This window comes from Streptomyces flavidovirens DSM 40150, from assembly GCF_000429085.1.
GTDB classification, from domain to species: Bacteria; Actinomycetota; Actinomycetes; order Streptomycetales; family Streptomycetaceae; genus Streptomyces; species Streptomyces flavidovirens.
On sequence record NZ_AUBE01000004.1, the window covers coordinates 284651 to 342321 of the forward strand.

Genomic DNA, 57671 nt, shown 5'->3' on the forward strand with positions numbered 1-57671 from the left:
GTCTCGTGCGGCTCTCCGCAGCTCATGAGCCCGAACCTTTCCCGTTGTTCGACTCGCCGGCACCCGCCGGGACCAGCCCGCGCTCACGTGCGTAGTCCTCCAGCATGCCGCGCAACTGGCGGCGGCCCCGGTGCAGCCGGGACATCACCGTGCCGATGGGTGTTCCCATGATGTCCGCGATCTCCTTGTACGCAAAGCCCTCTACATCCGCGAGGTAGACCGCGATGCGGAACTCCTCGGGGATTGCCTGCAGCGCGGACTTGACGTCCGAGTCGGGCAGGTGGTCGAGCGCCTGCGACTCGGCGGAACGCAGGCCGGTCGACATGTGCGACTCGGCGCGCGCGAGCTGCCAGTCCTCGATCTCCTCGGCACCACTGCGCTGAGGTTCCCGCTGCTTCTTCCGGTACGTATTGATGAAGGTGTTCGTCAGAATGCGGTAAAGCCACGCCTTCAGATTCGTACCTTCACGGAACTGGTGGAAGGACCCGTACGCCTTGGCATACGTCTCCTGCACCAGGTCCTCCGCGTCGGCCGGATTGCGCGTCATGCGCAGCGCGGCCGAGTACATCTGGTCGAGGAAACCCAGCGCGTCGCGTTCGAAACGCGCGTTGCGCTCGACGGTGCTCTCCTCCGCCGCCTGGCCGTCGTCGGTCCCTGTGTCGGTCCCAGTGACCGGACCCACCTCCTCCAACGCCGTGGCGGGGCCGAATGCGGACCCGCTCGAATCGGAGGATAGACGACGATCCTGCCCGGCCGCCGCCCGGCGAGGGGCGGCCTTGGCCGCACTGAGCACCGTCCACTCCAGGTCAGCGGTGTTCGAGCGGCTCGGGCAGATGGTCGATCCCATGCGGCGGACTCCCTCTCCACGTACGTGCGGTGTATGTCGACGCACGCAATAACAGAGGTGGGGCGCTCATCATTCCCGCAGCCCGTCGATCCAGTTCCCCACCGCGTCCGTGATCGTTCCGACGACCTCTTCCGAGGTGGTTCCCGCCTTCTTCGGTACGGCGAACCCGTGATCCCCGTAGGGCACCTCCACGAGGTCGTACGCCCCGTCGGGGAACTCCTCGGGCTTCCCGAAGGGATCGTTTCCGCCCTGTACGACCAAGGTGGGGACACCGGCGCCCAGCAGCTCGTCCGCCCGCGACTTCTCGGGCCGGCCGGGCGGGTGCAGCGGGAAGCTGAGGGCGAGCACGGCGTGCGCGCCCAGCTCGGCGGCGGTACGGCACGCCACCCGCGCCCCGGCGCTGCGACCGCCGGACACGACCGGCAGTCCGGGCCGGAGCAGGGCGGGCCACAGCCCGCGCCATCCGGCGTCCAGGGTCTTGGGCGCGGGGGCGACCTTCTTGCCCGCCACCCGCCAGGGCTGCTCCACCAGGGCAACACTCACTCCGCGCGCGGGCAGCGCGGCCGCGAGCCCCTGAAGGTCCCGCGCCCCGATCCCGCCGCCCGCGCCATGGCTCACGGCCAGCACGGCCCAGGGCGCCGGGGCCTCGGCCCAGGTGATGCGCGCCTGCCCGACGTCCGTCTCAACCGTCTCAACCGTCTCACTGTGCGTCACGGCACCCATCCTGCGCCTGCGGCGCGGCGTGCTCAATCACCGCCGCCCCCGCATCCCGGCCCGTCCGGCGTTTGAGGAGCGGGGCCCGGGGGCAGCGCCCCACCGCCCCCGGTGGGGGTCAGAACAGCGTCTCCACCTCCGGCGCAGGCAGCTCCTCCAGCAGCTCCGGCCCGTTGTTGCGCACGTTGCTCACAGCGGTGGTCACCGGATAAGCCCGCATCAGCCCGCCCGGCGGCGGCGCCACCAGCTCCTCCAGGGCCTCGATGTCCGTACGGGCCGGGTCCAGCCACGCGTCCCACCGGTCCGGCGTCAGCATCAGCGGCATCCGGGGGTGGATGTCGGCCAGCGATCCCGGCCCGGCGGCCGGCGCGACCGCCAGCGGCGACTTCTCCGCCTCGGTGGTGATGACGGTGCACGTCACCCACCACGCCTGCGGATGTCCCTCCGGCAGCGTCGGGTCGCGCCAGAAGTCGTACAGTCCCGCCATCGCCATGACCGACCCGTCCGCCGGCGTCACGAAGTACGGCTGCTTTCGTGGCCGCTTCTTCTTCCCCTGCTCCTCCAGCCGCCGCTCGCCGGTCCCGGTGACCCACTCGTAGTAACCGTCGGCCGGAATGAGGCAGCGCCGCGAGACGAACAGCCGCCGGAACGACGGCTTCTCGTGCACCGTCTCCACCCGCGCGTTGATCATCCGTGCCGCGCCCTCGGGTGACTTCGCCCATGAGGGCACGAGCCCCCACTTCAGCTTTCTCAGCTGCCGAACCGGTTGCTTGTCCTGTGCGTCCTTCACAGGACGCTCAAGTACGACGTGCACCTCCTTCGTGGGCGCCACGTTCCAGTCCGGTGCGAGCGCCTCCTTGGGCTCCCACTTCTGCACATCGAACAGCCCGACGAGATCCTCGGGCCTCCGGCTCGCTGCATACCGTCCGCACATAAGTGCCAGACTGCCACGACTGCCCGCACCTCAAGGAGCCGCCCGGAAAATGGACAGCACCCAGCTCGGCGATCTGTGGGACCGCATCTTCGGTACGCAGCCCGATCCCGGCCAGTGGCTTGTGCTCGCAACGGCCGTCGCCGCACTCGCCGTCGTAGTCCCGCACCCCGTCTGGCGTCTGGCGCGCAACGCCATCACCATCGCCCACGAGGGCGGCCACGGCCTGATCGCCCTGCTCACGGGCCGCAGCCTGGACGGCATACGTCTCCACTCCGACACCAGTGGCCTCACCGTCAGCCGGGGCAAGCCGACCGGCATCGGCATGATCCTCACGGCCGCCGCGGGATACACCGCCCCCTCGCTCCTGGGCGTCGGCGGCGCCTGGCTGCTCGCCGCCAACCACATCACGCTGTTCCTGTGGATCGCGACTGCCCTGCTGCTCGCGATGCTGGTGATGATCCGCAACGCGTACGGCGCCCTGACCGTGATCGTCACCGGCGCCGCCTTCCTCCTCATCTCCTGGCTGACGGCCCCGCAGGTGCAGGCGGCCTTCGCCTACGCCGCCGTCTGGTTCATGCTCATCGGTGGCATCCGACCCGCCTTCGAGCTCCAGTCGAAGCGCCGTCACGGCGGCGCCCCGGACTCGGACGCCGACCAGCTGTCGCGGCTCACGCACGTACCGGCCCTGGTGTGGCTGTTGTTCTTCCACACGGTGTCGGTCTGCGCGCTGCTGGGCGGCGGCCGCTGGCTGCTCGGGCTGTGAACCCGCCGTTACTGCGCGCAGCACACGAGCACCAATGAGTTACGCCCCGGTTTCGCCACATTTGATCAAGATCCGGGTTCCCCGCGAGCCATTAAAGTGATGGCCATGACCGAAAGCCCCGTGCACCCCGCCCTCTGGCCCGCCCCCCGCGCGAGCGAAGCCGTCGACGCGACCGTCACCGTGCCCGGATCGAAATCGGTCACCAACCGTGCTCTCGTCCTGGCCTCCCTCGCCGCCGAGCCCGGCTGGCTGCGCCACCCGCTGCGCTCCCGCGACACCCTGCTGATGGCCGACGCGCTGCGCGCGATGGGCGTCGGCATCGAGGAGACCGTGTCGTCCAGCTCGTCCGCCACGGGCGAGCTCGACGGCTCCGGCGAGGCCTGGCGCGTCATCCCGGCGGGTCTGCACGGCCCGGCCACGGTCGACGTCGGCAACGCGGGCACGGTGATGCGCTTCCTGCCGCCCGTCGCGGCGCTCGCCGACGGCGACGTCCGTTTCGACGGCGATCCCCGTTCGTACGAACGCCCCCTCGGCGCGGTCATCGAGGCGCTGCGCACCCTCGGCGCCCGTATCGACGACGACGGCCGCGGCGCGCTCCCGCTGACCGTGCACGGCAGCGGCGCACTGGACGGCGGAGCGGTCGACATCGACGCGTCCTCGTCCTCGCAGTTCGTGAGCGCGCTCCTGCTGTCCGCCCCGCGCTTCAACCAGGGCGTGGAGGTACGTCACACCGGCGCCACCCTCCCCTCCATGCCGCACATCCTGATGACCGTCGACATGCTGCGCGCGGTCGGCGCCCAGGTCGACACCCCCGAGTCCGGCGGTGAGCCCAACGTCTGGCGGGTCTCCCCCGGCGCCCTGCTCGGCCGCGACCTGACCATCGAGCCCGACCTGTCCAACGCCCAGCCGTTCCTCGCCGCCGCCCTGATCACCGGCGGCCGCGTCACCATCCCCGACTGGCCCGAGCGCACCACTCAGCCGGGTGACGCGCTGCGCGAGATCTTCACCGAGATGGGCGGTTCCTGCGAGCTCACCGAGCAGGGCCTCACCTTCACCGGTACGGGCACCGTCCGCGGCATCGACGTGGATCTGAGTGACGTCGGCGAGCTGACCCCCGGCATCGCGGCGGTCGCGGCCCTGGCCGACTCCGAGTCCGTCCTGCGCGGCGTCGCGCACCTGCGGCTGCACGAGACCGACCGGCTGGCCGCCCTCACCAGGGAGATCAACGCGCTCGGCGGCGACGTCACCGAGACCGAGGACGGGCTGCGCATCCGGCCGCGCCGCCTGCACGGCGGGACGTTCCACACGTACCACGACCACCGCATGGCGACCGCGGGCGCGATCATCGGCCTCGCCGTCAAGGACGTACAGATCGAGAACGTGGCGACCACCGCCAAGACACTGCCCGACTTCCCGCAGATGTGGACCGGAATGCTCGACGGAAACTGACGGGGCCTGACGACATGCGCCGCTACGGCAAGAACCCCGACGAGGACGACATCCGGATCCGCCCGAACCGCAAGGGCAACCGGCCTCGCACCCATACCCGCCCCAAGCACGAGGACGCCGTCGAAGGCTTCGTCGTGACCGTCGACCGTGGCCGCATCACCTGCCTCGTCGACGACCGTACGGTGATCGCGATGAAGGCCCGCGAGCTGGGCCGCAAGTCCGTCGTCGTGGGTGACCGGGTCGCCATCGTCGGCGACCTGACGGGCGACAAGGACACCCTGGCCCGCATCGTCCGGGTCGAGCCGCGCCGCTCGGTGCTGCGCCGTACCGCCGACGACGACGATCCGTTCGAGCGGGTGGTCGTTGCCAACGCCGACCAGCTGGCGATCGTCACCGCGCTGGCCGACCCCGAGCCGCGCCCGCGCATGATCGACCGCTGCCTGGTCGCGGCGTACGACGCCGGGCTCACTCCGCTCCTCGTGCTGACCAAGGCGGACCTGGCCCCGGCGGACACCCTCCTGAACGCCTACCGGCCGCTCGGCGTCCCCTACGTCGTGACCAGCCGCGAGGAGCTGGAGAACGGCGCGGCGACCGAGCTGGTGCGCAAGCACCTCGAGGACAAGGTGACGGCTTTCGTCGGCCACTCGGGCGTCGGCAAGACGACCTTGGTCAACACGCTCGTACCGAAGGACCTCTGGCGTACGACCGGCGTCGTCAACGCGGTCACGGGCCGCGGCCGGCACACCACCACCTCGGCGCTCGCGCTGCCGCTCACGGGCGTGCCCGGCTGGGTGATCGACACCCCCGGCGTCCGTTCCTTCGGGCTGAACCACGTGGACCCGTCGCGCGTCATCCTCGCCTTCCCCGACCTGGAGCCGGGGACGGAGAGCTGCCCGCGCGGCTGCAGCCACGACGAGGCGGAGTGCGCGCTGGACCAGTGGGTGGCCGACGGTCACGCCGACCCGGCCAGGCTGGACTCGCTGCGCCGGCTGCTGGCCACGCGCGAGCGGCGCGAAGGCGACTGACCGCGTCACGTTTACGCCTGTTGGCGTCTGGTAAGTGCATAATCGCACCGAGTCAGACGAAGCAGTCACCGACGCGGGGAGGCGACCGACCATGGCGTGGCTGCTGGTGATCGTGGCGGGACTGCTGGAGACCGGCTTCGCCGTGTGCCTGAAGCTGTCCCACGGGTTCACCCGGCTCTGGCCGACGGTCGCCTTCGCCGCGTTCGCGCTGGGCAGCTTCGGCCTGCTGACGCTCGCGCTGAAGAAGCTCGACGTGGGACCGGCGTACGCGGTGTGGACCGGCATCGGCGCCGCCGGCACCGCGATCTACGGGATGGTCTTCCTCGGCGATGTGGTCTCGACGCTGAAGCTGGTCTCGATCTCGTTGGTGATCATCGGCGTCATCGGGCTCCAGCTCTCGGGCTCGGCCCACTGACGCCGCGCCCCGGCCCGCCGTGACCCGCCCCGCCGAGGGCGGTCCGCAGGAGCCGCGCGAAGTCGTCCACCGACGCGGTGGGTGCGACGACGTACGAGAGCGCGAGGCGGACGGTCAGCTCGCAGCGGTGCGCGATGTCCGCTGCCTCCGCCTTCGTACGTCCGGTCCCGAGCGCGGCAAGCGCCCTGTCCCGTACCGCCGCGAGCAGCTCGGCGGGCCCCGGTGAACCGTCGTCGGCCCGGCGCTGGGCGGGCACCGGGGGCACCGAGACGCTGAGGGTGTACCTCGCGGGGCGAGGCGCGGGCAGCCGCTCGCCCCAGCAGCCGGTGAGCAGGGCGCGCACGAGCGGACTGGTGCGGGCGGCGCCGACGGTCCACTCGGCGACGGCCACGAGCCGGTCATGGACGCCCGGCGTCCGCGCGGCCGCCGGGCCGACGGTCCGGTCTGCTGTCCGGCTGCCTGTCCGGTGGGCGGTCCCGCCGGCCAGCGCCCGCTCGACGCCCGCCAGATAGCCGTCGGTCTCACGGCGCACCAGCGCGCGGGCGAGGCCGTCCTTGCTGCCGAACTCGTTGTAGAGGGTCTGCCGCGAGACACCGGCCGCCGCGGCCACGTCGACCATCCGCACCCCGGACCAGGGCCGGCCCGCGAGCGCGGTGAGGGCGGCGTCCAACACGGCCTCTCGCGCTGTGGGCATCGCGTTGCCTCCCCGGCTGCTCCGGTCTCAGGGTTGACGCGCCGCCGGGCACTGTCAATGGCCCGCGCGCCGTGGCGTCCGGCGCGTACGGAGGCGGGACCAGGCCCGCACAGCGAGACCGTGTGGTTTGGGCACAACGCGGTCGATACTGTTCAGTCATGCCCGACTATCACGATGATCTGCGCTTTGCCCATGTCCTCGCGGATGCCGCGGACGCCACGACGATGGAGCGCTTCAAGGCTCTGGATCTCAAGGTCGAGACCAAACCGGACATGACGCCGGTGACGGAGGCCGACAAGGCCGCCGAGGAGCTGATCCGCAGCCATCTGCACCGCGGCCGGCCGCGTGACGCCGTTCTGGGCGAGGAGTACGGGCTCCAGGGCACGGGCCCGCGCCGCTGGGTGGTCGACCCGATCGACGGCACCAAGAACTACGTGCGCGGTGTGCCGGTCTGGGCGACGCTGATCTCACTCATGGAGGCGGGCGAGCACGGCTTCCAGCCCGTGATGGGCGTCGTGTCCGCGCCCGCGCTGGGCCGCCGCTGGTGGGCGGCGAAGGGCGCCGGAGCGTACACGGGGCGCAGCCTCACCTCGGCGACCCGCCTCCACGTCTCCAAGGTCAACGAGATCGCGAACGCGTCCTTCGCGTACTCCTCGCTCAGCGGCTGGGAGGAGCGGGGCCGACTCGACGGCTTCCTGGACCTGACCCGCGACTGCTGGCGGACGCGCGGATACGGCGACTTCTGGCCGTACATGATGGTCGCCGAAGGAGCGGTGGACATCTGCGCGGAGCCTGAGCTCTCGCTCTGGGACATGGCCGCGAACGCGATCATCGTCCAGGAGGCGGGCGGCGTCTTCACCTCCCTCGAAGGGGTGACGGGCCCTCACGGCGGCAACGCGGCGGCGTCCAACGGCCTGCTCCACGAGGAGATGCTGAACTACCTGCGCGGCTAGCGGCTGCGGCCCTCCGTGCGCCGGACACCGGCGCACGGAGGCGTGCGCTCGCCGCAAACACCCTTCCGCGCCCCCTTGTTGCCTTCCCGTCCGGCTGCCACTCTGTGAGTCCCCCCACTTGTGAACTTGTGAATCGGTTCTCGTATCGCTCGATGCCCGCTTCACCAAGGAGGTGGCTCCGTCCATGCTCGTCCGTGACGCCATGAGCACGGTGGTCCTCACCATCGGCCCCGCCCACACGCTCCGCCAGGCAGCCCGTCTGATGGCGGAGCGCCGCGTCGGGGCGGCCGTCGTCCTCGACACCGACGCCGGCGGACTCGGCATTCTGACCGAACGCGACATCCTCATCTCCGTCGGGTCGGGCCAGGACCCCGACCTGGAGACGGCCGGCACCCACACCACCACCGACGTCGTCTTCGCGGCGCCGTCCTGGACGCTGGAGGACGCCGCCGACGCCATGGCGCACGGCGGCTTCCGACACCTGATCGTGCTGGACGGCCAAGGCCCCGTGGGCGTCGTCTCCGTACGCGACATCATCCGCTGCTGGGCACCCGGCCGCAGGCGGGCCCACCCGCAACCGGACGCCCTGGTGGGCTGAACACCGGGCACTGAGCGCGAAAGAGGGCCGGACTCCCCTGGGGGAATCCGGCCCTCCGCCTACGACAAGCGGTCCGTACTAGCCGCGCAGGGCCTGGACCGCGGCTTCCAGCCGCTTGCCGAAGTCACCGTCGGCCTGACGGAAGTTGTTGACCGCGCGCTCCGCGATGTCGTCGCGCGACACCTTGGAGATGAACTGGGCCAGGTTGTCGACGAGACGGCCCTTCTCGTCCTCGGACATCAGGCGGTAGAGGTTGCCCGCCTGGACGAAGTCGTTGTCCTCGGGGTGGTTGGGGGCCTCGTGGTTGCCCGTGGCACCGGTGACCGGCACGGGCTCCCACAGCGGCCTGCCCGTCTGGGCGGGGCCGCCGAAGCTGTTGGGCTCGTAGTTCTTGGTGCCCTTGTGGCGGCCGTCGTACAGGTAGCCGTCACGCGAGTTCGTCCGCGCCTCGGTGGCGTGCGGGCGGTTCACCGGCAGGTGGTCGGCGTTGATGCCGACGCGGTAGCGGTGGGCGTCGCCGTACGCGAAGAGACGGCCCTGGAGCATCTTGTCGGGGGACGGCCCGATGCCCGGCACGAAGTGCGCGGGGCTGAAGATCGACTGCTCGACCTCGGCGAAGATGTTCTCCGGGTTGCGGTTGAGCTCCAGCTTGCCGATCTCGATCGGCGGGTAGTCCGCGTGCGGCCAGACCTTGGTCAGGTCGAACGGGTTGAAGCGGTACGTCGCCGCCTCGGCCGCCGGCATGATCTGCACCTGCACGGTCCAGGACGGGAACTCGCCGCGCTCGATGGCCTCGCGCAGGTCACGCTGGTGCGAGTCCGGGTCGACGCCGGAGAGGCGGTTGGCCTCGTCGGTGGTGAGGTTCTTGATGCCCTGGTCGGTCTTGAAGTGGTACTTGACCCAGAAGACCTCGCCGGCCTCGTTGTTCCACTGGTACGCGTGCGAGCCGTACCCGTTCATGTGGCGCAGCGTCGCCGGGATGCCGCGGTCACCGAACAGCCAGGTCACCTGGTGCGTCGACTCGGGGCTCAGGCCCCAGAAGTCCCACACGTTGTCGGCTTCCTGCGAGCCGGTGTACGGGTCGCGCTTCTGGGTGTGGATGAAGTCGGGGAACTTGATGGCGTCCTTGATGAAGAAGACGGGCGTGTTGTTCCCGACCAGGTCGTAGTTCCCCTCCTCCGTGTAGAACTTCAGCGCGAAACCGCGGGGGTCGCGCACCGCGTCCGCGGAGCCGAGGTTGCCCGCGACGGTGGAGAAGCGCAGGAAGGTCTCGGTCTTCTTGCCGACCTCGGAGAGGAACTGCGCGCGCGTCCACTGCGTGACGTCGCGGGTCACGGTGAAGGTGCCGTACGCGCCGGCGCCACGCGCGTGAACGATGCGCTCCGGGATGCGCTCACGGTTGAAGTGCGCCAGCTTTTCGAGCAGTGCCTGGTCCTGAACCAGAACGGGGCCGCCTACGCCAGCGGTCTCGCTGTTCTGGTTGTCGGCGACCGGCGCGCCGGCCTCCGTGGTAAGCGGTCCCTGCGTCACGTGCGCCTCCTGCGTCATACCTGCAAGTCCTGTCCTTGGCGTTTGCCGCTCCCGATCCTAGAATGGACAATGTCTAAGTCAAGCAAACATCCAAAGTCACACCTGTTCGGGACAGAGTCCCTCCACTGTTAGGCTGGTCCCATGAGTGACCTGTTGGAACGACTGCGCGGACGCGGCTGGCGTATGACCGCTCAGCGGCGCGTCGTGGCCGAAGTCCTCGACGGGGACCACATCCACCTGACCGCCGACGAGGTGCACGCGCGCGCCGTGGCGAAGCTGCCCGAGATCTCGCGGGCGACCGTGTACAACACGCTGGGCGAGATGGTGTCCCTCGGCGAGGTGATCGAGGTGTCCACGGACCGCCGGGCGAAGCGGTACGACCCGAACGCCCACCGCCCGCATCAGCATCTGGTGTGCGCGCGGTGCGGCGCCATACGCGACGTACACCCGGTCGGCAATCCGCTCTCGGACCTGCCGGACTCCGAGCGCTTCGGCTTCACGATCTCGGACGTAGAGGTGACCTACCGGGGCACGTGCCCCAACTGCGCCTCCGCCTGACACCGCCCCGCACCGCGTGAAGGGCCCGGCACCGGATTCCGGTGCCGGGCCCTTCACGCACGTACAGGTGCGCGCGCCTGTGTCCGTATACGACGAAGGCCCGGATCTCTTTCGAGATCCGGGCCTTCGGCTACTTCTTCAGTAGCGGGGACAGGATTTGAACCTGCGACCTCTGGGTTATGAGCCCAGCGAGCTACCGAGCTGCTCCACCCCGCGTCGGTAAACACGACTGTACGTCGCACCACCGACCAGCGCAAATCCGTTCCCGTACGCGGTGAAGAAACGATCCGCCGGCACCCTCTGCCCCACGCGGTCTACGCGGTGAGCTCCTGGTGCAGCGCCTCGCGCAGGCGCGCCGCGCGCTCGGCGACCTCGGCCGGTCCGAGCTCGACGGCCCGCGCGCACCACCGCTCGCCCTCGTCCAGCTCGCCGTGGCGGGCGGCGAGCAGCGCGAGGCGCAGCGCGGCGCGGCCGTGGCCCGCATGCGCGGCGCGGGACCACCACAGGGCGGCCTCCGGCTCGCTGCCCTCGCGGGCCAGCAGCAGACCGAGGTTGAAGGCGCCGTTGCGGCTGCCCGCCTCGGCGGCCTCCCGGTACCAGCGCGCGGCGCCCTCCAGGTCGCCCCGGCCGGCGGCGAGCATGCCGACGCGCACCTGCGCGCGGCGGTGGCCCTGCTCGGCGGCCCGCTCGTACCACTCCTCGCACTCGGTCTTCTCGTTCAGCGTCTCGCCGAGCCCGGGCGGGCCGGCGGGGGCTTGCCTGCGGTCGAGCAGCGTGGCGAGGCGGAAGGCCGCCTCGGCGCTGCCGCTGCCCGCGGCGCAGCGCAGATGCCGCTCGGCGTCCTGCTCCTCGCCGTCGCGCAGCAGGGCGATGCCGACCTGGAGTGCGGCCTCCGTGTGCCCGGCGGCGGCGGCGCGCTCGTACCAGACGAAGGCCGTACGGTCGTCGTCGCGACCCGCGTAGAGGATGCCGAGATTGAAGGCGGCGTCGACGCTGCCGGCCTCGGCGGCCTTGGAGAACCAGGGCTCGGCGCCGGCCGCGTCGCCGCCCTGGAGCAGCAGGACGGCGAGCGCGTTGGCGGCCTCGCGGTGGCCCGCGTAGGCGGCGCGGCGGTACCACTGGTCGGCCTGGGCGGTACGCCCCTGGGCGGCGCAGAGGAGCCCGAGGTTGTACGCGCCGTTCACGTCACCGGCGTCGAGGGCGGCGCGGTACCAGCGCTCGGCGGTCTGCTGCTCACCGCGCGCGGCGTGCAGAGCGCCCAGCGCGTTGGCCGCGTTGCCGTCGCCGTCCTGGGCGGCGCGCAGCCACCACACGGCGGCGCTCTCCTCGTCACCGGCGTCGCGCAGCAGGAAGCCCAGCGCGCACGCGGCCCGGGCCTCGCCGTCCTTGGCGGAGGTGAGGTACCAGCGGCCGGCCTCCTTGAGTTCGCCGCGCTCCTCCAGGATGGCGCCGAGGTGCAGGGCGGCACGCCGGTGCCCGCGCGCGGCGGCCTGCCGGTACCACTGCTCGGCCTCCACGGCAGGAGGCACCGTCCCGGCACCGGTCCCCGAGTGCCGGGTCCCCGTGCTGTGCTGCCCGGCGCCGGTACGACGGCTTCCGCTCCCCACGGCGTGACGCGTACCGGTGCCGGCCCCCGGACCCGCACCAACCGGCTCAGTGTCCACAGGAGCCCGGCGCGTCCCTGTGACCGGGCCCGTACCACCGGACTCCCCGGCAACCGGTCCAGTGCCCGTAGGGGAGCCGTCGCCGGCCCCCCCGTATCCCGCGTAACGCGTGCCCGAGGAGCCGAGACCGGAGCCGGTGCCGGTGCCGTGGCCGGTACCCGCCACCGCACCGGCACCGGGGAGGCGGGTACCCGTGTCGAAGTCGAGGTGGCCACGGCCCCTGACGGCACCGGTGCGGGATCCGGAGCCGCCGGCCACGCCGCCGCCGGCCATCCCGGCGGCGGCCACGCCGGTTCGCGCCTCGGCGGCGGCGCGGCGGTCCAGCGTGCGGGCCAGGCGGTACGCCGCTTCGCGGTGCCCCTGCTCGGCGGCGGCGCGCAGCCACCGCTCGGCGCCCACGTCGCTGCGGTGTTCCAGGAGGTCGGCGAGGGCGTAGGCCCCCAGGGCGTGCCCCTGCTCGGCGGACTGGCGCAGCCAGTACTCGGCGGCGGGCTCGTCGCCGCGCTCCCGGTAGTGGCGGCCGAGCGCGTGCGCGGCGGCCGCGGACCCGGCCACGGCGGCGATGCGCCACCAGCCGGCCGCCTCGTCGGCGTATCCGCGCTGGTGGAGGAGAACACCAAGATTGTTCGCGGCGGCGCGGTCGCCGTCGGCGGTCGCGGCGCGCAGGTGCGGCTCGGCGCCGTCGAGGTCGCCGCGGCGCAGCAGCAGCGAGCCGAGCACGCTCATGGACTCCGTGTCGCCGTTCTCAGCGGCGCGGCGGTGCCTCGCCTCGGTCTCGTCCTCGGCGGTATCCACGGTGTCAACAGCGTGCTCCTGGTGTCGCTGCACAAACCGCCCTGTCTCCAACAGAGTTGCCCTGTCCCCCATAAAAGCCATCGTCGCACCACCCGCAACCCGCGTACACCTGGTATACCGCAGCCAGTGAGGTCACTTCAGCGTTTTGTCGACATGCCCACAGAGAGACACTCCAAACGCCTAATCCCCAACTCCGCCCCCCAGAACGACGCTTCGCACGGGCGCGCGAGCATCCGCGCGCACAACAAAGGCCCGGATCTCTTTCGAGATCCGGGCCCTCGTCTTCTTCTTCAGTAGCGGGGACAGGATTTGAACCTGCGACCTCTGGGTTATGAGCCCAGCGAGCTACCGAGCTGCTCCACCCCGCGCCGTTGTGTTCAAACAGTACCACGGCGCGGGGATGTCCCAGCTCAGCTGCCCTTCTGGTCGCCCTTCTCGTCCTGCCCGGCCTGCTTGCCCTCGGCGCCGGGCGTGGCCGGCGTCTCGGTCCTGGCCTCCGCGTCGGCGGCCCGCTGCAGCGCGTCCTGGAGCTTCTCCTGCGCCTCGCCGTACGCGGTCCAGTCCTGCTGCTTCAGCGCCTCCTCGCCCTCGTCGTACGCCTTCTGGGCGTCCTCGATGGCCTTCTGGAGCGACACGTCGCCGTCGGACGGCGGCCTGGTGGTGTCGTCGTCACCGTCGCCCGGCGGTGGCGGCGTTTCGCCCTCCTCGCCGAAGACGGCGTTCAGCGCCTCACCGAGCGTGTTCTTGAAGACGGTCTCCCTGCCGTACGAGACGGCGACCTTCTTCAGGAGCGGATAGGCGTTGTTGCCCTGGGCGTACACCGGCTCGACGTACAGGAAGCCGTCGTTCAGCGGGATCGTCAGCAGGTTGCCGTACTCGATGTCCGAGTTGGCGCCCTTCATGTTCCTGACGAACTCGGCGACTTCGGCATTGCTGTTGAGCCGGTTCTGCACCTGCTGCGGTCCAGGGACGTCGCCCGTGACTCTCAGGAGCCTTATCGTGCCGTAGTCCTTGCTCGACGCGTCGGCGTCGACCGCCATGAACGCTCCCAGGTTCGGGCGCCCGTTGGGGGTGAAGGTCGTCGTCAGCGAGAACTTCCGGTCCTGCTCCTGCGGCATCTTCAGGCTCAGGTAGTACGGCGGTACGGAGCTCTTCTCGCCCGTCGTCGGGTCGTCCGGCACCTGCCACGCGTCACTGCCGCTGTAGAACTGCGACGGGCTCTCGACGTGGTAGCGGGTGAGCAGCTCGCGCTGCACCTTGAAGAGGTCCTGCGGGTAGCGCAGGTGCTCCATCAGCGCCGGGGCGATGTCGCCCTTGGGCTTCACCGTGTCCGGGAACGCCTTCATCCAGGTCTTCAGCACCGGGTCCTTGGTGTCCCACTGGTACAGCTGGACCGTGCCGTCGTACGCGTCGACGGTGGCCTTCACCGAGTTGCGGATGTAGTTGACCTGGTTCTGCTGGGCGATCACCGCGCGCTGGCTGTCGGTCTGCGACAGCGAGTCGGCCGTCGTGTCCCCCAGCGTCGTACGCGAGGCGTAGGGGTAGCCGTTGGTGGTGGTGTACGCGTCGACGATCCACTGGACCCGCCCGTTGACGACCGCCGGGTAGGCGTCGCCGTCGAGGGACAGCCACGGCGCGACCGCCTCGACGCGCTCCTTGGGCGTGCGGTTGTAGAGGATCCGCGAGCCCTCGCCGATGGCTCCCGAGTAGAGGATCTGCGGCTCACTGAAGGCCACGGCGTACGCGGCGCGGTTCAGCGCGTTCGACAGATTGACGCCGCTCTTGCCCTTGTAGCTGGTGGTCTTGGTGGGCTCGCCGTTCTTCTCGTAGTCGAGCTCCTTCTGCGGGCCGCCCACGATCGAGTACTGCTCGGTCTTCTCGCCGTAGTAGATCCGCTGCTCGTACTTGCCGAGCATGCCCTGGGACGGCAGGCCGGACTCGGTGAAGTCCGGGGCGCCCTCGGTGTCCGGCTTGACCGCCGTGCCCTTGGCCGCGACCACGCCGTATCCGTGGGTGTACGTGAAGTGGTCGTTGATCCAGTTCCGCTTGGGGATGCCCTGGAGGTCGAGCTCGCGCAGACCGACGACCGTGTCCTGGCCCTTGTACCGGTCCACGTCCAGCGTCGCGGGGAACTGGTAGTACTTGCGCTCCTGCTGGAGCTGGTCGAAGGTCGGCGGGACGACGTTCGGGTCGATCAGCCGGTAGCTGGCCGCCGTGTCGGCGTCCTTGCGCAGCCGGGCGTTGTCCTTGCTGTCGCCGACGCCCTGGTAGTCGTCCACCTTCGCGTCATCGATGTCGTACGCCTTACGCGTCGCGTCGATGTTCTTCTTGATGTACGGCGCTTCCTTGGCCTGCTCGTTCGGCTGGACCTGGAACTTCTGCACGATCGCCGGGTAGAGCCCGCCGATGAGGATCGCCGAGAGCACCATCAGGCCGAAGCCGATGACGGGCAGCTGCCAGGTGCGGCGCCACAGCGTCGCGAAGAACAGCAGCGCGCAGATGACGGCGATGCAGAAGAGGATCGTCTTCGCCGGGAGGTAGGCGTTGGCGTCGACGTACCGCAGACCGGCCCAGTTGCCCGTGGCCTTGAAGTCGCTGGACTTGACCGCGAGGCCGTACCGGTCGAGCCAGTACGCGACGGCCTTCAGCGCCACGAAGAGGCCGAGCAGCACCGACAGGTGTCCGGTCGCCGCGGCGGTGGCCCGCGCGCCCGGACTGGTGATCCGCAGGCCGCCGTACAGGTAGTGCACCATCGCGGCGGCGATCAGGGAGAGCACGGTGGCCGCGAAGCCGAAGCCGAGCAGGAAGCGGTACCAGGGCAGGTCGAACGCGAAGAACGACACGTCGAGCTGGAACTGCGGGTCCTTCTGGCCGAAGGGCACGCCGTTGACCCACATGAGCCAGGTACGCCACTGCCCGGAAGCGGAGGCTCCGGCGATCAGCCCGACCAGAGTGGTGACCGCGAGGAGCACCCACTTCTTGTACGGGGCGATGCCCATCCGGTAGCGGTCCAGGTTCTGCTGCTCCAGCGACATCGCGCTCAGCGGCGGCCTGAGCCGGTGCGCGAGCCAGATGTTCACGCCGACGGCCAGGGCCATCAGCAGGCCGAAGACGGCGAAGAGGCCGATCTTGGTCCACAGGGTGGTGGTGAAAACGGACGAATATCTGACCGAGCGGTACCAGAGCCAGTCCGTCCAGAACCCGGCGAACATGACGAAAGCCATGGCCAGGACGGCCAGAACGCCCAATGTCATCAGCAGGGTACGGACACGCCGGGACGGGCGGCCGACTCTGATCCGTGGCCCTGTCGGGCCTCCGCCGCGGTCCGGCATCTGGAAAGCCAAGGTGCGCACCTCGAAAGTTCGCTGTCGTAGGAGCAGGCTCCGCGATCGTAGAGCCCACTCATGCAACTTACTGAAGCTTTACTCAGTTCCCGCTTTGGGGTCCGAAGGAGGCAGGATGTCGACCATGTCCAACGTTTCCCCCTCCGGGCCCCCCATGGCCACGAGCCCGCTCACCCGCGCCGTGCTCGAAATCGACGAATACACCGCCGGTCTCGGCTGGGACCAGCCCGCGAGGCTGTTCGCCCTCGTCGACACCGCCCAGCTGCGTGCCCAGGAGCCGGGCCTCGCCGCCCAGCTCGGTCTCGCCGAGGGCGAGGCGGCAGCCACGCTCACCCCTGTCGAACAGGAGGAGATCCCGCCGGGCACCGCGCTCGACGAGTTCCTCGCGACGATCGCCTGGCCCGACGCGGTGGCCGGCTGCGCGCTGACGGTGGAGCGGCTGATGCTTCCGCCGTCCGCCGAGGCGTCCGTACCCGAGGGCATGAACGAGGCCGAGCTGGCGAAGTGGGTCGCGAAGCACCCCGACCGCCAGGAGGTCCGTATGACGGTGGCCGTGCTGCGCAACGGCGTACGCGAGTCCGCGCTGCGGCTGCGGGAGAAGGACTCCCCGACCGAGGTGCTCACCGGCGCCATGCTCGTTCCGGGGCTGGCCGAGGCACTGGCCGCGACCTTCGAGGCGTAGGCCCCGGATCCGGTGGGGGCACGGTCGCCGGTGGCCGGCTGCCGGCGTCAGCCTGTCGTGCACTGCGGCAGGCCGGCCGTGTCCCCCTCGCGGATCTTCTCCAGCGACTTCCTGGCGTCGTCGATCGTCCTGACCTTCACCAGGGTGAGACCGTCGGGGATGTCCGTGGCGGCGGACGCGCAGTTCTCGGCGGGCGTCAGGAAGTACTCGGCGCCCGCGTTGCGCGCGCCGACGGTCTTCATCTCGATGCCGCCGATCGGGCCGACCTTGCCGTCCTCGTCGATCGTGCCGGTGCCCGCCACGAACTTCCCGCCCGTCAGGGGACCGGGCGTGAGCTTGTCGACGATGCCGAGCGAGAACATCAGGCCCGCGCTGGGGCCACCGACGTCCGCCAGCTTGATGTCGATGGTGAACGGGAAGGTGTGGTCGGGTCCCGCCTGGATACCGACGAGCGCCCGGCCGTCGTCTCCGGCCTTCTCCGTGGTGATGGCGATGTCCTCGCTGCCCACCGGCTCCTTGCCCGCCTTCTCCGCCGCCGCCGCGTCCTTGGCCGGGACGATCGTGAAGACGACCTTCTGCGTGGGCTTGTGCTTGCCGACGAGCTCGGCGACGTCCTCAGGCTCCTTGACGGCCGTACCGTCCACGGCCTTGATGACGTCACCCGCGTGCAGCTTGCCCTCGGCCGGCTTGTCCTTGAGAACGGTCGAAACCACGACCCGGGTCCGCACCGGAATATCCAGTTCCCGCAGAGCGGCGGTCTTGGCGCTCTCCTGCGACTGGCTGAATTCCTCGGCGTTCTCCTGCGTCGACTCTTCCTCGGTCTTGCCGTCGGGGTAGAGGGTGTCGTGCGGAACCACCACGCTGTCGTGCGCGAGCCACCCGTAGACCGCCTCGACGAGGTTCATCCTGTAGTCCGCGCCGGTGACTCTGACCGTCGTCATATTGAGATGCCCGCTCGTGGGGTACGTCTTGCGACCGGAGATCCGCAGTACCGGCTCGCCCTTGGCCTCGCCGAGCGTGTTCACCGTCGGGCCGGGAGACATCTCCGAGTACGGGACAGGGATGAATACGCCCGCGCACAGCAGCGCGATCAGCATGAGCGTGGAGGCGAGCATCGTCACTGTGCGGCGTGGCATGGAACGACAGTACGGGACGGGTCTGTCAGTCCACCCCTGGGGCCGGTCCGTCCGGGACCTCACGGCTCGCTCGTACGGTCGGGGCCACATCACGCGTGGTCAGACGGCGTCGGTACCGGAGTGGGATTTCTCCATCGCCTCACGGAACCGCGCGTAGCCGGCGAGTTCGGAGACATCGCCGGCCGTTCGATTTCTGGCTGCCCAGCTTCCCCATATCGCAGCACCAAGTGCAGCGAAAAGCGGAATCAGCAACCACGCGAGTGCCGCCATTCCGACCTCCCGACCCCTAGGGACCGACCGCATTCGGCCGATCAGCAGATTAGCCACCGGTGCGTCCAACGCTCACGGCAGGGGCCCGGTTACGCAAATCGGGGCGCTTGGGCGCCACCCGGGTTTCAGCGGAGATCCGACGGCAGACGAGTCAGCACGCGCCGACCCATTCCTCCGTACCGTCGGAGAAGCTCTGGTGTTTCCAGATCGGCACTTCGTGCTTCAGGTCGTCGATCAGCCTGCGGCAGGCCTCGAATGCCTCGCCCCGGTGCGGACAGGAGACCGCCACGACGACCGCGAGGTCGCCGACTTCGAGGTCACCCACACGGTGGATGGCCGCCAGTGCGCGTACCGGGAATTCCGCGGCGACCTTTTCGGCCACACGGCGCAGCTCGTCCTCGGCCGAGGGGTGACAGGAATAGCCGAGCCTGTCCACGTCGGCGCCCCCGTCGTGGTTGCGCACGGTGCCGACGAACAGCGCCGTTCCGCCCGCGGCGTCATCCCCCACGGCTCTGAAGACCTCGTCGACGGAGAGCGGGGTGTCGCGAATCGCCAGCAGCCGGATGGGGTCCTGCGCCGCCTGCTCGCCCGGGTGGGAATACGTGCCTGCCATGCTGCCCATCGTGCCGTACCGCGGTGACATTGCGGAATAGCGCTTTCGACCGGCTGTACGGGCCCTTCGTATGGAGGGTCCTACATGCGGCCCCGCGCCTTGCGTACGCGGCGTACCAGCGCTGCCGTGCCCAGCAGTGCGACCGTGGCGCCCGCGGCGCCCGCCGCGGTGGCGTCCTTGCGGCCGAGGCGGCGACCCGCGACGGTGTGCCGGCCGGCGACCTCCTCCAGCAGTTCCGCGAGTACCTCCTCATTGGTCCACTGCGGCCGCCATCCCGCCTCGTGGAGCCTGCTCACGCTCACCACCCACGGATGCATCGTGTAGGCGAGGTCCCCGGCCGGGGAGGGCGTCAGACCGATCCGGTGCAGCCTCGCCGCGGCGCCCAGGGCGACCGCGGACGGCAGCTCCATGCGCCGGATGCCGCTGAGCTCCTCGACCTCCGGCTGTTCCAGCCAGCCGTCGCAGCCGACCGCCAGCTCGCCGTCGACCTTCTCGAGGGCGGCGTACTCCAGCGCGCTGACCAGGTCCTCGACGTGGCAGAACTGCCAGGTGGGGCGGGAGCCGGCGACGACGAGGAGACGGGGCGACTCGAAGTACCGGGTGAGCGCGGTGTCCGTACCACCGACCAGGACGGCGGGGCGGACCACGGTGACGTTGAGGCCGGGATGCGCGCGGGGCGCACGGCGGCCGAGGCGTTCGATTTCGAGGAGGTCGCCGACACCGGCGGCCTCCGCGGTGGCGCGCAGTTCCGCGTCCTCGGACAGCGGGATGTCGTTGTCGGGCAGCGCGCCGTAGACCATCGCCGACGTGCACAGCACGACCCGGTGGACGCCGGCGGCCGCGGCCGCGGTGAGCACCGTCTGGGTGCCCCGCACGTTGTACGCCGTACGGGCGGCGGGGTCCGACTCCAGGTCGAGGTCGAGCGCGAGGTGCACGACGACGTCGGCGCCCCGCAGCTTCTCCGCGATCGCCGGGTCGCGTACGTCCAGGACGTGCCACTGCGCCTCGGCGACGTCGCCCCGGCGCTCGTCGATGGCGACGACTTGTTTGATCTCATCGGACGCGGCAAGGCGCCGGGTGAGCAGCGCGCCGATGCCCGAGGCGGCACCCGTGACCGCGACGACGGGACCGCGGGCTGTCGGGGACGAGTCGTTTCGCCTCTGGCGAACTTCAGCGCTCTGCGATGCGCGAACCTGCGGATCTGGGGAACTCACCGGGCGTCTCCAGCGGTTGTCTTCAGTACGTACACGCCTTGGCGCGTGCGTACCAGGTGGCGTCCATCCTGCCGCAGGCAGAGTCCCGGCGGAGCACCGAGCCCTTATCCGGCTCCGGTGTCTACGCTGGGTGGTGATGTCGGGCAGCTGCCGCCGGCCGGAGCCGGCGGCCTTACGAGCCGAGGAAACCCGTGAGTGACACCCCATTCGGATTCGGCCTTCCGCCGGAGGAGCCGGAGGACGGCGACGATGGCAAGAAGAAGGGCAGCCAGGGCGGTGGCCAGGGTGGCCAGGGTCCGGCGAACCCGTTCGGCGGGTTCGGTCTGCCGGGCGGCTCGGGCGGCGCGGGCGGAGACAATCCGTTCGCCGCGATGTTCGGTTCGCTGAACCCGAACGACCTGGGCGCGGCCTTCCAGCAGCTTGGGCAGATGCTCAGCTACGAGGGCGGTCCCGTGAACTGGGACATGGCGAAGGACATCGCCCGCCAGACGGTCTCCCAGGGCACGGCGGACGGCGCCAAGGACTCCAGCGTGAGCCCCGGCGAGCGGTCCGCGGTCGAGGAGGCGGTGCGTCTCGCCGATCTGTGGCTGGACGGCGTGACCTCGCTGCCCTCCGGTGCGGCAACGTCGGTGGCGTGGAGCCGCGCGGAGTGGGTCGAGGCGACCCTGCCCGCGTGGCAGCAGCTGGTGGACCCGGTCGCCGAGCGCGTCGGGGCGGCCATGGGCGACGTACTGCCCGAGGAGATGCAGGCCATGGCGGGCCCGCTGCTCGGGATGATGCGGTCGATGGGCGGTGCGATGTTCGGCCAGCAGATCGGGCAGGCCGTGGGCGTACTGGCGGGCGAGGTGGTCGGCTCGACCGACGTCGGGCTGCCGCTGGGCCCGGCCGGCAAGGCCGCGCTGCTGCCGCTGAACATCGAGGCGTTCGGCAAGGACCTGGGCGTCGAGAGGAACGAGGTGCGGCTGTATCTGGCGCTGCGCGAGGCCGCCCATCAGCGGCTCTTCGCTCATGTGCCGTGGCTGCGCTCGCACCTGTTCGGCGCGGTCGAGGGGTACGCGCGCGGTATCCAGGTGGACACCTCGAAGCTGGAGGACGTGGTCGGCCAGCTCGACCCGTCACACCCGGAGCAGCTTCAGGAGGCGCTCCAGCAAGGCATGTTCCAGCCGGAGGACACCCCGGCGCAGAAGGCGGCGCTGGCCCGTCTGGAGACGGCCCTCGCGCTCGTCGAGGGCTGGGTGGACGCCGTGGTCCACGAGGCCGCCAAGCCCCGGCTCACGTCGGCGGACGCGTTGCGCGAGACGCTGCGCAGGCGCCGGGCCTCCGGTGGTCCCGCAGAGCAGACGTTCGCGACGCTCATCGGTCTTGAGCTGCGCCCGCGGCGGCTGCGGGACGCGGCACGGCTGTGGGCCTCGCTCACGGACGCGCGCGGTCTGGACGGGCGCGACGCGCTGTGGGAGCACCCGGACATGCTTCCGACGGCCGAGGACCTGGACGACCCCGACGGGTTCGTGCACCGCGAGCAGCTTGACTTCTCCGAGATCGACAAGATGCTCGGCGAGGCTGCCGGCGGCAGCGCGGACAAGCCGAACCTGAAGAAGGACGACGGCAGGGGCAGCGACGAAGGCAAGGGCAGCGACGAAGAGGGCGACAGCGACAAGTGAGCCTGCACGACGACGCTGTCCTCGTACTGAAGAGGTACGAAGACCAGGAAGAGCTGCGCCAGACCTATCTGGATCACCTGTCGGCGCACCCGGACGGGATGTGGAAGGCCTGCGAGGCCGGGCACCTCACGGCGAGCGCGCTGGTCGTCGATCCGGAGCGCGGGCGGGTGCTGCTGACGCTGCACAGGAAGCTGAACATGTGGCTGCAGATGGGCGGCCACTGCGAGCCGGGCGACGCGACGCTCAGCGACGCCGCGCTGCGCGAGGCGACGGAGGAGTCCGGCATCGCCGGTCTCACGCTGCTGCCCGTCGGCCCGGTGCGGCTGGACCGGCACCCGATCCCGGCGCCCTGCAACTGGCACCTGGACGTGCAGTACGCGGCGCTGGCGCCGGGCGGTGCGGTCGAGGCGATCAGCGAGGAGTCGCTGGATCTGCGCTGGTTCGCGTACGACGAAGTGGCGGGCGTGGCCGACGAGTCGGTCGTACGGCTGGTGGAACATACCCGCGCGGCACTGTAGACCGGCGTACGCGCGCAGGTGAGTAAGGGGCGGGCTCCCAGGAGCCCGCCCCTTACCTGTGCTCTCAGGACGGTCAGTTCCAGGCGTTGTTCTGGTTCTGGCCGCGGGCGCCCTGCTGTCCCACGCCGAACTGTGCGGCGATGCCCTGCCCCACCTGGGCGTCCTGCGGCGGCATCACCTCGCTGGGCTGTACGAGCGCGAAGCCCTGCCCGAGGAAGCTGAGTTCCCAGCCCTCACCGGTGTTGCCGCGCCGGCGGCGCACGTTCGACGAGTGCGTCTGGGCCTGCATCTGCACGCGCAGGGAGCTGGACCACGCGACGATCGCGTCCGAGTCGGCGTTGACGTACTTCTCAGGCGTGACCTCAAGCATCAGGGGCTGGCCCGAGGTCATCAGCGCGACCTTGCCCCGCCCGGAGATGTTGAGCTGGTACTTGCCCGTGCCGGAGATGCCGTACTGGCTGTCCACAGCGATGACTTCGGTGTGGAGTGAGGAGTCCAGCGCCAGGACGTACGCGCTGTCCACCGTCATGCCCTCGCGGTCGACGTCCACGAGATGGACGTACTGCGCGAGGTTGGCGAGGTAGACGGTGCCCTGCCCGGAGCAGCGCATCAGGTCGAGACCCTCACCGGTGCTGGCGCGGGCGCGCCGCTGGCTGTTCGACCGGTACTCGCCGTCGAAATCGATCAGCCCCTGGTACGCGACCATCGCGCCCTTGCGGGCGAGGAGGTCGTCCTGACCGGTCAGCGAGACCCGCAGGAGCTGCGGGTTCTGCACGGTGTACCGGTCCTGGGACTGCTGTTCGGTGTGACTGAAAAGCGGGCTCTGCATGGTGTGTTCTCGCTCCCCCTCAGCCCCGGATCCGCAGGCGGTCGGTGCTGTCCTCGCTCGGCTGTACGACGACGATTCCCTCGCCGGAGAAGGCCATCTGGTACGCCTCTCCGCTGCCCCGCCCGACGAGGGCGGACGCCTTGAAGCTGCGCTTGCCCTTCACCTTGAGGTTCGGGGACCAGGCGACAAGGGCGTCGGGGTCGACGTACGTCTCGTCCTCGCCGCGGCCGCACTCGACGACGATCGGTGTGCCGCGCGAGGTCAGGGCGACCCAGCCGGTGCCGGCGATCTCGACGTTCCACAGGCCCTGTCCGGCGAGCTTCGCCATGCCCTTGACCTTCTCGACGCCCCACTGGAGGTGCGCGTCGAAGGCGAGCACGTTGCTGCCGTTCACCGAGAGCGAGTCGTTGTTGAGGTTGATGACGACGACGTCCGCGCCGTAGTCGGCGAGGTAGAGCAGGCCGTCGCCGCTGCACTTCATGACCGGCGCGCCCTCGCCGGTGACCCACTGGGACGCGATCTGGCGTACAGCGGGCGGGTTCGGCTCGTACTGGATGAAGCCCTCGTACGCCACCATCGAGCCGGTGCGCGCGTAGAGGTCCTGGCCGGTGGCCATGGCGACCTTGAGCATCGCGCGCCCGTGGTTCTCCATGCGTGCCGCGATCGGGGTCGGGGCGTAGCCCGCGAGTTGCTGATTCATGACGGGCTCCCTCAGACCTCGTAGGGCTGGACGACGATGAAGTTTCCGGGCGCTCCCCGGAACTGCAGGTTGACGGTCTCTCCGCTGTGGCCGGGGTAGGCGTTGCGGCGCAGCCGCACCTGGCTGGAGAGGATCACCTGGGATGCCGAGGACCACGCGACGACGGCGTTGGCGTCGGCGAAGGTGGTCGGCGTGACCGGCAGGACCACGGGGATGCCGTGCGTCTTGACGACGACGGTGCCCGTTCCCTGGAACTGCATGGTGAACAGGGCGCCGCCCGGAATGCCGTGCCCCTCGATGCGGCGGACCTCGTACTGCAGCGACTCGTCGAACGCGAGAACGTTCTCGGCGGAGACGCAGATGCCGTCGCCCTGGAGCTCGATGGGGTGCAGGTGCGCGCCGTTCTCGGCGAGGAAGACCTGGCCGCGTCCGGAGCAGCGCATCAACTCCATTTCCTGCCCGGTGGCGTTGCCCACGATGCGGCCGGTGAAGCCCGCACCCTTGTGACTGAAGTCCACCTTGCCCTGGTACATCACCATGCTGCCCTGGCGGGCGAGGATCGGCGTACCGCCCATGCCGAGCTCGACTCGCATGAGCTGCTGGTTCTGCGGGGTCCAGCGCTGTCCGGTGGCTGCCTCGCGGTACGGCTGGAGGGCGGCCTTGAGCCCGGCTCCGCCCGGGGGGACGCCTTGGGGCACGCCTTGCGGTACGCCTGGGGGCATGCCCGGCGGCATGCCTTGGGGCTGACCGTACGGGGCGGGCTGGCCGTAACCGCCGGGCGGCTGGGCCTGGCCGGGGACCTGGCCGGGCATCTGACCCGGGACCTGGCCGAACTGCGGCTGCTGGGGCGGCTGTCCGTACGGCGACGGAGGCGTCGGCGGTACGGGGCCACTCTGCGGCGGAGCCATCGGCGCCGCGACAGTCGGCGCCGCGTACATCTGCGGGGCGGGCTGCGGCGGTGCGGGCTGCGGCGGCGGGGCGAAGCCCTGCGCGGGGGCCGGCGCCGGCGCAGGGGCCGACGGGGCGGTGGGTGCGCCGAAGGACGGTGCGGGCTGCGCCGCCTGGGGCGGCGGGGCGAAGGAGGGCGCCGCTGCCTGCGGTTGCGCGGCCGGCTGCTCCTCAGCCACTTCACCGCCGAAGTTCTTCAGCAGGGCGTCGAGCCCGCCGTCGAAGCCCTGGCCGACAGCGGCGAACCGCCATACGTCCTTCAGGTAGAAGTCCCCCAGCATCACAGCGCGCTCGGTGGTGAACTCCGACCCCGTGAAGGCGTACCTGACGACCTCTTCGCCCCCCGCGACGATCCGGATGTAACCGGGCCCCACCTGCGACATCTGCCCCGCGCCGTCGATCGTCGCGGTGAAGGAAAGCCGGTGGATGTTCGCCGGGATGCGGTCCAGCGTGACGCGGAACGACTCGGTGTCACCCGACTGCGCGCCGAGCTGCTGAATCGACTCCTCGGGCGATTTCGGCTGATTGAAGAAAATGAAATACCGGTCGTCCGAGAGCTGCTCGTTGGCGTCGAGCCCGAAGCAGCTGATGTCGAAGGTCAGTCCGGGCCCCGCGATCTGCACACCTACGTACAGATCCGTGCCCGCTGTGAGGTCACTGATCTTGGCCTTGTGGCCGCGTTGAAATTCCCTGGCCATGCGTAACGACCGTCCCCCATCCCGCGGTGAATGCGTCGCGTCAGGCTAACCCGCGAACGGCGGCATCCGGCCGGGCCGGTACACACTCGGTACAGAATCACCGACCCTCACTCGGTGCGCGCGGCCGGCAGGTGCGGCAGCCGCTCTGCTGCGACCACTCCCTCGAGGTAGCCGCGGGCACGCTCGGTGCGCGGGTACGCCTCCAGGAGCTGCCAGAAACGCGGGCCATGACCCGGTACGAGCAGATGGGCGAGCTCGTGGACGAGTACGTAGTCGACGACGTACTCCGGCATGCCCTGCAGGCGGTGCGAAAGGCGGATGCTGCCTTCGGCCGGGGTGCACGATCCCCAGCGGGTGTTCTGGTTCGTCACCCAGCGCACGGACGCGGGGCGCGCCCTGCCGTCGAAGCACTGGGCGGACAGCCGACGGGCACGCTCGGCCAGTTCGGCGTCGCCGAAGACGCGCTTGCTCTCCTGGGCGGCGAGCTTGTCGAGCATCACGGTCACCCAGCGCTGCTCCTCGGCCTCCGACATCCGGTCGGGGATGAGCACAATCGTGCGGTCGCCCTCCCGGTACGCGGAGACCGTCCTGCTGCGGCGGGCGCTTCTGCGGACCTCGACAGCGCTCGACCGCGAACCGCGGGGCAGCTGATGTGTCGCACTGTGCAGAGGGTCGACGGGCACGCCACGACGTTACCCGCTGCCAGTGGCGGAAGTCCCGCCTCCGGATGGTTCGAACGCCAACCGCTCCCTGGTGTGCAGCATTTGAACGACTGATACGACTAATCCGCCCCCTCTGTGGACAACTTTCGGCGCCCTTTGGCCGCGCCGTGCATGCTGAGTTCCGAGAGCGGATCTTGGGACAGACCGACGGGGGACGGCGATATGCATCCGATGGTGAAGCCCGCGCTGCGGCGCGCCTGGCGGGACCGGCAGACCGTGCAATTCGGCATGACGCCCGCACACGCGGTGACAGTGGGCCCGGTGGATACGGCGACGGGCAGTTTCCTGGGGCTGCTCGACGGGACACGCGGCCTGCCGCTGCTGCGGGAGGAGGCACGGGCGATGGGGCTGCCCGACGGACGGGTGGACGACCTGGTGGCGAGGCTGGCGGCGGCGGGTCTGATCGACGACGCGACGGCGGGAGGCGCGGCGGCGGACGCGCTGCGGGGCCGTGCCGACGTGTTCGACCGGCTCCGCCCCGATCTGGCGTCCCTTTCGGTGGTCCATTGCGAACCGGGCGGCGGGGCACGGCGTCTGGCGGCGCGGCGCGCGATGCGGGTCCAGGTGCGGGGCGCCGGACGGGTCGGCGCGACGATCGCCTCGGTGCTGGCCGCCGGCGGCGTGGGGCGGGTCGAGGTGATGGACGGCGGTTGCACGGAGCTCTGGGATGTGGCGCCGGGCGGGCTGAGCACGGAGTCGGTGGGCGGCCGGCGTGACGTGGCGGCGCGGCAGCTGGTCCGGCGGGCCGCGCCCGGCAAGCCTCCGCGCGCGGCGGAGGCCGCCGAGGCGGCGGGGGATGCGGCGGGTGGCGAGCCGGGTCTCTCCCTGGTGATCGTGGCGCCCCGCGACGGATCCGCCGCTTATGCGCCCGATCCCGTCGCCGCGGAACCGTGGCTGCGATCGGGGACTCCTCATCTTTATGCGGGAGTCGTCGAGGCGACGGGGGTGGTCGGGCCGCTGGTGCTGCCGGGCGGGAGTGCCTGCGCGGGCTGTATGGCGCTGGGGCGGGTGGACCGGGACCCCGGGTGGCCCCGGATGCTGGCGCAGTGGCGTTCCGGCCGCGGCGGGCCCGTACCGGCCTGCGACGTCGGTCTGGCGACCGCGGTGGCGGGGATGGCGGCGGCGCACGCCCTGTCGTTTCTGGACGGTGAGCTGCCGGCCACGACGGGGGTCCGGTGGGAGGTGTCGATGCCGCTGCTGGACTGGCGGCAGGAGCGGATGTCACCGCACCGCGACTGTACGTGCGGCGCCAGTGGGCAGACTCAGGGGGAGTGCGCCTCGGGGGCCGGGGAGCCACAGGACACAATGGCCGGGTGACCGTCGCAGGCGGCCACGGGTGTCTGGGATTTGGAGGGGCGCATGTCTGATCTTCCCCGGAAGGCGGTCACCCGTACCGCCAAGCTGGCGGCACTGCCGCTGGGTTTCGCCGGCCGAGCCACCTGGGGCCTGGGCAAGCGAATCGGCGGCAAGTCGGCCGAGATAGTGGGTCGCGAGCTTCAACAGCGCACGGCCGACCAACTGTTCAAGGTCCTCGGTGAGTTGAAGGGGGGCGCGATGAAGCTGGGGCAGGCCCTGTCCGTGTTCGAGTCCGCGCTCCCCGAAGAGGTCGCCGGACCGTACCGGGCGGCGCTGACGAAGCTTCAGGAAGCCGCGCCGCCGATGCCGACCCGCACGGTGCACGCGGTGCTGGAGGAGCGGCTCGGAGCACAATGGCGCGACTTGTTCCTGGAGTTCGAGGACAAGCCGTCGGCGGCAGCCTCGATCGGCCAGGTGCACCGGGCCGTGTGGCACGACGGGCGCGAGGTGGCCGTCAAGGTCCAGTACCCGGGTGCCGGGGACGCCCTGCTCTCCGACCTGAACCAACTGAGCCGTTTCGCCCGGCTGCTCGGCCCGCTGGTGCCGGGGATGGACATCAAGCCGCTCATTTCCGAGCTGCGTGACCGGGTGTCGGAGGAGCTGGACTACGAACTGGAGGCGGAGGCCCAGCGGCAGCATGCGGAGCAGTTCGCTGACGACCCGGACGTGGTGGTGCCGGATGTGGTGCACCAGAGCGATCAGGTGCTGGTGACCGAGTGGATCGACGGCATACCGATGGCCGATGTGATCGCGGACGGGACGACGGAGCAGCGGGACAGGGCGGGGCAGCTGCTGGCCCGCTTCCTCTTCTCGGGGCCGGCCCGCACGGGCCTGCTGCACGCGGACCCGCATCCGGGCAACTTCCGGCTGCTGCCCGTGGGCCACGCGGGCGCGGGGGGCGACGAGGAGGATCAGGAGGACGCGGTCGGCCAATGGCGGCTCGGGGTCCTGGACTTCGGCACGGTGGACCGGCTGTCCGGCGGACTGCCCGCGACGATCGGAACGTCACTGCGGCTGACGCTCGACGGTGAGGCCGACGCGGTGTACGAGCTGCTCCGCGAGGAGGGCTTCGTGAAGGATTCCATCGATCTCGACCCGGACGAGGTGCTGGACTATCTGCTGCCCATCATCGAGCCCGCGCAGGCCGACGAGTTCACGTTCACGCGGGGGTGGCTGCGCCAGCAGGCGGCGCGGATCGCCGATGTCCGCTCCCCCGCGCACCGGTTGGGCAAGCAGCTCAATCTGCCGCCCGCCTATCTGCTGATACACCGGGTGACCTTGAGCACCATCGGAGTGCTCTGCCAACTGGGTGCGACCGTACGGCTGCGGCACGAACTGGAGGAGTGGCTGCCCGGTTTCCTCGCCGAGGAGGCGGAGGGAACGCCAGAGGCGGAAGTAGCCGAAGACGTGGACGGGGCGGCGGCCGGGGCGTAACCGGGCCGTTCACCACCAGGGCGAATCGAGCCGGCCTTCGATCGCTCTGAGGTTGGCGCGCGCGCAGTCGTCACAGAAGTAGTGGCGCCTGCCGTTCTCCACGGAGCAGGTCCAGGTGGGTGGTGTGTGCTCGGAGGGCTTGCCGCAGCGGGAGCACACCACGCTCTCGCCACCCGGCTCCGCGGAATCAGGAGCCTGCTCGGGGGGCCGGGGGTCCTCCCCGGGAGAACTCAGCACTCCGTGACGATATCTCCGACGGGGCGCGGTGGCCGGACAACGCACCGCGGGGGCCGGTCCCTTCGGACCGGCCCCCGCGGAGGGCTTCGTCTGCTCCGGCCTGCCGGCGCCTGCCTGTTACTGCATGACCGCCATGGCCAGGGCCCGGCGGGCACGCAGTGAGACGCGCTCGGCGCGGCGCTGCATCCGCCGGGCGGCGACCAGGCGCACGGCCTGGTGTTCCGCCTCGGCTTCCCGCCGGCGTTCTTGCATATGGGCACGGGCCAGGGCTTCTGGGATGAGTTGCATCTCGCGGTTCCTGTTCTGACGCGAGTCGTTCGCGCCGGTGATCGTGACGTCGTGGGTAGCGGAGCCGAAGGGCTCGCTGGGGGAAGAGGTCATCGGGGCCTGCTTCTTGGGATCGTGCGTATGGGGTCGGTCGATGGTTCCGGTGACGTTCATGCCGCGACCGGGTTCTTGCGCGGGCGGCCACGCGGCCGCTTGCGGGCGACTACGACACCCTGGACGAAGAGCTCGCCACCCCAGACACCCCAGGGCTCGCGGCGCTCCTTGGCACCGGCGAGGCAGGCCTCGACCAGCGGGCAGGTGCGGCAGAGCGACTTGGCGTACTCGACATCGGCCGGGGACTCGGCGAAGAAGACCTCCGGGTCGTACGAACGGCAGGGGACGGGCACGCCGAGGTTCTCGATGGCGTCGTCGAGCGCGGTGAGCGCGGTGAGGGGGGCCGGGGCAGTCAAGGTGGGGTCCTCCGTGAGACCGGGCGGGGTGATCGGTTGGGAAGGCGGTACGGACGGGGCGTGCGTTTCGAGTTGCACGGTGGTTTGTTCCTCGTCGAGTCGTTCCGGCCGGTCGGCCGGGTGGCGGTTGCTGTCCCGAAGCCCCTTCGCTCTGTCTCGCCCGTTCGGGCAAAACAGAAGGGCCGCGGATCCCTGGTGGGGTTCCGCGGCCCTGAAGGCGCCTGCCTGATCCTGGATCAGGCTGGATCACTCCAGGGTTCGAGCCCACGGAAGGCCCACATCGTGTGGTGCTGCGTCGTCTGCTTCTTGGATCCGGCACCGGCTGCCGCAAAGGCATAGGCCTTCCCCTGTGCCGCTGCTACTGCTGCTTCCGGTGCCTTGGTCGGTCGCTCATTGCGCGCCAGGACCAGGACGGGGAGGCTCGCGAGAGAGGCGGGGCGGACGGCGGGAATGCCGCCGGACACACCGGTGCCACGGAGCGAGGAGCCGAGCGGGCAGGGGGCGACGACCGAGCGATCGGTCATTTTGGTGAAGTTCATGAAGCTGGTCACTGGGCTCGCCTCCTCTCGGCGTCTCGGGGACCCTTGGCACGAGGCCGGTCCCTACGTATTCGGATAAGTACAGCACGGAGTCAGGGCTTCAGAGAAGTCGCTGTTCCCGTGGTTAAGAACCTATGGGGATTGCTGGGGCATGCGCAAACTATTTTCCCGACGAGTTTGAATCAGTCCTCCTCGTCGGCTCCTCCAAGGTCCTGACCTGCGCAGAGAGCCAGCACATCGGCTCCGAAACGCTCCAGCTTGCGGGCGCCGACCCCCGCGATGACGGCCAGTTCCCCCGCCTCGCCCGGCGCCGCCTCGGCGATCGCCATCAGCGTCTTGTCGGTGAAGACGCAGTACGCGGGCTGGCCCAGCTCCCGCGCCTGGCCCGCGCGCCAGTCGCGCAGCCGTTCGTACAGCGCTTCGTCCATGTCGGACGGGCAGTCCTCGCAGCGCATCAGTTTCACCTCACCGGCGTCGGTGAGCGTCTTTCCGCACACCCGGCACAGGGCCGAGCTGCGGCGCTTGCGCTTGGCCGGGCCCCCCATGCCGGCACCGGAGCCGCTGCCGGCGCGCGGGGCGGACGCGCCACGGCTGCCGGGGACGGAGGAACCGGGGCGCAGTCCGTTCAGGAAGCGGCTCGGGCGGCGCGAGGCCCGGCCGCCCGGGGAGCGGGACAGGGCCCAGGACAGCACCAGATGCAGGCGGGCGCGCGTGACTCCGACGTACAGCAGGCGTCGCTCCTCCTCGACCTGCTCGTCGGTCTTGGCGTAGGTGATCGGCATCATGCCCTCGGTGAGGCCGACCAGGAACACGGCGTCCCACTCCAGGCCCTTCGCCGAGTGCAGCGAGGCGAGGGTGACGCCCTGGACGGTGGGCGCGTGCTGGGCGGCCGCGCGCTCGTCGAGTTCGGCCACGAGGTCGGAGAGCGTGGCGGTGAACCTGGTCTTCGCGAAGTCCTCGGCGAGACGGACCAGCGCGGCCAGTGACTCCCACTGGTCACGCACGGCGCCGGAGCCGGCCGGGGGCTGCGGGGTCCAGCCGTTGCCGCTGAGGACGGCGCGGGTCTGGGAGGGCAGGTCCACGACGTCGTCGAGCAGCGGGTCGTTGTCCCCGAACCGGGCGGCGCTGCGCAGGCCGGCGATCGCCTTGCGCACCTCCTGCCGTTCGAAGAACCGCTCAGCGCCGCGCAGCTGGTAGGGCACTCCGGCGTCGGCCAGCGCCTGTTCGTAGACCTCCGACTGGGCGTTGATCCGGTACAGCACGGCGATCTCGCCGGCCGGGACGCCGGCGGCGATGAGGTCGCGGATGCGGCGGGCGGTGCCCTCGGCCTCGGCGGGCTCGTCCGCGTACTCCGTGTAGAGGGGTTCGGGGCCGGGCTCCCGCTGGGAGACCAGCTCAAGGCGGTGCTCGGCGGCGCGGCCGCGCGCCTGGCTCAGCAGACCGTTGGCCAGGTGGACGACCTGAGGGGTCGAGCGGTAGTCACGGACCAGCTTCACGACGGTCGCGTCCGGATGCTTGGTGCGGAAGTTCAGCAGGTGGTCCGGGGTGGCGCCGGTGAAGGAGTAGATCGTCTGGCTGGCGTCGCCGACGACGCAGAGGTTGGGCCGGTCGCCCAGCCACAGTTCGAGCAGCCGCTGCTGGAGGGGGCTGACGTCCTGGTACTCGTCCACCACGAAGTGCTGGTACTGGCTGCGCACGTGGTCGGCGATGTCGTGCCGGTCCTGGAGGATGCCGACGGTGAGCAGCAGCACATCCTCGAAGTCGATCATGGACCGGTCGCGCTTGAGCTGCTCGTACATCGCGTAGATCTGGGAGATCTCCGCCGCGTCCCTGGGAGCGTCGCGGCCCGACTTGGCGGCCGCGGCCGGGTAGTCGGCGGGGACGGTCTGGGTGACCTTCGCCCACTCGATCTCGCCCGTCACGTCCCGCAGCTCGTTGCGATCGAGGCGGACGCGGCAGCGGGCGGCGGCCTCGGCCACCAGCTGGATCTTGCGCTCGACGAGCCGGGGCAGGTCGCCACCGACTGCTTTCGGCCAGAAGTACTGGAGCTGGCGGAGCGCAGCGGAGTGGAAGGTCCGCGCCTGGACGCCGCCCGCGCCGAGCTGGCGGAGCCGCCCGCGCATCTCGCCCGCGGCGCGGTTGGTGAACGTGACGGCCAGCACACTGGCGGGCTGGAGAATCCCGGCGCGCACGCCGAACGCGATGCGGTGCGTGATGGCGCGCGTCTTGCCGGTGCCGGCTCCCGCCAGCACGCACACCGGACCGTGCAGGGCCGTCGCGACCTCGCGCTGCTCGGGGTCGAGCCCATCGAGCACCGCGTCCGCCGAGTCCGGGACCTGCGGGAAAAGAGAGGAGTGCGTTGCTGCTGTCACCCCGCCATGCTGCCAGGTCGGGAGTGGTGGGTGCGGCGCTTGTCCACAGGGCCCGGGCACTGGTCGTACTAATGCGGGAATGGCGGTCGGGTCGCGTACGTTCGACTGACTGGATTTTCGACTCACCGGGGCACGGACCCCGGCGAACCAGAGGAGCGCATTCGACATGCAGGGAACAGTGACGATGTACAGCACGACGTGGTGCGGCTACTGCCGTCGGCTCAAGAGCCAGATGGACCGTGAGGGCATCGCGTACACCGAGATCAACATCGAGCTGGACCCGGAGTCGGCGGCCTTCGTCGAGAAGGCGAATGGCGGAAACCAGACGGTCCCGACCGTCCTCGTGGTTCCCGCCTCCGGTGAGCAGTCGGTCATGACCAACCCGAGCCTCGCCCAGGTCAAGCAGGCGCTGGCCGTCTGAGGCCCGAGGCACACACGTACAGAAACACACGTACAGCTCATACGGAAGGGCCCCCAGGCAGCAGCGTGGGGGCCCTTCCGTATGAGCGGGCGTTCCGTATGAGCGGGCGTTACGGATTCAGTGGCTTCGGCAGGGGCTTGCCGTACCAGAGCTCCACCAGGCGGGCGGCGATCGAGATGCCCGACGGGGGCAGGATCTCACCGGACTCGATGGCGCTCCGGAGATCGTCCCTGGAGAACCAGCGCGCCTCCTCGATCTCCTCGCCGTCCACGTCGATCTCCGACGACGTGGCACGCGCCATGAAGCCGAGCATCAGGCTGGACGGGAACGGCCACGGCTGGCTGGCGACGTATTCGACGTGGCCGACTGTGACACCCGCCTCCTCGAAGACCTCGCGAGCCACCGACTCCTCGATCGTCTCACCGGGCTCCACGAAGCCCGCGAGCGTCGAGAACCGGCCTTCCGGCCAGTGCACCTGGCGGCCGAGGAGCGCGCGGTCCTCCTCGTCCGTGACCAGCATGATGACGGCGGGGTCCGTGCGCGGGTAGTGCTCGGCGCCGCACGCCTGGCAGCGCCGGATGTGCCCGGCCGCCGCGATGACGGTGCGCTCGCCGCAGCGCGAACAGAAACGGTGCAGCCGCTGCCAGTTCTCCAGGGCCACCGCGTGGACCATCAGGCCCGCGTCGCGCGGGTCGAGCAGAAGCCCGGCCTCGCGCAGACCGGCGGGGCGCGCGGACTGGTCCATGCGGCCCGGCAGGGAGTCCTTCTGGAGCGCGAAGTAGCTGACGCCGTCCTCGTCCGTACCGAGGAAATAACGGTGCGTCTCGGTGACCGGGGCCTCGAAGGCGGGGGTCATGACGAGTTCCGTGCGCCCGTCCGGGGTGTCGTCGATCAGGGCCTGTCCGCCGGAGACCACGAAGACACGGGTCGTCGGGTGGCTCCACGCCGCCGCCAGCCAGGCCTCGTCGAGGCGGTGGTGCGCGGCGCGGTCGATGCCGCTCGGGGCGGTGAGCCCGATCGGCCGCCGCGTGGCGTCCGTGCTGCCCGCCATGTCCGCGCCGGCCGAGCCGGCCGAGCTGCCCGAGCTGTCCGAGCTGCCCGCGGTCAGGCCCGTGTAGTCCGTCGAGGTGCTCACAGGTGCTTCCAACTCCCCCTGGTGGATTCGGATGAGGTTCGGCTTCAGGAGGCGCGCCAGTGCGCCGCGAGGTCGCCCCACAGATACGCGGTCGTCTCGACGCCCTTGAGGAGCAGGTCGAGCTCGACCTTCTCGTTGGGTGCGTGCCAGCCGTCCGAGGGTACGGAGATACCCAGGAAGAGCACGGGTGCACCGAGTACGTCCTGGAGGTCCGCCGCGGGCCCCGAGCCGCCCTCCCGCGTGAAGAGGATCTTCCGGCCGAAGGCACGGCCCATGGCCCGTACGACGGACTGGAGCGCGGGGTGGTCCAGTGGCGTCAGGCACGGGCGCGTGGCGGCGCCGAACGTGATCTCGTGACGGATGCCGGCCGGTACGCGGGATGCGACCCAGTCGCGTACGGACTGCTCGATCTTGTCCGGGTGCTGGCCCGCGACCAGGCGGAAGGAGAGCTTCAGGTGGGCGGAGGACGGGACGATCGTCTTGCCGCCGGGGCCCTGGTAGCCGCCGCCGATGCCGTTGACCTCGGCGGTCGGGCGGGCCCAGACGCGCTCCAGAGTGGTGTGGCCGGCCTCGCCGAGCGTGGCTCGGGACTTGGCTGTACGGAGCCACTCGGCCTCGTCGAAGGGGAGCTCGGCGAACAGCTCGCGCTCGCGGTCCGTGAGCTCGACCATGCCGTCGTAGAAGCCGGGGATCGTGACGTGCTCGTTCTCGTCGTGGAGGGCCGCGACGAGGCGGGCGGCGACGGTGGCCGGGTTGGGGACGGCGCCGCCGAAGGACCCTGAGTGGATGTCCTGGTCGGGCCCGTACAGCTTGATCTCGCAGTCGGCCACGCCGCGCATGCCGGTGCAGACGGTGGGGGTGTCCTCGGACCACATGCCGGTGTCGGAGACGATCACCGCGTCGGCGGCGAGGCGCTCCGCGCGCTCCTCGACGAGCGCGCGGAAGTGCGGGGAGCCGGACTCCTCCTCACCCTCGACGAGGAGCTTGAGGTTGACGGCGGGGGCGATGCGGCCGGTGGCGGCGAGGTGGGCGCGCACGCCGAGGGTGTGGAAGAACACCTGGCCCTTGTCGTCGGCGGCGCCACGGGCGTAGAGCCGGCCGCCGATGATCTCCGGTTCGAAGGGGTCCGTGTGCCAGCCGTCCTCGCGGGCGGCGGGCTGCACGTCGTGGTGTCCGTAGACGAGCACGGTGGGGGCGTCCGGGTCGCCGCTCGGCCACTCGGCGAATACGGCCGGGGCGCCTGCGGTGGGCCAGATCTCGGAGACCGGGAAGCCGGTCTCCTTGAGCTTCGCCGCCAGCCATTCGGCGCTGCGCCGCACGTCGGCGGCGTGGTCCGGCTGCGCCGACACGGACGGGATGCGCAGCCAGTCGGCGAGGTCGCCGAGGAAGGCCGCGCGGTGCGTGTCGATGTACGTACGGACGACGCTGTCCGGGGTGTCGCTCATGGCCTTGAGCCTATCCGGCCGCCGGGCCGGGCTCGTCCAGCAGGATCCGTTCCAGCTCGGCACGGCCGGGGAGGCCGGTGGGGCGCGCGATCTCACCGGTGCGGACGTAGAGGAACGCCGCGCCCACGGAGTCGGGGGGCACGTCGTGCTGTTCCGCCCAGGCGAGGCGGTAGACGGCGAGCTGGAGGGGGTCGGCGGCGCGCGTGCGGCTGGTCTTCCAGTCGACGATCTCGTACGCGCCGGTGGCCTCGTCGCGGTATACGGCGTCTATGCGACCCCGGATGACGCGGCCCGCGAGGGTGAGGTGGAAGGGCGCCTCGACGCGGTAGGGGGTGCGGCGCGCGTACGGGGTGCGCTCGAACGCCTCCTTGAGTGCGGCCAGGTCGCGCTCGTCCGCGATCTCGGCGTCGGACTCGTCGCCGCCGGGCAGCTCGTCCGGCCCGAGCATGGGCAGCGGCAGCTCCTCGAAACGCGACTCCACCCACGCGTGGAACCGGGTGCCCCGGCGCGCGGCAGGCTGTGGCGGACGTGGCATGGGGCGGGCGAGCTCCTGGGCGAAACCGTCGGGGTCGGCGGCGAGCCGCAGGAGCTCGGATGCGGTGAGGGAGGGCGGTACGAGGACGTCACGGGTCGTGGCGCGGGCACGGCGCAGCTCACCGGCGAGGGCGTCGAGATCCCGGTCCCAGGAGGCGACCGCGCGGGCCTCTTCGGGGGTGAGGGACTCCCCACCATGGCCCGGCCGAGGCGTGCTGGTTCCACCGGACATCGTCGGGCCGCCCGGACCGGTCGCGTGCGCCTCGTGCGCCTCGTGCGTCTCGTGCGTCGGGTGGGGGCGTACGGGGACGGTGTCGTGGTCCGGGGCGGACTGTGCGTGCTGCGGTACGGCGCCGGGGCGGTCCGCGCACGAGGGCGTGCGGGGCGCGGGTACGGCACCCGGGCGCACAGCGGACCAACTGTCCCAGCCCGGCGGAGTGGCGTCGTGGCCTTGGAACGCGTCGAGCGAACCCTCGGCGTCGACCGCCGCGTGTGCGCGGCTGCCGTTCGCTGTGGCCTCGGCGGGGGCACTGGCGCGAGGGGCGGCGTCCGCCTCAAGGCGGGCCCGGGTGTCCGTACGGGTGTCCGGCGAGGCATCCGCGAGAGCCTTCGTGCCGGTGCGCGTCTCCGGTCCCGCGTCGGCGTGGGCCGTCTCCGTGGCGGTTGGTGGGGTGGCCGGTTCCGGTGCGGGGCGTTCCGTGAGAAGGCTGTCCCAGTCCGGCGGGGTGGCGTCGAAGTCCGGCTCGGAGGTGGCTTCGAAGTCGGGCTCGACGGGGTCGTCGAAACGCCCTTCGAAACGCTCTTCGAAAGGCTCGTCGAAGTCGAAGTCCGTGGGGGGCTCCGGCTCCGGCTCCTGCTCCGCCTCCGCATCGGCCGGAGCTGCCGCCAGGGCCGCCAAGTGGGCCATGACCGTCTCCGCTGCCCGGCGGCGGCGGGCCATGGACGTCGGATCCAGCGGCAAGGGCCACACACGGTCCGTCGCCGACTCGCGCAGGGACGGGTTCTCCTCGTCCTCGGCGGGCTCGTCCGCCCACGCCTCGATCTCTCCGAATCCGGCCGCGCAGTGGTCGTACAGCGCCCGCAGGAAGCCGGAAGGACCGCGCGGCTTCTTCTGGGTCGGGCCCCACCAGTGGCCCGAGCCGAGGAGCAGCGAGCGCGGGCGCGTGAAGGTCACGTATCCGAGGCGCAGCTCCTCGGTGTGCTGGTGGGCCTTCATCGCGTCCTTGAACGCCTTGATGCCCTTGGCGTCCCAGTCCCCCACGTCCGGGAGCGTCTTCGCGTCGCCGCGCAGCGCGTGCGGCAGGACCTTGGCCTGTGAGGTCCAGGAGTCGCGTGACTGCTCGCTCGGGAAGTGGCCCGCGACCAGGCCCGGCGCCGCCACGACGTCCCACTCCAGGCCCTTGGACTTGTGCGCGGTGAGGACCTTGACGGTGTTCTCGCCGCCGGGCAGGGCGTTGTCGAGCCCCTTCTCGTACTGGGCGGCGGTCCGCAGGAAGGCGAGGAAGGCGAGCAGGGTCGCCTCGCCGTCCAGCGCCGCGAATCCGGCCGCCGTGTCCAGGAAGTTGCTCAGCGTCTCCCGCCGGCGGGCGGCCAGGGCGTGCGGTGAGGCCGAAAGTTCCACTTCGAGGCCCGTCGTGGCGAGCACCCGGTGCAGTACGTCCATGAGCGGGTCCGCGAGCGAGCGCCGCAGGTCGCGCAGCTCGGCCGCCAGGCGGGCGAACCGGACCCGGGCGTCGGCCGAGAAGGGCAGGCCGTCGTCCGGGCCGCCGCCGGACTCCAGGAAGGTGTCGAGCGCGTCCGCGAGGGAGATGACCTCCGCCGGGTCTACGCCCTCGACGGCCTCGGCCAGCCTGCCGTCGGGGTCGGCGTCCGCGTCGGCGCCCGGCGCGCGGTGGACGAGCAGGCGCGCGCGGCGCCCGAGCAGGGCCAGGTCGCGCGGGCCGATGCGCCAGCGGGGGCCGGTGAGGATGCGTACGAGCGAGGCATTGGCCCCCGGGTCCTGGAGGACCTCGCAGACGGCGACGAGGTCCGCGACCTCGGGGAGGTGGAGGAGTCCGGACAGGCCGACGACCTCGACCGGTACGTCGCGGGCCACCAGCGCGCCCTGGATCTCGGCGAAGTCGCCCGCCGTACGGCACAGGACGGCGATCTCGCCGGGCTCCTTGCCCGTACGGACGAGGTGGGCTATCGAGTCGGCCAGCCACGCGATCTCCTCCGCGTGGGTGGGCAGCAGGGCGCAGCGGACGATGCCGTCGCGCTCGGCGCCCGGGGCGGGGCGCAGTGCCTCGACGCCCTCGTGCATGGCGCGCAGCGGGACGGCGAGGCCGTTGGCGAGGTCGAGGAGGCGGCCGCCGCTGCGGCGGTTCTCGCTGAGCGAGTAGCGGGCTGCGGGGCTCCCGTCGGCGTACGGGAAGTGGGCGGGGAAGTCGTCGAGGTTCGCGACGGAGGCACCGCGCCAGCCGTAGATCGCCTGGCAGGGGTCACCGACGGCCGTCACCGCGTGCCCGGTGCCGCCGCCGAACAGTCCGGAGAGGAGCAGGCGCTGCGCGACGGACGTGTCCTGGTACTCGTCGAGCAGGACGACGCGGAATTCGTCGCGCAGGATCCGGCCGGCCTCCTCGCTGGTGAGCGCGAGTTCGGCGGAGAGGGCGATCTGGTCACCGAAGTCGAGGAGGTCGCGGCTGCGCTTGGCCTCGCGGTAGCGGATGGTGAGGTCGAGGAGTTCGAGGCGGGCGGCGGCGGCTTCGGGAACCTTGCGCAGGTCGGCGTTGGAGAGCTTGACGGACGCGAGGCTGTTGAGGAGCCCGGTGTCGTACGTCGCGAGGCGGGCCGGTTTCACGAGGTGCTCAGCCAGCTCCGCGTCCAGCGCGAGCAGGTCGCTGACCAGGGACGGAAATGATCTGGTCAGCGCCGGATACGGTCCTGGCGCCTCGCGCAGCACCCGTGCGGCGAGCTGGTAGCGGGTGGCGTCGGCGAGGAGGCGGGCGGTCGGTTCGAGGCCGATGCGCAGGCCGTGCTCGGCGAGGAGCTGCCCGGCGAAGGCGTGGTACGTCGAGATCCGGGGCTCGCCAGGGGGGTTGTCGGGGTCGATGACGTCGGGGTCGGTCACCCCGGCGCGCACCAGCGCCTTGCGGACGCGCTCGGCAAGCTCACCGGCCGCCTTGTTGGTGAAGGTCAGGCCGAGTACCTGCTCGGGGGCGACCTGCCCGGTGCCGACCAGCCACACCACGCGCGCGGCCATGACCGTCGTCTTGCCCGAACCGGCTCCGGCCACGATGACCTGCGGGGCAGGCGGTGCGGTGATGCACGCCATCTGCTCCGGGGTGAACGGGATGCCGAGGAGCTCTTTGAGCTGCTCGGGGTCGGTGATTCGGGCTGACACCCCAGAGAGGCTATCCGGCCCCACTGACAACGACGGTCCGTGAAGCCGGCGCTACCCGACGAGCGGGCTGCTCGACGAGCGTCTTACTCGACGAGCGGGCTACTCGACGAGCGGGCTACTCGACGATGTGGCGGCCCTCCGGCTGCGCGCTGCACGAAGCGCGGAACGCGCAGTGCGTGCAGTGCTGGCCGGTCGCCGGACTGAAGCGTTCGTCGAGTACGCGGCCGGCGGCGGTGGCGAGCAGGTCACCGACCCACTCCCCGGCGAGCGGCTCCTGCGCCTGGACCTTGGGCAGCGCCTCACCGCCGTCCTTCTTGGCGGCCGCCTGCCGCAGCTGTACGAGTTCGGCGCCGCCGGGCTCGGGACGCGTTCCCCCGAACGCCTCGTCCACCGCGCCTTCCCGTACGGCGAGCTGGTAGACGGCGAGCTGCGGATGGCGGGCGACCTCGTCGCGCGTGGGGGCCGCTTTCCCGGTCTTGAAGTCGACGACGTACGCCCGCCCCTCGGCGTCCCGCTCGACGCGGTCCATGGAACCCCGGATGCGCACCTCGTACTCCCCGCCCGCCTCCAGGGTCACGTCGAAGTCGTGCTCGGTGGCGACCGGGGTACGGCCGCCGCGGTCCATGACGTGCCACTTCAGGAAGCGTTCGAGCGCCACACGCGCGTGCTCCTTCTCCTGCTGGGACTTCCAGGGCGCGTCGAAGGCGAGGGCGTCCCAGACGGAGTCGAGGCGTTCCATGAGTACGGCGAGGTCGGCGGGCGTACGGCCGGACGCGACCTCGTCGGCCAGGACGTGCACGACGTTCCCGAAACCCTGGGCGGCGGTCGCCGGTGCGTCCGCCTTCACCTCGCGTCCCAGGAACCACTGGAGGGAGCACGTGTTCGCGAGCTGGTCCAGTGCGCTTCCCGAGAGCGCTACGGGTTCGTCGCGGTCGCGCAGCGGGACGCTGCTGTGCGTCGGGTCGTACAGGCCCCACCAGCGGTACGGGTGCGCCGAGGGGACCAGCGGCTGGCCGTCCTCGTCCGCGAGCGCGGCGAGGCGGGCCAGTCGGCGGGCGGCGGCGTCGCGCAGGGCGGGGGTCGCCGCCGGGTCGACGGTGGTGGCGCGCAGTTCGGCGACGAGTGCGGCCACGGCGAGGGGGCGGCGGGGGCGGCCGGTGACGTCCTTGGGTTCGACGCCGAGTTCGGTCAGGAAGCGGGAGGGCTGGTCGCCGTCGTCGGCGGGGGCCTTGACGGCGGTGACGACGAGGCGCTCGCGAGCGCGGGTGGCGGCGACGTAGAAGAGCCGGCGTTCCTCGGCGAGGAGGGCGCCGGGGGTGAGCGGCTCGGCGAGGCCGTCGCGGCCGATCCGGTCCGCTTCGAGGAGCGATCCGCGGCGGCGCAGGTCCGGCCACAGGCCCTCCTGCACGCCTGCCACGACGACCAGGCGCCACTCCAGCCCTTTTGACCGGTGCGCGGTCATCAGGCGTACGGCGTCGGGGCGCGCGGCGCGCTTGCTGAGGGTGTCGGCGGCGATGTCCTGGGCGTCGAGCTCTTCCAGGAAGTTCAGCGCGCCGCGGCCGCCGGAACGTTCCTCGGCGCGGGCCGCGGTGTCGAAGAGCGCGCATACGGCGTCGAGGTCGCGGTCGGCGTTGCGGCCGGCCGTGCCCCCGCGCAGGGCCGCGCGTTCGAGGCGCCCCGGCCAGGGGGTGCCGTTCCACAGCTCCCAGAGAGCCTCCTCGGCCGTGCCGCCGGCTTCGAGGAGCGTACGGGCCGTGCGCAGGAGCGCGCCGAGGCGCTGGGCGCCGCGGGCGTACGCCGGGTCGTGCGCGGCCAGGCGCTCGGGCTGCGCGAGGGCGCGGGCGAGCAGTTCGCCGGAGGGCGGCGGGAGCCGGTTCCCGGCGGCGCGCTCCTCGTCGCGCAGGGCACGGCCGAGCCGGCGCAGGTCGGCAGTGTCCATGCCGGCGAGCGGCGAGGCGAGCAGCTCGGCGGCGACCTCCGCGCTGAGCCAGGTGGTGGTGGCGGGTGGAGTGGAGTTCCCCTGGCCCGGCCCTTCCCGAACGTCGGCAGGCTCCCGGCGCTCCTCGGGCACCTCCGGCTCCTCGGGCTCCTCGGGCTCCCCGGCAGCGTGCGTCTCACGATGCCCGGCAGGCTGGTCCGGTGAGGCGAGCGCCGCCTCGGCCACCGCCCGCAGCGCCGTCAGCAGAGGCGTCACCGCCGGCTCGTGGCGCAGGGCCAGGTCGTCGCCGTCGATCTCCAGGGGGACACCTGCCGAGGTCAGGGCGCGGCGTACGGCGGGGATGGTGCGCCCGCCGGCGCGTACCAGTACCGCCATCTCGTTCCACGGCACGCCCTCCTCCAGGTGGGCGCGGCGCAGGATGTCCGCGATGTTGTCGAGCTCCGTGCCCGCCGTCGGGTACGTGAAGACCTCCGTGCGGCCCCCTTCGCGTACGGCGGCCAGGTCGCGGTGCGCCCGTACCTTCTCGGCCGGCAGGCGCGTCAGCGGCATCCGGCGGGTGAGCAGACGGGTGGCCGCCAGGAGGCCCGCTCCCGAGCGGCGGGAGGTCGTCAGGACCTCCACCGGCGAAGGGCTGCCGTCCGCTCTGCGGAACGTGTGCGGGAAGTCGAGGATGCCGCCGACGTCCGCTCCGCGGAACGCGTAGATCGACTGGTCCGGGTCACCGAAAGCCACCAGGGTGCGGCCGGAACCGGCCAGCGCGCGCAGGAGGCGGACCTGCGCCGGGTCCGTGTCCTGGTACTCGTCTACGAAGACAGCGTCGTACTGCGCGCTGAGCCGGCCCGTGAGCTCCGCCTGTTCGGCGAGCAGCACCGCCCGGTGGACCAGTTCGGCGTAGTCGAGGACGCCCTGCATGTCGAGTACGTCGAGGTACTCGGCCAGGAAGGCCGCCGCGGCCTTCCAGTCGGGCCGCCCGGTACGCGCCGCGAAGGCTCCGAGTGAGTCGGGCCCGAGCCCCAGCTCACGGCTGCGTGCCAGCACGGCGCGGACCTCGTCGGCGAAGCCGCGCGTGGTGAGGCAGGCGCGCAGTTCGTCCGGCCAGTGGACGGGGGTGGGCCGGCCGTCCCGTTCCAGCTCCACGTGGCCCGCGAGAAGGTCGCGTACGGCGACGTCCTGTTCGGGGCCGGACAGCAGCCGCAGCGGTTCGCTGAAGAGGTCGCTGTCCTGATGCGCGCGGACCAGGGCGTAGCAGAAGGAGTGAAAGGTGGTGGCCTGCGGCCCGTACGCGCCGCCGAGCCGCAGCGCCATCCGGTCGCGCAGCTCCACCGCCGCCTTGCGGCTGAAGGTGAGCACCAGGATGCGCGCCGGGTCGGCCCCTTTGGCGACGCGGGCGGCCACCGCCTCCACCAGGGTCGTCGTCTTGCCGGTGCCGGGTCCCGCGAGGACCAGCAGCGGGCCCCCGGCATGGTCAACCACCGCACGCTGGCGTGCGTCCAGAAGAGGGGGGTTCACCGGGCCCGGCCGGGTACGTACCAGTCGGTACGCGCCCGGGGTCCGCTGCCGCGCCTGACGGTGCGGCGGATTCCAGCCGGAACCCGCGGAACCTGGGGAAGGGGAGGAGCTCACGTGGATCGCCGGTCCTGGTGGGTGTACGGATTGACTTGCCACCCCGTGCGGGGCGCGGTGCGTGCGCGATGAGCGGTGTACGCGCGACGCGTGCCGCCGACGCTACGCCAGTGGGCGCCGGGGACGCAGCGAGTCCGCCTACCGCCGCGCCTCGTACCCCGTACGGGCCCGGCGCCGCCCGCCGCGTCGCCGCATGCAGGAGGCTGTCAGGTGTGAGCCGTGTGAGCTTGTGCACTTCCGCCGGAGCCGGCCGTGCCGCCGCCGTCCCATCGCGCCTGCTTCATGTCCAGGCGCGGGAGGTGGGTCCCGGACTGCCGGGAGGCCGTCCGCAGCGGGGTGGCCTCCGCGCGGTAGTGGCCCAGCGCCCGCAGCTCATGGCCGGGAAGCAGTGCGCCGTCGGAACGCACCACTCGCCACCAGGGCGCGCCGCCGCCGTAGAGCGCCATGACCCGCCCCACCTGGCGTGGGCCGCCCTCTTGGAGCCACTCGGCGACGTCTCCGTAGGTCATCACACGGCCGGGTGGAATCATCTCCGCCACCTCCAGCACGCGCTCGGCGTACTCGGGGAGTGCGGGGACTTCCGGCTCGTCGCTCATCCGGTCCATCCTGCACCACGGCACCGACAGTGCGCTGCTCCATGGGGCGTACCCGACGCATCCAAGACACTTCACGCCCCCGCAATGCACCCTGATGCCCCCCTCTGTCATCCGGTCATGCCACCATCATCCGGGCGGTGACAGGTGATACGAGATCAAGAAGAATCGACGAAGGAGCAGGGCGTGCAGCCTCCCCCGGTGGCGAGCACCCCTGGCGCCGATTCGCACCCTGACGCACCCGAGAGGCCCACGGAGAACATGGACAGCGGGCCCGAAGCACCCCACACCGACCGGGTCTCCGGCGACGAACCGCTGCTCTCCGCGCGCGTGCACCGGCCCTCCGACCTGGTGCGACTGCTCGTCGGCGTACTCGGCATCATCTGCGTGCTCGCCATCGCCGCCTTCGCGCACGGCACCGCGTCCGGGCTCGAACAGGACATCAGCAAGGGCACCGGCCAGACCCCCGACGTCTTCATCAAACTGGCCGGTCTGATCTCCAGCATCGCCGTACTGATCCTGCCCGTCGCCTTCGCGATCGAGCGGCTGATCAAGCGTGACGGACTGCGGATCGCGGACGGCGTACTCGCGGCCGTGCTCGCCCACGGTGTGGCGCTCGCCACCGACCTGTGGGTCTCCGAGGCCGCCCCGGACACGATCAGGGAAGCGCTCACCCAGGCCACCGCGAACGGCGAACTCACCGATCCCGTGCACGGTTATCTCGCGCCGGTCATCGCCTACATGACGGCGGTCGGCATGGCCCGCAGGCCGCGCTGGCGCGTGGCGCTGTGGGCGGTGCTGCTGCTCAACTCGTTCGCCGTACTGGTGGGCCGCCAGACCACACCGTTCTCGATCATCGTGACGGTGCTGATCGGCTGGACCGTCGCGTACGGGACGCTTTACGCCGTCGGATCGCCGAACGTACGGCCCACGGGACAGACGCTCCTGGCGGGCCTGCGGCACGTCGGCTTCCGCCCCGTGACGGCGATGCGCGCCGAGGACATGCCCGACTCGGCCGAGCAGGGCGACCGCGGGCGGCGCTATCTCGTCACGCTGGAGGACGGGCCGCCCCTCGACGTCACCGTCGTCGACCGCGAGCAGCAGGCGCAGGGGTTCTTCTACCGCGTGTGGCGCCAGGTGACCCTGCGCGGCATCACCCAGCGCCGCTCGATCCAGTCCCTGCGCCAGGCCCTGGAGCAGGAGGCTCTTCTCGCGTACGCCGCCATCGCCGCCGGGGCCAACGCGCCGAAGCTGATCGCCACGTCCGAGCTCGGCCCCGACGCCGTGATGCTCGTGTACGAGCACCTGGGCGGCCGCTCGCTGGACTCGCTGCCCGACGAGGAGATCACCGACGAGCTGCTGCGCGGCGCGTGGCGTCAGGTCAAGGCTCTGCAGTCGCGCCGTATCGCTCATCGCAGGCTGGTCGGCGACGCGATCTTGGTGGATCGTTCCGGCAGGGTGATCCTGACCGACCTGCGCGGCGGTGAGATCGCCGCCGGCGACGTCGTACTGCGCATGGATGTCGCACAGCTCCTGACGACGCTCGGGCTGCGTGCGGGCGCCGAGCGGGCCGTGGCCGCCGCCGTGGACGTCCTGGGTCCCGACGCGGTCGCCGACAGCCTGCCGCTGCTCCAGCCGATCGCCCTGAGCCGCTCCACGCGCGCGACGCTGCGCAAGCTGGCGCGCGAACGGTCGCAGCGGGAGCGCGAGGCCGTGATCGAGGCTTCGCACGCCAAGGCGGCCGAACCGGGCGCCGAGGACGCCGCGCCGGCCGGTGGCCGCAAGGCCGTACGGGCGGAGAAGAAGGCCGAGAAGGGGGCCATGGAGGAAGCCCTGGAGGAAGCACGCGAAGAGGACCTGCTGACGCAGATCCGCCATCAGGTGCTGCTCATCCGGCCGCAGGCGCCGGTCGAGCCGGCCCGCCTCGAACGCATCAGGCCCCGTACGCTCGTCAGCGTCATCGCGGGCGCCTTCGCCGCGTACTTCCTCATCTCGGGGCTGATGGCCAACGACATGAGCGAGGCGATCGCGACGGCGGACTGGCGCTGGGCAGGGGTGGCCGTGCTGTTCTCCGCGCTGAGCTACCCGGCCGCGGCGATGAGTCTGCTCGGCTTCGTTCCCGAGAAGGTCCCCTTCGGGCGAACGGTCAAAGCCCAGGTGGCGGGGTCCTTCGTGAAGCTGGTCGCCCCGGCGGCGATCGGCGGTGTGGCACTGAACGCCCGTTTCCTCCAGCGCGCCGGCGTACGTCCGGGGCTGGCGGTGGCGAGTGTCGGGGCCTCGCAGCTCTTCGGCCTCGCGAGCCACATCACGCTGCTGATGATCTTCGGTTACGTAACGGGCACCGAACGGACCCCCACGCTCTCCCCGTCCCGGACGGTGATCGCCGGCCTGCTGACGGCTGCGGTGCTGGCGCTGGTGGTCACGGCCGTACCGATCCTGCGCAGGTTCGTGGTGACGCGGGTGCGGTCGTTGTTCGCGGGTGTGGTGCCGCGCATGCTCGACGTACTGCAGCGGCCGCAGAAGCTGATCACCGGCATCGGCGGGATGCTGTTGCTGACCGCGGCGTTCGTGATGTGCCTGGACGCGTCGATCCGCGCCTTCGACAGCGACGCCCGCCTGAGTTACGCCACCATCGCGGTGGTCTTCCTGACCGCGAACGCGCTGGGTTCCGCGGTGCCGACGCCGGGCGGTGTCGGGGCGGTCGAGGGCGCGCTCATCGCGGCCCTGACGGTCGCGGGTCTGCCTACCGCGATCGCGGCCCCCGCTGTGCTGCTGTACCGGCTGCTGACGTTCTGGCTGCCGGTGCTGCCGGGCTGGCTGTTCTTCAACAACCTGACGCGCAAGGAACAGCTCTAGGGGCTGGTGGCTTCGTACGAGCCATCCGGGACGCCCCGTCCGCCGTCCCGAATGGCGCTCTCGGGGCGCACGCTCCCGCCCCCCGTCGCACGATGGACGCATGCCGACTTCCGCCGCCCTGCGTGCCACGGCCGTCCTCGCCGCCACCGCCGTTCTCGTGTCCCTCGCCGGCTGCACCGACAACGGTGACAAGGGCAAGGACGGCAGCGGGGCCGGCGACCTCGCCGCCCAGCAGCTCGACTGGACAAACTGCCCGGCCCCGGCCGCGGCGGAGGGCGGCGGCGCCTCCCCCTCTCCTCTCCCCGGCGGCACCACCTGGCAGTGCGCCTTCATGGACGTCCCGCGCGACTACGCGAAGCCCGACGGCGACACCATCGAACTGGCGCTCATCCGCGCGCAGGCCCGCGACACCAAGAACCGCATCGGCTCCCTCGTCTTCAACTTCGGCGGGCCCGGCGGCTCGGGCCTGACGGGCCTGCCCTCCCTGGCCCCGAACTACGAGCGCCTGCGCTCCCGGTACGACCTGGTGAGCTTCGACCCGCGCGGCGTCGGCCGCAGCGTGGGCGTCCAGTGCCAGGACGACGAGGAGCTCGACGAGTACTACGCCCAGGACAGCACCCCGGACGACGCCGCCGAGGAGAAGAACCTCACCGACAGCCTCGCGGAGTACGCCGCCGCCTGCAAGGACAACTCGGGCGAGGACCTCCCGCACGTCGGCACCACCAACGCGGCCCGCGACATGGACCTCATGAGGCAGGCTCTCGGCGACGACAAGCTGCACTACTTCGGCATCTCGTACGGCACCGAACTGGGCGGCGTCTACGCCCACTTGTTCCCGAAGAGAGTCGGCAGGGCGGTCTTCGACGCGGTCGTCGACCCCACTCAGCCCGCCGAGCAGGCCTCGCTCACCCAGCTCAAGGGCTTCCAGCTCGCCTTTGAGAGCTTCGCCAAGGACTGCGTGGAGCGCGGCGACGCGTGCGCTCTGCCCGGCACTAGCGTGAAGGAGATCGAGGGTTTCGTCGTCGACCTCCTCAAGCGGCTCGACGAGAAGCCCGTCAAGGGCATCGGCGACCGCGAGCTGACCCAGTCCCACGCCACCAACGGCATCGCCCAGGCCCTCTACTCCCAGGAGTACTGGAAGTACCTGGAGCAGGGCCTCGACGAAGCGGACGGCGGTAACGGTGAGCTTCTGCTCAGCCTCTCGGACGCCATGAACGGCCGCAATCCCGACGGCTCGTACAGCAACCAGGGGGCCGCCAACACCGCCATCAACTGCGCGGACTACAAGGCCCGTTTCGACGTGGCGGGGACGAAGGCGAACCTCCGCGACTTCCGCGAGGTCTCGCCGCTCTTCGGTGAGGCCTGGGGCTGGGGTCTGCTGGGCTGCTCCGAGTGGCCGGTGGACGGCCAGTGGGACACCCCCGAGGTGAGCGCGCCCGGCTCGCCCCCCATCGTCGTCATCGGGAACACCGGCGACCCGGCGACGCCCTACGCGGGCGCGAAGAAGATGGCCAAAGAACTGGGCAAGGGAGTCGGCGTCGAGCTGACGTACAAGGGCGAGGGCCACGGCGCGTACAACAGCGGTGACAAGTGCGTGCAGGGAGCGGTGGACGCGTACCTGCTGCGGGGCAAGGTACCGGCCGACGGGACGGTGTGCCCGTAGACCCGACCCTGTCGACAGTCCGGTCCGTGGGCTGTCAGTGGGCCTGTCAGTGGGGCCGCCTAGTATTGCGAATCTCTTTTCGAGTTCTGGGCGCATACGGGGGCCACGATGGCGAATCTTGTACGGGCGGGCGCCCTGGCGGTCGCCGCGCTCCTCACGGCGGGAGCGGCCGCCGGCTGCGGCAGCGGCTCCACCGGCAGCGCGGACAAGCCCCCGGCGTCACCCACAGCCCCGGCCCGCCAGGACGGCGGCAACAGCGACAGCGGCCACAGCGCCGGCGGCGAAAGCCCCGGCAAGCTGCCCGCCCTCCCCGCCGCGCTCACCGGCCAGCAGCTCGACTGGAAGCGGTGCCCGGCGCCCCGCAAGGCGGCCGGCAGCGCTGCCCAGGCGCCCGGCGGCCGCTGGCAGTGCGCCACTCTCACCGCACCGCTGGACTACCGCAAGCCGGACGGCGACACGATCGGGATCGCACTGATCCGCTCGAAGGCCACCGACGACGACCGGCGCATCGGTTCGCTGCTCTTCAACTTCGGCGGCCCCGGCGGCTCGGGCGTGGCGTCGATGCCCGGCCACGCGCCGGGGTTCACCACCCTGCACACCCGCTACGACCTGGTGAGCTTCGACCCGCGCGGCGTCGCGGAGAGCTCCGCCGTCGTCTGCCAGGACGACCGGCAGTCCGAGGCCTCCTTCCGGCTGGACTTCACCCCCGACGCCCCCGCCGAGGAGAAGGCCTACCTCGACGACGCGGCCGCCTTCGGCGCGGGCTGCGCCAAGCGCTCCGGCAAGATCCTGCCGTACGTCGCGACGAGCAGCGCCGCCCGCGACATGGACCTGATCCGCCAGGTCCTCGGCGACAAGAAGCTGAACTACTTCGGCTTCTCCTACGGCACGGAGCTGGGCGGCACGTACGCCCACCTCTTCCCCGAAAACGTCGGGCGCATGGCACTGGACGCGGTCGTCGACCCGTCCGCGGACATCGTGCGTCACTCCCGCAACCAGGCCCTGGGCTTCCAGCGCGCCCTGGAGAACTACTTCAAGAGCACCGGCACCACCGCCGGAGCCGGCACCGCGCGCGTCGTGCGACTCCTCGACCGCCTCGACAAGAAGCCGCTCACGACCGGGACCGGCCGCCCGCTCACCCAGAGCCTCGCGACCACCGGCATCATCGCGCAGCTCTACAGCGAGGACAGCTGGCCGGGCCTCACCGCCTCCCTGCGCGCGGCGGAGAACGGTGACGGCTCCCCGCTGCTGAAGTACGCCGACGGGTACAACGACCGCGACCAGCAGGGGCACTACGGCACGGCGCACCACGCCCAGCGCGCCATATCCTGCGCCGACGCCAAGGGGCGCGTGAGCGGCGACCAGGTCAGGGCGACCCACCTCGCCGACTTCCGTAAGGTCTCCCCCGTCTTCGGCCCCTACCTGGCGTGGGACCTGGCCGGCTGGTGCGCCTCCTGGCCGGTCGAGGGCGAGCACGCGACCCCCGAGGTGGCCGCGAAGGGCGCGGCCCCGGTCCTGGTGATCGGCGGCACGGGCGACTCGGCCACCCCGTACGAGGGTTCGCTCCGGATGGTCGAGGAACTGGGCGAGGGTGTGGGGGTGCAGATCACGTACGAGGGCGAGGGCCACGGCGCGTACCTGAACGGCAATGGGTGCATAACCCGCGCCGTCGACCCGTACTTCCTGAACGGCAAGGTCCCGGCGAACAACACCACCTGCTCCTGACGGACCGCACGGGGCATGCGCAGAGCTGCCCTCCGGCGTGTATGCGGCGCGCGGCCACGCACCACTGTCACAGTGACCGTAAATCCCGAATGTCGGATTTGCGCGAATCGGTGAACCAGGGAGAGTGGTCGTGGCACACGTACACGTGATCCTCAATCAGAAAGGCGGCGTGGGTAAATCCACCCTCGCCGTCAACCTCGCTGCCGTCACGGCCGATGTGCTCGGCGCCGGGACCGAGGGTGAGCGGCCACCCGTCGTCGCCGTCTCGATCGACCCGCAGGGCTCCGCCGTGTGGTGGTCGGAACGGGTCGGCGACGGCCTGCCGTTCGACTTCGTGCAGGCGCACGACGACCTCCCCGGCCTCGCCGCGCTCCCCCGCATCCCCTCCGCCCAGCACGTCTTCGTCGACACCCCCGGCTGGCTCGACCTCGCCGGGACCGACAGCGAGGATCCGCTGGGGAGCGGGGCCGCCGCGGACGCGCTGCGCGCCGTCCTCGACAGCGCGCACGACGTGATCGTGCCGATCGAGCCCGAGCCGCTCGGCTTCCAGCCCACCCAGCGCACCATCGAGCGCGTCGTGAAACCGCGCGGACTGCCGTTCCGCGTGGTCATCAACAACTGGGACCCGCGCGACGGCAAGGCGGACCTGGACCAGACCCGGGCGTTCGTCGAGGCGCAGGGCTGGCCGCTCGCGCGCACCGTCGTACGCCACTACAAGCTGCACACCCGCGCCAGTGCCGACGGCCTCGTCGTCACGCAGTACGGCGCCAACCGCGTCGCACTCCAGGCCCGCGAGGACTTCTTCCGGCTCGCCCTGGAAGTCGGCCTCGCGGTCATTCCGGCCCCGGCGAAACCGGTGAGACCGAGGCGTACGCGTACGACGAAGAAGGCGGGGGCCCGCTGATGGGCCGCCGCACCGACCTCGCCACCCTGCTCACCGCGGGTGACGCTCCCGTGCCGCCGGCCGGGCGGGACACGTACCCGCTGACCGTCCCCGTCACGGACCTCGCGGAGAACCCCGACAACCCGCGCCACGAACTGCGCGACCTGGACGGGCTGGCCGAGACGCTGCGCGAGCGCGGAGTGCTCCAGGCCCTCGGTGTCGTCTCCCGCGGTGCCTTCCTCGCCGCGCATCCGCAGCACGAGGCGGCGGTCGGCGACGCCCCGTACGTCGTCCTGCACGGGCACCGCAGGCTCGCCGCCGCCAGGCTCGCCGGGCTGAGTGAAGTGCCGGTCCTGGTACGGGAGGATGCGAGCCGCACCGACGAGGACGCGCTCATCGAGAACGTCCAGCGCGACGATCTGACGGAGCTGGAACAGGCCCGGGCCATCCAGGGCCTGATCACCTCGTACGGCTACTCGCAGCGCCAGGTCGCCGCCCGCATCGGCAAGACCCAGGGATTCGTCTCGCAGCGGCTGTCGCTGATGAGGCTCCGCGAGGACCTCCAGGAGGCGCTGGCCGACGGCCGGGTCTCGGTCGAGGACGCCCGCCGGATCGCGCGGCTGCCGCGCGACGAGCAGCAGCTTCCCGGCAGCACACCGGAGGCGCCCGCCTCCGTACCGAAGGCGCGGCGGCGCGATTACGGCGTAATCACCCTCGACAGCCGCGGTACGCCGGAGGAGCTGGTCGAGGTGCTGCGCCGCAACCTGGCGCCCGCGGCGCTCGAAAGAGTGGCCGAGCTGCTGACCCGCGGGCGCTGAACACCGGCACGGAGCGCGCGAAGGGCCGCCCCGCACATCACGTGCGGGGCGGCCCTTCGTACGTACAACAATGCCCGGACAGCAGGGGCCTAGTAGATCGGCTTCTCCGGCTCGATCTGGTTGACCCAGCCGATGACTCCGCCACCGACGTGCACCGCGTCCGAGAAGCCCGCCGACTTCAGCACCGCGAGGACTTCCGCACTGCGGACACCCGTCTTGCAGTGCAGGACGATGCGCCTGTCCTGCGGCATGCCCTGGAGAGCGGAGCCCATCAGGAACTCGTTCTTCGGGATGAGCCGCGCGCCCGGAATCGAGACGATCTCGTACTCGTTCGGCTCGCGCACGTCGATGATGTCGATCTTCTCGTCGGCGTCGATCCACTCCTTGAGCTGCTTGGGAGTGATCGTGGAGCCGAGCGCCGCCTCCTGCGCCTCCTCGGACACGACGCCGCAGAAGGCCTCGTAGTCGATGAGCTCGGTGACGGTCGGGTTCTCGCCGCACACCGCGCAGTCGGGGTCCTTGCGGACCTTGACCTGGCGGTACTGCATCTCCAGAGCGTCGTAAATCATCAGCCGGCCGACCAGCGGGTCACCCACGCCGGCCAGCAGCTTGATCGCCTCGGTGACCTGGATCGAGCCGATGGACGCGCAGAGCACACCCAGCACGCCGCCCTCGGCGCACGACGGGACCATGCCCGGCGGCGGGGGCTCCGGGTAGAGGCAGCGGTAGCAGGGGCCGTGCTCGGACCAGAAGACGGACGCCTGGCCGTCGAAGCGGTAGATCGAGCCCCAGACGTACGGCTTGTTGAGGAGCACGCACGCGTCGTTGACCAGGTAGCGGGTCGCGAAGTTGTCGGTGCCGTCAACGATCAGGTCGTACTGGGAGAAGATCTCCATCACGTTCTCGGCTTCGAGCCGCTCTTCGTGAAGGACGACATTCACGTAGGGGTTGATGCCGAGGACCGAGTCGCGGGCGGACTCGGCCTTCGAGCGGCCGATGTCGGCCTGGCTGTGGATGATCTGGCGCTGCAGGTTCGACTCGTCGACCTCGTCGAACTCCACGATGCCGAGCGTGCCGACGCCGGCCGCCGCGAGGTACATCAGCGCGGGCGAACCCAGGCCGCCGGCGCCCACGGCGAGCACCTTGGCGTTCTTCAGCCGCTTCTGCCCGTCCATCCCGACATCCGGGATGATCAGGTGGCGGGAGTACCTGCGAACCTCATCAACAGTGAGCTCGGCAGCGGGCTCGACCAGGGGTGGCAGCGACACGGGGACTCCGTAGGTCGGTCAATCAGTACGGTTGTTCTCCGCGTAACACTGCCACGCCCCTTCTCATTCCGAGACACCCGGTCCGATCCGCGAGACGATTTCGTCCCAGCAGCCGGGCAGTGTCTCGAATGGGTCGCTTTGTCCGTCAGGGTCGTCGTCGGCCGTCCGGTCCGTCATGAAGACCGTCCCGGCCCCCTGCCAGCGGGCGATACGCACGGCCTCCTCCAGGTGCGTACGCGGCAGCCCGTGCACCAGATGACAGAAGCGCTCCGGCGGGTGGTCCGCCGTCCACTCCGCCACCTGTGACCAGCGGTAGTCCGTCCACGGCCCGGAGAAGGTCACCAACTGGTCGGCGATCTCGGCATAGCCGGGACAGGGGTGCGTGCCATGGCCGAGCACCAGGTGACCGCCGCCCTCGGCGAGCCCGGCGACCGTGGTGGTCACCCGGCGTACCCCGGACAGCTCCGTCCGCCCGCTGGGACAGCGGTCCAGATAGAAGCCGTCGACCCGGTACCAGTCGCGGAACCGGTGCGCGTCCGAGACGAGCTCGCCGAAGGAGCGCGTCCCGTACGCCATGTCGAGCCGGCCCAGCACACGGACACCGGCATTGCGGATGCGGCCGCCGGCCTCCAGGCAGTGCGGGTCGGGGCGGTCGCCCGGACCGTTGGACACGTTGAGCGTCACCCAGTGCAACGGCGTTCCCGGGCGGGCGAGCCGGCCCCACTCGACGGGGGCGACGAGCGGGTGGGCGTATCCGGGGACGCCCAGCCCCATGCGGTCGACGGTGGTCGCGGCCTGCTCCCGCCATCGCGTGGTCAGATGCGGCATGCCGCCTCCATCCAGATGTCGGCGAGCGACTCCTCCAGGTTGATCCGGGGCCGCCAGCCGAGCCGGTCGCGCGCGGTGCGCACATCGGCCTGCTGCCAGCTGCCGCACCCGTCGGGGTAGGGGTACGGGGCGCCCGGGTGCTCCGGGGCCATCTCGCCGCGCGGTGCGCCCAGTACGCTGCCCACTCCCCCGTTGCGTGCGGCCGCCGCGGCGCTTCCGGGGACGTAACCGGACGGCGCGTCGAGTTCGTGCAGGGCGCCGCCGTAGCCCGCGACCCTGGCCAGGACCGCCGCGGCGTCCCGCAGCCGGACGGCACGGCCGGTGCCGATGTTGATGGCGCCCTGCGCGGCGGAGAGCGAGGCGGCGTGCACGGCGCGCGCCACGTCGCGTACGTCGACGAAGTCGCGCTGTACGCCGAGGCCGCTGAGCTTCAGCTCGCCGTCCCCGGACTGCATCGCGCGGCGCATCGCCTCGGCGAGCCGTCCGAGCGGCGAACCGGCGGGTGTGCCGGGCCCGACCGGTGAGAAGACGCGGAGCACGACGGCGTCTAGCCCGGAGCCGAGCACCAGCTCGGTGGCGGCGAGCTTGCTGACGCCGTACGGGCCGCCGGGGCGGGGCACGGCGTCTTCGGCGGTGGACGATCCCGGCTGCGAGGGCCCGTACTCGGCGGCGCACCCGAGCTGTACGAGCCGCGCTCCGCAGCCGCTGCGGCGCAGGGCCTCGCAGACGGTCGCGACGGCGACGGTGTTGTGCCGGGTCAGGTCGCGGGCGCCGCCGCGGGTGGCTCCGGCGCAGTTGATGACGACGCCCGGGTGTACGGCGTCCAGGAAGCGGGTCAGCGCGCCGGGACTGCCGGTGGCGAGGTCGAACCGTACGTCGGCGTCGTCGCCCCGCCCGAGGGCGGTGAGCTGCACGGCCGGGTCGGCGAGCAGCCGGTCGGCGACGAAGCGGCCGAGATATCCGTTGGCACCCAGCAGCAGCACCCTCATCGCGCGTCCCCTCGGTGCCGACCGGCTGAAGTTGGGGGTTGGGGGGTCATGGTCACGTTCTCCTTCGGGGATCTTGCGGTGAGTGCTGCGGTGTACGCCCGCGGCGTCGGCTCCGCGGGAGGCTTGGGCGGATGGGTGCGGGTGCGGTCAGTGCGGCCCGTGGCGTCCGTCCGGGCTGTCCCGGCCGTCGGGTCCCTCCGGGCCGGCGGTCCCGGTCCGGGTCCGGGCGGCGTGGGCCAAGGTGCGGGCGGCGTGGGCCGAGGTGCGGGAGAGGGCCGCGGTGGCGTGGACGAGCAGGGCGAGCGCGGCCACGGCGCAGGCGACGGCCGGTACGGCGGCCACGCCTGCGGCGTCGACGAGGCGCTCGACGGGCCGGGCGAGGAAGCCGCAGCCGGGCAGGCGGGCCGCGAGTACCGCGCAAAGGGCGGTGACCTGCAAGGCGGCTGCGGCGGCGAGCCCGGCGGACGCGGGTCGGGGGAAGCCGTGGACGGTGAGCAGGCGCGCGAGGAAGAGCAGCGCGCCGAGGGCCACACCGGCCGCCAGGGCGGCCCGGCCGCTGTCGCCGGTCACACTGCCCACCGCTCCCGACGCTCCCGCTGCTCCCACGGCTGCCACGGCGATCTGGAAGCAGACGAGCACGCCCACGAAGAGTCCGGTGACGCCGAGCAGCAGCGGGCGCATCGACGCCCCGAACTCCTCGGTGCCACGGCTCACAGCGAGTTTGCGCCGCGCCTGTACGGCGAGGAGGTGCGCGCACCAGGCGGCGGGGGCCGGCGCTGCGGCGAGGGCCACGAGCGTGGTCGCCTCCATCGGCCAGGGGCCGTCGGGGCCGCCCGTGATGAGCTCGCCGAGCAGGCCGTCACCGAAGACGGCGTATCCGAGCAGCCAGCACACCCACAGGCGCGCGGCGGGCGCCGGGCGCCCCGCGGCGCGCAGGGGCCCGTGGCGCAGGCACAGTGCAAGCGTGACCGCGACGACCAGCGCCCCGGCCAGGCCGACCGCCAGCGAAGCGCGTCCGGTGGTGAGTTCGAGCGCCGCAACCGTGAGCGCGCACGCGACGCCGGGCAGCAGCGCGTAAGCGATCCAGCCGGCGTGCGCGGGGGTCTCCCGGACGGGGACGGGACCGGCGCTGTCACCGGCTCGCGGGACGCGGGCGTACAACTCCTCGGCGAGCGCGAAGACGTCCCGGTGGCGGAAGCGGGCGGCGGTCCTGTCGGTCACCCCGTGCGCTTCGAGCCCGGCGGCGATCTCCAGCGGATCGACGGCCCGCTCGCACAGCTCCCGGTGCCGGTGCATCAGCGCCCGCACCGGGTCTGCGGGCCCGCGCCGCGACGACGCGGCGGCCCCGGCACGGCCGGGAGGGAGGGGCACGGCTCCCGGCGGGCGCCCATCGGCGGTCCCGTCCGCCGACGGCCCATCGCCCCGTCCGCCGGGGCCGACAGGGGTACGGGGTACGTCCCACGCGGCCCCACCGGCACCACTGGCCCCACCGGCCTCACCGGCCCCACCGGCAACGGCCGACGTACGGGATGCGCTCATCGGCGTGCCTCCTGCGTGACGCCAGTCGTGTGCGTCGCGGTCGTGTGCGTCGCGGTCGCGGTCGCCGCGGTCGTGGTTCCCGTCGCGGTGCTGGACGGGATCGCGGTCGCGCCAGGCGAGGAATTCGCCGGGGCCTGCCGGCTGCGTCGCTCAGGCATCGCGCTGCCCCGGCCTTCCCGGTCCGGCGCCCGCGCTCACCCGGTGCGGCGGATCCACGGTCTTCGCCCAGCTCGGCGTGGAGATTCCCCCGCCCGCGCCACCACGGGCGCCACCACCCGCGCCGCCACCGGCGCCCCCGCGCGCGCCGCCGCTCGTCCCGCCACCCGCCCACCGAACCGGCACGTGGGCTTCCGCCGGATGGGCGAAGAGCAGCGGTTCGCCGTCCGTCCCCACCGCTTCGCGCCGGACCGGGCAGTGTGAGATCAGCTCCAGGTAAATGCCTCGAAATGCCTCGAGGTTCTGCTCGACGGTGAAGAGTTCGAGCGCACGTGCGCGCGCCGCCGCTCCCAGCCGTTCGCGCCGCTCGGGATCGCGCAGCAGCGCCACGCAGGCGTCGGCCAGTGCGCGGGGATTGCGCGGCGGGACCACCAGGCCCGTACCGCCGATGACTTCGCAGACCGCGCCGACGTCCGTCGAGACTGTGGCGCGCCCGCAGAACATCGCCTCGACCAGGCTGACCGGGAAGCCCTCGACCACGCTGGACAGTACGACCACACTCCCCGCGGCGTACGCGTCGGCCACGTCCGGCACCTCGGGCCCGCCGATCTCCTCGAAGGAGACAGGGTTGTCACCGACGGTGTGCGCGTCGGCGGCCTCGTCGGGAAATAGCTGGGCGGCGAGCGCCTCGCAGTGGGCGAGATAGGCGGCGGCGTCGGCGCCCTGCCCGTGCCGGCTGTGTACGAGCCGCAGCCGGGCCCGCGGCTGCGCCTTGCGCACCTCCGCGAAGGCGTGCAGCAGCGAGACGAGGTCCTTGGCCGGCTCCACGCGGCCCACCCAGACCAGCGTCCGGGGGTCGCCGCCGTCGTCCCCCTCCCCCACCGCCGCGAAGCGGTCGGCCTCCATGCCGGGGTAGACCGTACGC

General features: G+C 71.5%; 49 protein-coding genes and 2 tRNA genes (2 of these 51 running past the window's edge). 18 read left to right on the forward strand and 33 right to left on the reverse strand.

The annotated features are described in order from the left end of the window. From rsrA to G412_RS0108645, 4 genes are all read right to left on the reverse strand, one after another. On the reverse strand, window positions 1-26 hold the 5' end (the start) of the coding sequence (gene rsrA / locus G412_RS0108630) for a mycothiol system anti-sigma-R factor (RefSeq protein WP_028811744.1). It extends 301 nt beyond the left edge of the window; the window shows 26 of its 327 coding nt (coding positions 1-26); the start codon lies at window positions 24-26; the stop codon falls past the left edge of the window. Next, complete coding sequence (locus G412_RS0108635) at window positions 23-682, reverse strand: sigma-70 family RNA polymerase sigma factor (RefSeq protein WP_028811745.1); 660 nt, start codon at window positions 680-682, stop codon at window positions 23-25. The genes rsrA and G412_RS0108635 overlap by 4 nt, the downstream gene beginning before the upstream one ends. A gap of 234 nt (window positions 683-916) precedes the next feature. Next, window positions 917-1561: an alpha/beta hydrolase family protein gene (locus G412_RS0108640; RefSeq protein WP_244282886.1), complete on the reverse strand. Its 645-nt coding sequence runs from the start codon at window positions 1559-1561 to the stop codon at window positions 917-919. Window positions 1562-1679: 118 nt separating this feature from the next. After that, a complete protein-coding gene (locus G412_RS0108645; RefSeq protein ID WP_028811747.1) occupies window positions 1680-2495 on the reverse strand; it encodes an SOS response-associated peptidase in 816 nt (271 codons plus the stop codon). Between the two features lie 49 nt (window positions 2496-2544). Between G412_RS0108645 and G412_RS0108650 the strand changes: the two genes are divergently transcribed. The 4 genes from G412_RS0108650 (at window position 2545) to G412_RS0108665 (ending at window position 6147) form a co-directional block, all read left to right on the forward strand. Then, on the forward strand, window positions 2545-3258 hold the full coding sequence (locus G412_RS0108650) for a M50 family metallopeptidase (protein ID WP_028811748.1): 714 nt from the start codon (window positions 2545-2547) through the stop codon (window positions 3256-3258). Between the two features lie 105 nt (window positions 3259-3363). Next, window positions 3364-4707, forward strand: a complete 1344-nt coding sequence (gene aroA / locus G412_RS0108655) for a 3-phosphoshikimate 1-carboxyvinyltransferase (RefSeq protein WP_028811749.1) — start codon at window positions 3364-3366, stop codon at window positions 4705-4707. A gap of 14 nt (window positions 4708-4721) precedes the next feature. Further along, the gene (gene rsgA, locus G412_RS0108660; RefSeq protein ID WP_028811750.1) at window positions 4722-5732 is read left to right on the forward strand and encodes a ribosome small subunit-dependent GTPase A; all 1011 of its coding nucleotides are present in this window, start codon (window positions 4722-4724) and stop codon (window positions 5730-5732) included. Window positions 5733-5823: 91 nt separating this feature from the next. Beyond that, on the forward strand, window positions 5824-6147 hold the full coding sequence (locus G412_RS0108665) for a DMT family transporter (RefSeq protein ID WP_028811751.1): 324 nt from the start codon (window positions 5824-5826) through the stop codon (window positions 6145-6147). Here G412_RS0108665 and G412_RS0108670 read toward each other — a convergent pair. Continuing rightward, on the reverse strand, window positions 6113-6841 hold the full coding sequence (locus tag G412_RS0108670; protein ID WP_028811752.1) for a TetR/AcrR family transcriptional regulator: 729 nt from the start codon (window positions 6839-6841) through the stop codon (window positions 6113-6115). The two genes, G412_RS0108665 and G412_RS0108670, sit on opposite strands and share 35 nt — an antisense overlap. A gap of 158 nt (window positions 6842-6999) precedes the next feature. Here G412_RS0108670 and hisN point away from each other — a divergent pair, with 158 nt between their 5' ends. Then, complete coding sequence (gene hisN / locus G412_RS0108675) at window positions 7000-7794, forward strand: histidinol-phosphatase (RefSeq protein ID WP_028811753.1); 795 nt, start codon at window positions 7000-7002, stop codon at window positions 7792-7794. A 184-nt stretch (window positions 7795-7978) separates the two neighbouring features. Continuing rightward, window positions 7979-8392, forward strand: coding sequence for a CBS domain-containing protein (locus G412_RS0108680; RefSeq protein WP_028811754.1), 414 nt, complete (start codon window positions 7979-7981; stop codon window positions 8390-8392). 78 nt (window positions 8393-8470) lie between these two features. Here the strand turns inward: G412_RS0108680 and G412_RS0108685 are convergent, their stop codons facing one another. Further along, complete coding sequence (locus G412_RS0108685) at window positions 8471-9922, reverse strand: catalase (protein WP_028811755.1); 1452 nt, start codon at window positions 9920-9922, stop codon at window positions 8471-8473. Window positions 9923-10063: 141 nt separating this feature from the next. On the opposite strand from G412_RS0108685, the gene G412_RS0108690 reads away from it, so the two are divergent. After that, window positions 10064-10480, forward strand: a complete 417-nt coding sequence (locus G412_RS0108690) for a Fur family transcriptional regulator (RefSeq protein WP_028811756.1) — start codon at window positions 10064-10066, stop codon at window positions 10478-10480. Window positions 10481-10622: 142 nt separating this feature from the next. Here the strand turns inward: G412_RS0108690 and G412_RS0108695 are convergent. The 4 genes from G412_RS0108695 to G412_RS0108710 all read right to left on the reverse strand — a co-directional run bounded on the left by G412_RS0108695 (window position 10623) and on the right by G412_RS0108710 (window position 16271). Then, a tRNA-Met gene (locus tag G412_RS0108695) sits at window positions 10623-10696 on the reverse strand. 98 nt (window positions 10697-10794) lie between these two features. After that, window positions 10795-13020 carry a tetratricopeptide repeat protein gene (locus G412_RS0108700; RefSeq protein WP_028811757.1) on the reverse strand — a complete coding sequence of 742 codons (2226 nt, stop codon included), beginning with the start codon at window positions 13018-13020 and terminating at the stop codon, window positions 10795-10797. 213 nt (window positions 13021-13233) lie between these two features. Then, window positions 13234-13307 (reverse strand) — tRNA-Met (locus G412_RS0108705). A gap of 42 nt (window positions 13308-13349) precedes the next feature. Next, on the reverse strand, window positions 13350-16271 hold the full coding sequence (locus tag G412_RS0108710) for a UPF0182 family membrane protein (RefSeq protein ID WP_078606879.1): 2922 nt from the start codon (window positions 16269-16271) through the stop codon (window positions 13350-13352). A gap of 127 nt (window positions 16272-16398) precedes the next feature. Here G412_RS0108710 and G412_RS0108715 point away from each other — a divergent pair, with 127 nt between their 5' ends. Further along, complete coding sequence (locus tag G412_RS0108715) at window positions 16399-16965, forward strand: PPA1309 family protein (RefSeq protein WP_244282887.1); 567 nt, start codon at window positions 16399-16401, stop codon at window positions 16963-16965. A gap of 47 nt (window positions 16966-17012) precedes the next feature. On the opposite strand, the gene G412_RS0108720 is transcribed toward G412_RS0108715, so the two are convergent. The 4 genes from G412_RS0108720 to G412_RS0108730 form a co-directional block, all read right to left on the reverse strand. Further along, window positions 17013-18101, reverse strand: coding sequence for a YlbL family protein (locus G412_RS0108720; RefSeq protein WP_028811760.1), 1089 nt, complete (start codon window positions 18099-18101; stop codon window positions 17013-17015). 99 nt (window positions 18102-18200) lie between these two features. Beyond that, window positions 18201-18371, reverse strand: coding sequence for a hypothetical protein (locus G412_RS40080; protein WP_167546446.1), 171 nt, complete (start codon window positions 18369-18371; stop codon window positions 18201-18203). A gap of 151 nt (window positions 18372-18522) precedes the next feature. Then, window positions 18523-18984 (reverse strand): molybdenum cofactor biosynthesis protein MoaE, encoded by a 462-nt coding sequence (locus G412_RS0108725; RefSeq protein ID WP_028811761.1) that lies wholly within the window; start codon window positions 18982-18984, stop codon window positions 18523-18525. An 80-nt stretch (window positions 18985-19064) separates the two neighbouring features. Then, window positions 19065-20198 carry an SDR family oxidoreductase gene (locus tag G412_RS0108730; protein WP_028811762.1) on the reverse strand — a complete coding sequence of 378 codons (1134 nt, stop codon included), beginning with the start codon at window positions 20196-20198 and terminating at the stop codon, window positions 19065-19067. 191 nt (window positions 20199-20389) lie between these two features. On the opposite strand from G412_RS0108730, the gene G412_RS0108735 reads away from it, so the two are divergent. Both G412_RS0108735 and G412_RS0108740 read left to right on the forward strand, forming a co-directional pair. Next, window positions 20390-21859 carry a zinc-dependent metalloprotease gene (locus tag G412_RS0108735; protein WP_028811763.1) on the forward strand — a complete coding sequence of 490 codons (1470 nt, stop codon included), beginning with the start codon at window positions 20390-20392 and terminating at the stop codon, window positions 21857-21859. Beyond that, entirely contained in the window at window positions 21856-22377 is a 522-nt protein-coding gene (locus G412_RS0108740) for an NUDIX hydrolase (protein WP_028811764.1), read from the forward strand. Before G412_RS0108735 ends, G412_RS0108740 begins: the two co-directional genes overlap by 4 nt. Before the next feature lie 73 nt (window positions 22378-22450). Here G412_RS0108740 and G412_RS0108745 read toward each other — a convergent pair whose 3' ends face one another. The 4 genes from G412_RS0108745 to G412_RS0108760 form a co-directional block, all read right to left on the reverse strand. After that, the gene (locus G412_RS0108745) at window positions 22451-23206 is read right to left on the reverse strand and encodes an AIM24 family protein (protein ID WP_028811765.1); all 756 of its coding nucleotides are present in this window, start codon (window positions 23204-23206) and stop codon (window positions 22451-22453) included. A gap of 19 nt (window positions 23207-23225) precedes the next feature. Continuing rightward, window positions 23226-23906 (reverse strand): AIM24 family protein, encoded by a 681-nt coding sequence (locus G412_RS0108750; protein ID WP_028811766.1) that lies wholly within the window; start codon window positions 23904-23906, stop codon window positions 23226-23228. 11 nt (window positions 23907-23917) lie between these two features. After that, on the reverse strand, window positions 23918-25552 hold the full coding sequence (locus G412_RS0108755) for a TerD family protein (RefSeq protein ID WP_028811767.1): 1635 nt from the start codon (window positions 25550-25552) through the stop codon (window positions 23918-23920). 107 nt (window positions 25553-25659) lie between these two features. Next, window positions 25660-26235 (reverse strand): M48 metallopeptidase family protein, encoded by a 576-nt coding sequence (locus G412_RS0108760; protein WP_078606862.1) that lies wholly within the window; start codon window positions 26233-26235, stop codon window positions 25660-25662. A gap of 201 nt (window positions 26236-26436) precedes the next feature. On the opposite strand from G412_RS0108760, the gene G412_RS0108770 reads away from it, so the two are divergent. Together G412_RS0108770 and G412_RS0108775 are read left to right on the forward strand one after the other, a co-directional pair. Further along, on the forward strand, window positions 26437-27591 hold the full coding sequence (locus tag G412_RS0108770) for a ThiF family adenylyltransferase (protein ID WP_028811769.1): 1155 nt from the start codon (window positions 26437-26439) through the stop codon (window positions 27589-27591). A 42-nt stretch (window positions 27592-27633) separates the two neighbouring features. After that, complete coding sequence (locus tag G412_RS0108775; RefSeq protein ID WP_028811770.1) at window positions 27634-29064, forward strand: ABC1 kinase family protein; 1431 nt, start codon at window positions 27634-27636, stop codon at window positions 29062-29064. 9 nt (window positions 29065-29073) lie between these two features. Here G412_RS0108775 and G412_RS39585 read toward each other — a convergent pair whose 3' ends face one another. The 5 genes from G412_RS39585 to G412_RS0108795 all read right to left on the reverse strand — a co-directional run bounded on the left by G412_RS39585 (window position 29074) and on the right by G412_RS0108795 (window position 32892). Next, window positions 29074-29301: a hypothetical protein gene (locus tag G412_RS39585; protein ID WP_157839070.1), complete on the reverse strand. Its 228-nt coding sequence runs from the start codon at window positions 29299-29301 to the stop codon at window positions 29074-29076. A gap of 117 nt (window positions 29302-29418) precedes the next feature. Further along, entirely contained in the window at window positions 29419-29742 is a 324-nt protein-coding gene (locus G412_RS0108780; protein WP_028811771.1) for a hypothetical protein, read from the reverse strand. Beyond that, window positions 29739-30116, reverse strand: a complete 378-nt coding sequence (locus G412_RS0108785) for a WhiB family transcriptional regulator (RefSeq protein WP_028811772.1) — start codon at window positions 30114-30116, stop codon at window positions 29739-29741. The genes G412_RS0108780 and G412_RS0108785 overlap by 4 nt, the downstream gene beginning before the upstream one ends. A 158-nt stretch (window positions 30117-30274) precedes the next feature. Next, complete coding sequence (locus tag G412_RS0108790) at window positions 30275-30577, reverse strand: hypothetical protein (RefSeq protein ID WP_037648196.1); 303 nt, start codon at window positions 30575-30577, stop codon at window positions 30275-30277. Window positions 30578-30759: 182 nt separating this feature from the next. Further along, window positions 30760-32892, reverse strand: coding sequence for an ATP-dependent DNA helicase UvrD2 (locus G412_RS0108795; protein WP_028811774.1), 2133 nt, complete (start codon window positions 32890-32892; stop codon window positions 30760-30762). A gap of 223 nt (window positions 32893-33115) precedes the next feature. Between G412_RS0108795 and G412_RS0108800 the strand changes: the two genes are divergently transcribed. Continuing rightward, window positions 33116-33370: a mycoredoxin gene (locus G412_RS0108800; protein ID WP_028811775.1), complete on the forward strand. Its 255-nt coding sequence runs from the start codon at window positions 33116-33118 to the stop codon at window positions 33368-33370. A gap of 109 nt (window positions 33371-33479) precedes the next feature. Here G412_RS0108800 and nudC read toward each other — a convergent pair whose 3' ends face one another. The 5 genes from nudC to G412_RS0108825 form a co-directional block, all read right to left on the reverse strand. Then, window positions 33480-34421, reverse strand: coding sequence for an NAD(+) diphosphatase (nudC, locus tag G412_RS0108805; RefSeq protein WP_028811776.1), 942 nt, complete (start codon window positions 34419-34421; stop codon window positions 33480-33482). Between the two features lie 128 nt (window positions 34422-34549). Continuing rightward, window positions 34550-35950, reverse strand: a complete 1401-nt coding sequence (locus tag G412_RS0108810; RefSeq protein ID WP_028811777.1) for a dipeptidase — start codon at window positions 35948-35950, stop codon at window positions 34550-34552. A 10-nt stretch (window positions 35951-35960) separates the two neighbouring features. Further along, complete coding sequence (locus G412_RS33680; protein ID WP_037648093.1) at window positions 35961-39866, reverse strand: UvrD-helicase domain-containing protein; 3906 nt, start codon at window positions 39864-39866, stop codon at window positions 35961-35963. A 115-nt stretch (window positions 39867-39981) separates the two neighbouring features. Then, the gene (locus G412_RS0108820; protein ID WP_425274457.1) at window positions 39982-43338 is read right to left on the reverse strand and encodes an ATP-dependent helicase; all 3357 of its coding nucleotides are present in this window, start codon (window positions 43336-43338) and stop codon (window positions 39982-39984) included. A 296-nt stretch (window positions 43339-43634) separates the two neighbouring features. Beyond that, complete coding sequence (locus G412_RS0108825; RefSeq protein ID WP_028811779.1) at window positions 43635-44024, reverse strand: MGMT family protein; 390 nt, start codon at window positions 44022-44024, stop codon at window positions 43635-43637. 183 nt (window positions 44025-44207) lie between these two features. Here G412_RS0108825 and G412_RS0108830 point away from each other — a divergent pair, with 183 nt between their 5' ends. The 5 genes from G412_RS0108830 to G412_RS33690 all read left to right on the forward strand — a co-directional run bounded on the left by G412_RS0108830 (window position 44208) and on the right by G412_RS33690 (window position 51966). Continuing rightward, window positions 44208-46877, forward strand: a complete 2670-nt coding sequence (locus tag G412_RS0108830; protein ID WP_028811780.1) for a lysylphosphatidylglycerol synthase transmembrane domain-containing protein — start codon at window positions 44208-44210, stop codon at window positions 46875-46877. 100 nt (window positions 46878-46977) lie between these two features. Continuing rightward, window positions 46978-48540 carry an alpha/beta hydrolase gene (locus tag G412_RS0108835; protein ID WP_028811781.1) on the forward strand — a complete coding sequence of 521 codons (1563 nt, stop codon included), beginning with the start codon at window positions 46978-46980 and terminating at the stop codon, window positions 48538-48540. A gap of 108 nt (window positions 48541-48648) precedes the next feature. Further along, window positions 48649-50265, forward strand: a complete 1617-nt coding sequence (locus tag G412_RS0108840; protein WP_028811782.1) for an alpha/beta hydrolase — start codon at window positions 48649-48651, stop codon at window positions 50263-50265. Window positions 50266-50395: 130 nt separating this feature from the next. After that, window positions 50396-51169 (forward strand): ParA family protein, encoded by a 774-nt coding sequence (locus tag G412_RS33685; protein ID WP_078606866.1) that lies wholly within the window; start codon window positions 50396-50398, stop codon window positions 51167-51169. Continuing rightward, window positions 51169-51966 carry a ParB/RepB/Spo0J family partition protein gene (locus G412_RS33690; RefSeq protein ID WP_051338212.1) on the forward strand — a complete coding sequence of 266 codons (798 nt, stop codon included), beginning with the start codon at window positions 51169-51171 and terminating at the stop codon, window positions 51964-51966. The genes G412_RS33685 and G412_RS33690 overlap by 1 nt, the downstream gene beginning before the upstream one ends. A gap of 89 nt (window positions 51967-52055) precedes the next feature. On the opposite strand, the gene moeZ is transcribed toward G412_RS33690, so the two are convergent. The 5 genes from moeZ to G412_RS0108875 all read right to left on the reverse strand — a co-directional run. Then, complete coding sequence (moeZ, locus tag G412_RS0108855; protein WP_028811783.1) at window positions 52056-53234, reverse strand: adenylyltransferase/sulfurtransferase MoeZ; 1179 nt, start codon at window positions 53232-53234, stop codon at window positions 52056-52058. A gap of 63 nt (window positions 53235-53297) precedes the next feature. Next, window positions 53298-54062, reverse strand: coding sequence for a spherulation-specific family 4 protein (locus G412_RS0108860; protein ID WP_028811784.1), 765 nt, complete (start codon window positions 54060-54062; stop codon window positions 53298-53300). Continuing rightward, the gene (locus G412_RS0108865) at window positions 54050-55051 is read right to left on the reverse strand and encodes an SDR family oxidoreductase (RefSeq protein WP_028811785.1); all 1002 of its coding nucleotides are present in this window, start codon (window positions 55049-55051) and stop codon (window positions 54050-54052) included. The genes G412_RS0108860 and G412_RS0108865 overlap by 13 nt, the downstream gene beginning before the upstream one ends. A gap of 147 nt (window positions 55052-55198) precedes the next feature. After that, window positions 55199-56422: a hypothetical protein gene (locus G412_RS33695; RefSeq protein WP_157839071.1), complete on the reverse strand. Its 1224-nt coding sequence runs from the start codon at window positions 56420-56422 to the stop codon at window positions 55199-55201. A 318-nt stretch (window positions 56423-56740) separates the two neighbouring features. Beyond that, window positions 56741-57671 carry the 3' portion of a DUF3492 domain-containing protein gene (locus G412_RS0108875; RefSeq protein ID WP_028811786.1) on the reverse strand. 833 nt of this gene lie beyond the right edge of the window, so 931 of the gene's 1764 nt are visible here — the last part of the coding sequence; its start codon lies beyond the right edge, outside the window; it ends in the stop codon at window positions 56741-56743.

Coding starts and splice junctions, on each gene's coding strand:
- G412_RS33690 (WP_051338212.1), top strand. CDS start 51,169: ATGGGCCGCCGCACCGACCTCGCCACCCTGCTCACCGCGGGTGACGCT.
- G412_RS0108835 (WP_028811781.1), top strand. CDS start 46,978: ATGCCGACTTCCGCCGCCCTGCGTGCCACGGCCGTCCTCGCCGCCACC.
- G412_RS0108825 (WP_028811779.1), bottom strand. CDS start 44,024: ATGAGCGACGAGCCGGAAGTCCCCGCACTCCCCGAGTACGCCGAGCGC.
- G412_RS0108775 (WP_028811770.1), top strand. CDS start 27,634: ATGTCTGATCTTCCCCGGAAGGCGGTCACCCGTACCGCCAAGCTGGCG.
- G412_RS0108690 (WP_028811756.1), top strand. CDS start 10,064: ATGAGTGACCTGTTGGAACGACTGCGCGGACGCGGCTGGCGTATGACC.
- G412_RS0108865 (WP_028811785.1), bottom strand. CDS start 55,051: ATGAGGGTGCTGCTGCTGGGTGCCAACGGATATCTCGGCCGCTTCGTC.
- G412_RS0108755 (WP_028811767.1), bottom strand. CDS start 25,552: ATGGCCAGGGAATTTCAACGCGGCCACAAGGCCAAGATCAGTGACCTC.
- G412_RS40080 (WP_167546446.1), bottom strand. CDS start 18,371: ATGGCGGCACTCGCGTGGTTGCTGATTCCGCTTTTCGCTGCACTTGGT.
- G412_RS0108680 (WP_028811754.1), top strand. CDS start 7,979: ATGCTCGTCCGTGACGCCATGAGCACGGTGGTCCTCACCATCGGCCCC.
- G412_RS0108790 (WP_037648196.1), bottom strand. CDS start 30,577: ATGAACTTCACCAAAATGACCGATCGCTCGGTCGTCGCCCCCTGCCCG.
- G412_RS0108780 (WP_028811771.1), bottom strand. CDS start 29,742: ATGAACGTCACCGGAACCATCGACCGACCCCATACGCACGATCCCAAG.
- G412_RS0108720 (WP_028811760.1), bottom strand. CDS start 18,101: ATGCCACGCCGCACAGTGACGATGCTCGCCTCCACGCTCATGCTGATC.
- G412_RS0108700 (WP_028811757.1), bottom strand. CDS start 13,020: ATGGCTTTTATGGGGGACAGGGCAACTCTGTTGGAGACAGGGCGGTTT.
- hisN (WP_028811753.1), top strand. CDS start 7,000: ATGCCCGACTATCACGATGATCTGCGCTTTGCCCATGTCCTCGCGGAT.
- aroA (WP_028811749.1), top strand. CDS start 3,364: ATGACCGAAAGCCCCGTGCACCCCGCCCTCTGGCCCGCCCCCCGCGCG.
- G412_RS0108670 (WP_028811752.1), bottom strand. CDS start 6,841: ATGCCCACAGCGCGAGAGGCCGTGTTGGACGCCGCCCTCACCGCGCTC.
- G412_RS0108860 (WP_028811784.1), bottom strand. CDS start 54,062: ATGCCGCATCTGACCACGCGATGGCGGGAGCAGGCCGCGACCACCGTC.
- G412_RS0108645 (WP_028811747.1), bottom strand. CDS start 2,495: ATGTGCGGACGGTATGCAGCGAGCCGGAGGCCCGAGGATCTCGTCGGG.
- G412_RS0108750 (WP_028811766.1), bottom strand. CDS start 23,906: ATGAATCAGCAACTCGCGGGCTACGCCCCGACCCCGATCGCGGCACGC.
- G412_RS0108715 (WP_244282887.1), top strand. CDS start 16,399: ATGTCGACCATGTCCAACGTTTCCCCCTCCGGGCCCCCCATGGCCACG.
- G412_RS0108725 (WP_028811761.1), bottom strand. CDS start 18,984: ATGGCAGGCACGTATTCCCACCCGGGCGAGCAGGCGGCGCAGGACCCC.
- G412_RS0108710 (WP_078606879.1), bottom strand. CDS start 16,271: ATGCCGGACCGCGGCGGAGGCCCGACAGGGCCACGGATCAGAGTCGGC.
- G412_RS0108745 (WP_028811765.1), bottom strand. CDS start 23,206: ATGCAGAGCCCGCTTTTCAGTCACACCGAACAGCAGTCCCAGGACCGG.
- G412_RS0108770 (WP_028811769.1), top strand. CDS start 26,437: ATGCATCCGATGGTGAAGCCCGCGCTGCGGCGCGCCTGGCGGGACCGG.
- G412_RS0108810 (WP_028811777.1), bottom strand. CDS start 35,950: ATGAGCGACACCCCGGACAGCGTCGTCCGTACGTACATCGACACGCAC.
- nudC (WP_028811776.1), bottom strand. CDS start 34,421: ATGGCGGGCAGCACGGACGCCACGCGGCGGCCGATCGGGCTCACCGCC.
- rsgA (WP_028811750.1), top strand. CDS start 4,722: ATGCGCCGCTACGGCAAGAACCCCGACGAGGACGACATCCGGATCCGC.
- G412_RS0108800 (WP_028811775.1), top strand. CDS start 33,116: ATGCAGGGAACAGTGACGATGTACAGCACGACGTGGTGCGGCTACTGC.
- G412_RS0108840 (WP_028811782.1), top strand. CDS start 48,649: ATGGCGAATCTTGTACGGGCGGGCGCCCTGGCGGTCGCCGCGCTCCTC.
- G412_RS0108650 (WP_028811748.1), top strand. CDS start 2,545: ATGGACAGCACCCAGCTCGGCGATCTGTGGGACCGCATCTTCGGTACG.
- G412_RS0108665 (WP_028811751.1), top strand. CDS start 5,824: ATGGCGTGGCTGCTGGTGATCGTGGCGGGACTGCTGGAGACCGGCTTC.